At 50.6% G+C, this 57,671-nt stretch carries 50 protein-coding genes and 1 tRNA gene (2 of these 51 running past the window's edge); 38 read left to right on the top strand and 13 right to left on the bottom strand.

The genetic code is table 11. The annotated features are described in order from the left end of the window. The 4 genes from IMCC21906_RS09110 to IMCC21906_RS09125 form a co-directional block, all read left to right on the top strand. Positions 1–545: the 3' portion of an undecaprenyl-diphosphate phosphatase gene (locus IMCC21906_RS09110; protein WP_047011906.1), read on the top strand. It extends 256 nt beyond the left edge of the window; only the last 545 of its 801 coding nucleotides appear in the window; its start codon lies off the left edge, out of view; it ends in the stop codon at positions 543–545. Positions 546–623: 78 nt separating this feature from the next. Then, on the top strand, positions 624–1,934 hold the full coding sequence (locus IMCC21906_RS09115; RefSeq protein ID WP_231580242.1) for a M18 family aminopeptidase: 1,311 nt from the start codon (positions 624–626) through the stop codon (positions 1,932–1,934). 67 nt (positions 1,935–2,001) lie between these two features. Next, positions 2,002–3,111 (top strand): DUF3524 domain-containing protein, encoded by a 1,110-nt coding sequence (locus tag IMCC21906_RS09120; protein WP_047011907.1) that lies wholly within the window; start codon positions 2,002–2,004, stop codon positions 3,109–3,111. A 76-nt stretch (positions 3,112–3,187) separates the two neighbouring features. After that, positions 3,188–4,195 (top strand): tryptophan--tRNA ligase, encoded by a 1,008-nt coding sequence (locus IMCC21906_RS09125; protein WP_047011908.1) that lies wholly within the window; start codon positions 3,188–3,190, stop codon positions 4,193–4,195. Between the two features lie 28 nt (positions 4,196–4,223). Here IMCC21906_RS09125 and IMCC21906_RS09130 read toward each other — a convergent pair whose 3' ends face one another. The 3 genes from IMCC21906_RS09130 to IMCC21906_RS09140 all read right to left on the bottom strand — a co-directional run bounded on the left by IMCC21906_RS09130 (position 4,224) and on the right by IMCC21906_RS09140 (position 7,220). Beyond that, positions 4,224–4,511 carry a hypothetical protein gene (locus IMCC21906_RS09130; RefSeq protein ID WP_047011909.1) on the bottom strand — a complete coding sequence of 96 codons (288 nt, stop codon included), beginning with the start codon at positions 4,509–4,511 and terminating at the stop codon, positions 4,224–4,226. 131 nt (positions 4,512–4,642) lie between these two features. After that, positions 4,643–6,685: a TonB-dependent receptor gene (locus IMCC21906_RS09135; RefSeq protein WP_082117426.1), complete on the bottom strand. Its 2,043-nt coding sequence runs from the start codon at positions 6,683–6,685 to the stop codon at positions 4,643–4,645. Positions 6,686–7,133: 448 nt separating this feature from the next. Continuing rightward, positions 7,134–7,220 (bottom strand) — tRNA-Leu (locus tag IMCC21906_RS09140). Positions 7,221–7,367: 147 nt separating this feature from the next. Between IMCC21906_RS09140 and queA the strand changes: the two genes are divergently transcribed. From queA to IMCC21906_RS09165, 5 genes are all read left to right on the top strand, one after another. Next, a complete protein-coding gene (gene queA, locus IMCC21906_RS09145) occupies positions 7,368–8,432 on the top strand; it encodes a tRNA preQ1(34) S-adenosylmethionine ribosyltransferase-isomerase QueA (protein ID WP_047011911.1) in 1,065 nt (354 codons plus the stop codon). Next, on the top strand, positions 8,426–9,544 hold the full coding sequence (gene tgt, locus IMCC21906_RS09150; protein WP_369795839.1) for a tRNA guanosine(34) transglycosylase Tgt: 1,119 nt from the start codon (positions 8,426–8,428) through the stop codon (positions 9,542–9,544). The genes queA and tgt overlap by 7 nt, the downstream gene beginning before the upstream one ends. Positions 9,545–9,636: 92 nt before the next feature. Beyond that, positions 9,637–9,966 carry a YqfO family protein gene (locus IMCC21906_RS09155; RefSeq protein ID WP_047011912.1) on the top strand — a complete coding sequence of 110 codons (330 nt, stop codon included), beginning with the start codon at positions 9,637–9,639 and terminating at the stop codon, positions 9,964–9,966. Between the two features lie 2 nt (positions 9,967–9,968). Then, entirely contained in the window at positions 9,969–10,508 is a 540-nt protein-coding gene (locus IMCC21906_RS09160; protein WP_047011913.1) for a gamma carbonic anhydrase family protein, read from the top strand. Positions 10,509–10,513: 5 nt separating this feature from the next. Continuing rightward, positions 10,514–10,732 (top strand): DUF1289 domain-containing protein, encoded by a 219-nt coding sequence (locus IMCC21906_RS09165; RefSeq protein WP_047011914.1) that lies wholly within the window; start codon positions 10,514–10,516, stop codon positions 10,730–10,732. A 59-nt stretch (positions 10,733–10,791) separates the two neighbouring features. On the opposite strand, the gene IMCC21906_RS09170 is transcribed toward IMCC21906_RS09165, so the two are convergent. The 3 genes from IMCC21906_RS09170 to IMCC21906_RS16985 form a co-directional block, all read right to left on the bottom strand. Next, positions 10,792–12,072, bottom strand: a complete 1,281-nt coding sequence (locus tag IMCC21906_RS09170; protein WP_047011915.1) for an HlyC/CorC family transporter — start codon at positions 12,070–12,072, stop codon at positions 10,792–10,794. Between the two features lie 101 nt (positions 12,073–12,173). Then, positions 12,174–12,962, bottom strand: coding sequence for an inner membrane protein YpjD (locus IMCC21906_RS09175; RefSeq protein WP_047011916.1), 789 nt, complete (start codon positions 12,960–12,962; stop codon positions 12,174–12,176). A 6-nt stretch (positions 12,963–12,968) separates the two neighbouring features. Then, on the bottom strand, positions 12,969–13,190 hold the full coding sequence (locus IMCC21906_RS16985; protein ID WP_197085885.1) for a hypothetical protein: 222 nt from the start codon (positions 13,188–13,190) through the stop codon (positions 12,969–12,971). Between IMCC21906_RS16985 and ffh the strand changes: the two genes are divergently transcribed. From ffh to IMCC21906_RS09240, 13 genes are all read left to right on the top strand, one after another. After that, positions 13,189–14,562 carry a signal recognition particle protein gene (gene ffh / locus IMCC21906_RS09180; protein ID WP_047011917.1) on the top strand — a complete coding sequence of 458 codons (1,374 nt, stop codon included), beginning with the start codon at positions 13,189–13,191 and terminating at the stop codon, positions 14,560–14,562. The genes IMCC21906_RS16985 and ffh overlap by 2 nt on opposite strands. Before the next feature lie 353 nt (positions 14,563–14,915). Next, positions 14,916–15,176 carry a 30S ribosomal protein S16 gene (rpsP, locus tag IMCC21906_RS09185; RefSeq protein ID WP_047011918.1) on the top strand — a complete coding sequence of 87 codons (261 nt, stop codon included), beginning with the start codon at positions 14,916–14,918 and terminating at the stop codon, positions 15,174–15,176. A gap of 3 nt (positions 15,177–15,179) precedes the next feature. After that, a complete protein-coding gene (gene rimM / locus IMCC21906_RS09190; RefSeq protein ID WP_047011919.1) occupies positions 15,180–15,716 on the top strand; it encodes a ribosome maturation factor RimM in 537 nt (178 codons plus the stop codon). A gap of 73 nt (positions 15,717–15,789) precedes the next feature. Then, complete coding sequence (trmD, locus tag IMCC21906_RS09195) at positions 15,790–16,530, top strand: tRNA (guanosine(37)-N1)-methyltransferase TrmD (protein WP_047011920.1); 741 nt, start codon at positions 15,790–15,792, stop codon at positions 16,528–16,530. A 47-nt stretch (positions 16,531–16,577) separates the two neighbouring features. After that, positions 16,578–16,943, top strand: coding sequence for a 50S ribosomal protein L19 (gene rplS, locus IMCC21906_RS09200; protein ID WP_047011921.1), 366 nt, complete (start codon positions 16,578–16,580; stop codon positions 16,941–16,943). A gap of 416 nt (positions 16,944–17,359) precedes the next feature. Next, complete coding sequence (locus IMCC21906_RS09205; RefSeq protein WP_231580243.1) at positions 17,360–18,172, top strand: DsbC family protein; 813 nt, start codon at positions 17,360–17,362, stop codon at positions 18,170–18,172. A 146-nt stretch (positions 18,173–18,318) separates the two neighbouring features. Continuing rightward, entirely contained in the window at positions 18,319–19,626 is a 1,308-nt protein-coding gene (locus tag IMCC21906_RS09210) for a homoserine dehydrogenase (protein WP_047011923.1), read from the top strand. Positions 19,627–19,696: 70 nt separating this feature from the next. After that, positions 19,697–21,094, top strand: coding sequence for a threonine synthase (thrC, locus tag IMCC21906_RS09215; protein ID WP_047011924.1), 1,398 nt, complete (start codon positions 19,697–19,699; stop codon positions 21,092–21,094). A 1-nt stretch (position 21,095) separates the two neighbouring features. Next, positions 21,096–22,868 (top strand): single-stranded-DNA-specific exonuclease RecJ, encoded by a 1,773-nt coding sequence (recJ, locus tag IMCC21906_RS09220; RefSeq protein ID WP_369795749.1) that lies wholly within the window; start codon positions 21,096–21,098, stop codon positions 22,866–22,868. An 87-nt stretch (positions 22,869–22,955) separates the two neighbouring features. Beyond that, a protein-coding gene (gene prfB / locus IMCC21906_RS09225) for a peptide chain release factor 2 (protein WP_156166024.1) occupies positions 22,956–24,054 on the top strand; the annotation gives its coding sequence in 2 pieces (ribosomal slippage) (positions 22,956–23,030 and positions 23,032–24,054; 1,098 coding nt in all). 94 nt (positions 24,055–24,148) lie between these two features. Continuing rightward, positions 24,149–25,651, top strand: coding sequence for a lysine--tRNA ligase (lysS, locus tag IMCC21906_RS09230; RefSeq protein ID WP_047011926.1), 1,503 nt, complete (start codon positions 24,149–24,151; stop codon positions 25,649–25,651). Positions 25,652–25,879: 228 nt separating this feature from the next. Next, positions 25,880–26,533 carry a Crp/Fnr family transcriptional regulator gene (locus IMCC21906_RS09235; protein WP_047011927.1) on the top strand — a complete coding sequence of 218 codons (654 nt, stop codon included), beginning with the start codon at positions 25,880–25,882 and terminating at the stop codon, positions 26,531–26,533. Continuing rightward, positions 26,533–27,702 carry a hypothetical protein gene (locus IMCC21906_RS09240; protein WP_047011928.1) on the top strand — a complete coding sequence of 390 codons (1,170 nt, stop codon included), beginning with the start codon at positions 26,533–26,535 and terminating at the stop codon, positions 27,700–27,702. Before IMCC21906_RS09235 ends, IMCC21906_RS09240 begins: the two co-directional genes overlap by 1 nt. Before the next feature lie 60 nt (positions 27,703–27,762). Here the strand turns inward: IMCC21906_RS09240 and xseA are convergent, their stop codons facing one another. Beyond that, complete coding sequence (gene xseA, locus IMCC21906_RS09245; RefSeq protein ID WP_231580244.1) at positions 27,763–29,151, bottom strand: exodeoxyribonuclease VII large subunit; 1,389 nt, start codon at positions 29,149–29,151, stop codon at positions 27,763–27,765. 168 nt (positions 29,152–29,319) lie between these two features. On the opposite strand from xseA, the gene guaB reads away from it, so the two are divergent. The 6 genes from guaB to IMCC21906_RS09280 all read left to right on the top strand — a co-directional run bounded on the left by guaB (position 29,320) and on the right by IMCC21906_RS09280 (position 38,244). Further along, positions 29,320–30,786, top strand: coding sequence for an IMP dehydrogenase (gene guaB / locus IMCC21906_RS09250; RefSeq protein WP_047011929.1), 1,467 nt, complete (start codon positions 29,320–29,322; stop codon positions 30,784–30,786). A gap of 78 nt (positions 30,787–30,864) precedes the next feature. Then, a complete protein-coding gene (gene guaA, locus IMCC21906_RS09255) occupies positions 30,865–32,448 on the top strand; it encodes a glutamine-hydrolyzing GMP synthase (protein ID WP_197085886.1) in 1,584 nt (527 codons plus the stop codon). Positions 32,449–32,860: 412 nt separating this feature from the next. Further along, on the top strand, positions 32,861–34,087 hold the full coding sequence (locus tag IMCC21906_RS09265) for an acetyl-CoA carboxylase biotin carboxylase subunit family protein (RefSeq protein WP_047011931.1): 1,227 nt from the start codon (positions 32,861–32,863) through the stop codon (positions 34,085–34,087). A 39-nt stretch (positions 34,088–34,126) separates the two neighbouring features. Then, entirely contained in the window at positions 34,127–36,142 is a 2,016-nt protein-coding gene (locus IMCC21906_RS09270) for a hypothetical protein (protein WP_047011932.1), read from the top strand. Positions 36,143–36,412: 270 nt separating this feature from the next. Further along, positions 36,413–37,240 (top strand): OmpW family protein, encoded by an 828-nt coding sequence (locus IMCC21906_RS09275; protein ID WP_047011933.1) that lies wholly within the window; start codon positions 36,413–36,415, stop codon positions 37,238–37,240. A gap of 269 nt (positions 37,241–37,509) precedes the next feature. Beyond that, entirely contained in the window at positions 37,510–38,244 is a 735-nt protein-coding gene (locus tag IMCC21906_RS09280; RefSeq protein ID WP_047011934.1) for a MauE/DoxX family redox-associated membrane protein, read from the top strand. 103 nt (positions 38,245–38,347) lie between these two features. On the opposite strand, the gene IMCC21906_RS16845 is transcribed toward IMCC21906_RS09280, so the two are convergent. From IMCC21906_RS16845 to IMCC21906_RS09295, 4 genes are all read right to left on the bottom strand, one after another. Further along, positions 38,348–38,692, bottom strand: coding sequence for a DUF6587 family protein (locus IMCC21906_RS16845; RefSeq protein ID WP_156166025.1), 345 nt, complete (start codon positions 38,690–38,692; stop codon positions 38,348–38,350). Between the two features lie 10 nt (positions 38,693–38,702). Further along, positions 38,703–40,562: a ferrous iron transporter B gene (locus IMCC21906_RS09285; RefSeq protein ID WP_047011935.1), complete on the bottom strand. Its 1,860-nt coding sequence runs from the start codon at positions 40,560–40,562 to the stop codon at positions 38,703–38,705. Beyond that, positions 40,562–40,801, bottom strand: coding sequence for a FeoA family protein (locus tag IMCC21906_RS09290; RefSeq protein WP_047011936.1), 240 nt, complete (start codon positions 40,799–40,801; stop codon positions 40,562–40,564). Before IMCC21906_RS09290 ends, IMCC21906_RS09285 begins: the two co-directional genes overlap by 1 nt. Positions 40,802–41,043: 242 nt before the next feature. Then, positions 41,044–41,916, bottom strand: coding sequence for a LysR substrate-binding domain-containing protein (locus IMCC21906_RS09295; RefSeq protein WP_047013303.1), 873 nt, complete (start codon positions 41,914–41,916; stop codon positions 41,044–41,046). Positions 41,917–42,045: 129 nt separating this feature from the next. Between IMCC21906_RS09295 and IMCC21906_RS09300 the strand changes: the two genes are divergently transcribed. Further along, positions 42,046–43,152: an S-(hydroxymethyl)glutathione dehydrogenase/class III alcohol dehydrogenase gene (locus tag IMCC21906_RS09300; protein ID WP_047011937.1), complete on the top strand. Its 1,107-nt coding sequence runs from the start codon at positions 42,046–42,048 to the stop codon at positions 43,150–43,152. A 149-nt stretch (positions 43,153–43,301) separates the two neighbouring features. Next, a complete protein-coding gene (gene tadA, locus IMCC21906_RS09305; protein ID WP_052763469.1) occupies positions 43,302–43,826 on the top strand; it encodes a tRNA adenosine(34) deaminase TadA in 525 nt (174 codons plus the stop codon). A 26-nt stretch (positions 43,827–43,852) separates the two neighbouring features. On the opposite strand, the gene mltF is transcribed toward tadA, so the two are convergent. Continuing rightward, positions 43,853–45,304, bottom strand: coding sequence for a membrane-bound lytic murein transglycosylase MltF (mltF, locus tag IMCC21906_RS09310; RefSeq protein ID WP_052763470.1), 1,452 nt, complete (start codon positions 45,302–45,304; stop codon positions 43,853–43,855). A gap of 141 nt (positions 45,305–45,445) precedes the next feature. On the opposite strand from mltF, the gene purL reads away from it, so the two are divergent. From purL to secF, 3 genes are all read left to right on the top strand, one after another. Then, the gene (purL, locus tag IMCC21906_RS09315; RefSeq protein WP_047011938.1) at positions 45,446–49,393 is read left to right on the top strand and encodes a phosphoribosylformylglycinamidine synthase; all 3,948 of its coding nucleotides are present in this window, start codon (positions 45,446–45,448) and stop codon (positions 49,391–49,393) included. 142 nt (positions 49,394–49,535) lie between these two features. Continuing rightward, entirely contained in the window at positions 49,536–51,407 is a 1,872-nt protein-coding gene (secD, locus tag IMCC21906_RS09320) for a protein translocase subunit SecD (protein ID WP_047011939.1), read from the top strand. A 13-nt stretch (positions 51,408–51,420) separates the two neighbouring features. Beyond that, entirely contained in the window at positions 51,421–52,344 is a 924-nt protein-coding gene (secF, locus tag IMCC21906_RS09325) for a protein translocase subunit SecF (protein ID WP_047011940.1), read from the top strand. Positions 52,345–52,432: 88 nt separating this feature from the next. Here secF and suhB read toward each other — a convergent pair whose 3' ends face one another. Further along, the gene (gene suhB, locus IMCC21906_RS09330; RefSeq protein ID WP_047011941.1) at positions 52,433–53,236 is read right to left on the bottom strand and encodes an inositol-1-monophosphatase; all 804 of its coding nucleotides are present in this window, start codon (positions 53,234–53,236) and stop codon (positions 52,433–52,435) included. A gap of 184 nt (positions 53,237–53,420) precedes the next feature. Between suhB and IMCC21906_RS09335 the strand changes: the two genes are divergently transcribed. The 5 genes from IMCC21906_RS09335 to ispD all read left to right on the top strand — a co-directional run. Next, entirely contained in the window at positions 53,421–55,046 is a 1,626-nt protein-coding gene (locus IMCC21906_RS09335; protein WP_047011942.1) for a CTP synthase, read from the top strand. Positions 55,047–55,095: 49 nt separating this feature from the next. Further along, entirely contained in the window at positions 55,096–55,947 is an 852-nt protein-coding gene (kdsA, locus tag IMCC21906_RS09340; RefSeq protein ID WP_047011943.1) for a 3-deoxy-8-phosphooctulonate synthase, read from the top strand. 29 nt (positions 55,948–55,976) lie between these two features. Beyond that, the gene (gene eno / locus IMCC21906_RS09345) at positions 55,977–57,260 is read left to right on the top strand and encodes a phosphopyruvate hydratase (protein WP_047011944.1); all 1,284 of its coding nucleotides are present in this window, start codon (positions 55,977–55,979) and stop codon (positions 57,258–57,260) included. Between the two features lie 90 nt (positions 57,261–57,350). Further along, positions 57,351–57,632: a septum formation initiator family protein gene (locus IMCC21906_RS09350; RefSeq protein ID WP_047011945.1), complete on the top strand. Its 282-nt coding sequence runs from the start codon at positions 57,351–57,353 to the stop codon at positions 57,630–57,632. 10 nt (positions 57,633–57,642) lie between these two features. After that, on the top strand, positions 57,643–57,671 hold the start of the coding sequence (gene ispD / locus IMCC21906_RS09355; RefSeq protein WP_047011946.1) for a 2-C-methyl-D-erythritol 4-phosphate cytidylyltransferase. It continues 712 nt past the right edge of the window; only the first 29 of its 741 coding nucleotides appear in the window; the start codon lies at positions 57,643–57,645; its stop codon lies off the right edge, out of view.

Raw genomic sequence — 57,671 nt, forward strand, 5'->3', positions numbered from 1 at the left:
CTTGGTACGTGATTATTGCTACTTTGCCAGCGATACTTGCGGGACTCGTGTTTAATGACTTAATCGAAACCCATTTGCGGAGTGGTTATGTGCTCGCCATGACTACCTTGGTTTGGGGGGTAGTGTTGGGCGCGGTAGATCGCTTTGCCAGCCATCGCCGACAGATTACCGACATCGGCTTGGGTATCGCCTTGTTTATTGGCTTCAGTCAAGCTTTGGCATTGGTGCCCGGTACCTCCCGTTCCGGTATCACTATTACGGCGGCCTTGTTGGTAGGGTTGAATCGCAGCGATGCGGCACGATTTTCATTTTTATTATCCATGCCAATTATTGCCGCGGCAGGAAGCTATAAGCTTCTGGAACTTGTCCAAAGCGATACCCACATTGCTTGGACATATTTATCTATTGGCTTTGTGGTGTCGGCAGTCACGGCCTATTTCTGTATTCGGGTCTTTATGAATTGGGTGGAGCGCATTGGTATGATGCCCTTTGCCATTTATCGCGTAATACTGGCCGGGATTATTTTTGCGGTGCTTGCTTGGTAACTGGAACAATAGTTTACGCTTCAATTAGCTCGACTCAATATTGATAATGGTATTTAACGCGAGCGCCAGCACATTTAAATGGTTGATGTAGCAATGACAGAACAACAAAATTTCAATAACGGCTTACTCGCATTTCTTGATGCGAGCCCCACGCCATACCACGCAGTAACTAGCATGAAAGCCGTGCTGTTGAATGCGGGATTTAGCGAATTGAATGAGCGCGATGACTGGGATTTGAGCCCTGGTGGCCGCTATTTTGTTCTTCGAGAGGCGTCATCCATCGTGGCGTTTACCTTAGGCAAAGGCAAATTAACTGAACAAGGTTGGCGAATGGTGGGGACGCATACTGACAGCCCTTGTCTGCGAGTTAAACCTAATCCCGATTTGCACCGACAAGGGTATTATCAGTTAGGCGTTGATGTGTATGGTGGCGCTTTGCTAAACCCGTGGTTTGATCGCGATTTGGGCTTGGCGGGACGGATTAATTATCGTGACCAAAGTGGTGGCCTTTCGTCTGCGCTAGTCAATATTGACCGACCGATTGGCGTCGTGCCCAGCTTGGCGATTCACTTAGATCGAGACGCCAACGCCAATCGCAGCGTTAATCCGCAAACGGATTTACCTGTAGTACTCATGCAATCCAAAGAGAAGCTGCAGTTTAATCAGTTATTAAAGGCGGTACTGGAAGATCAGGGCGTGACGAATGTTGATCAGGTGCTGGATTACGAACTGAGCTTTTACGATTGCCAGTCTGCAGCCATGATTGGCTGGAACGATGATTTTATTGCCAGTGCTCGCTTAGACAATTTATTGTCTTGCTATATTGGCCTGCAAGCCCTGATCAACGCCGATGACGATGGCTACCAACTGCTGGTCTGCAATGATCATGAAGAGGTGGGAAGTCAGTCCGCCATTGGCGCTCAAGGGCCGATGCTGGAGTCGGTACTAAAGCGTGTTTCAGGAGATGAAGTTAGCCTTCAGCGTGCTATTGCCAATTCAATGATGATTTCAGCTGATAATGCCCACGGGGTCCATCCCAATTACAGTGATAAGCATGACGCGAATCACGGCCCGCTGCTTAATGCGGGGCCGGTTATTAAAATTAATGTGAATCAACGTTACGCTACCAGTAGTGAAACCAGCGGTATTTTTCGTAATATCTGCGCCTCCCTTAATGAACCAGTGCAAAGCTTTGTGGTTCGTGCTGATATGGGTTGTGGCAGCACTATTGGCCCGGCAACTGCGTCAGGTATTGGTGTTCGAACACTCGATATTGGCGTGCCAACCTTTGCTATGCATTCGATAAGAGAGTTGGCGGGGAGTCGTGACGCCGAGGCTCTCAGTCGGATATTGTCGGCATTTTATCGACTGCCAAGCGTCACGTCGTAAGCAGTTTGCCCAAGTCTGGAGGGCAAATCTTGCGAGCACTGCGGCGTTGGAATTGGCGGCATAATGTATGAACGTTCTTTTACTGTCTGCCTATCATGCCGAAAGCCATCGCCAGTGGGCAGAAGGCTTGATGCAAAACTGTGTTGGCATCAAATGGTCAATTCTGACGTTGCCGCCACGCCACTTTAATTGGCGGATTCGCGGTAATAGTCTGTCTTGGGCCATGCTGGAAAAAGACCTGCTCTGTGCGGGCTACGATGCCATTTTAGCCACCTCCATGACCGACCTGTCTGCCTTGAAAGGAATGGTGCCTGATATCGCGGCTATTCCTAGCGCGGTGTATTTCCACGAGAATCAGTTTGCGTATCCCGCCAGTGGTCGTCAGCAACAAAACATTGAACCCTGCATGGTGAATCTCTATGCCGCCATGGCCGCTGATAAAATTTTATTTAACAGCGACTACAATCGACGGAGTTTCACCCAGGGTTGCGACGATTTGTTGCGTCGGCTACCCGATTACGCTCCTCGGACCGAGGTGTTGGCAAAGCTGCAGCGGGATGCGGAGGTGCTACCCGTCGGTATTACCAAGCCGCTGATGTCTCGCCAATGTGCGGCCCCGCGCTTGCAACTACTTTGGAACCATCGTTGGGAATACGATAAAGGCCCAGAGCTTTTGCTGGAAATTATTCGCGCCTGCGAGGCACAACAACTAGCGATTGATTTTCACATTGTCGGACAGCAGTTTCGGGATTGCCCCAATGCCTTTGCGGCCATTCACCAACTACTTTTGGCAAGCGGAACCTTGGCGCTGGCCAGCTGGGGCTATGTTGAGCAGGCCTGCGACTATCAGCAGCTATTGGCCGATTGTGATGTGGTTTTGTCGACAGCCGAACATGACTTTCAAGGCTTGTCCGTCATGGAGGCGGTTGCTGCGGGTTGTGTGCCTTTGTTACCCAACCGGTTGTGCTATCCGGAGTTTTACCCGGCCAATAATCTTTATGGCGGTGAGGGGCTTGCCCAGCAAGCCATTGCGGCCTGCGAGAAGCTGATTCAGTTGCTTGAGCAGAAAAAGCAGGACCCTTTACTTGCTCAATTACAGCCGCCTTCTGTCGAGGCTTTTTATTGGCAACAGCTCGCGCCTCGTTATCAATCGATACTGGCTGAGTTGCGGCGGTGACACAGGCTTTTACAGCCAGTATTATAGGCGGCTTTGTCGATTTGGCCTCGCTGCTGGCCCCCATATAGGACTTTCTATGAGCAAATCTCGCGTCTTGACTGGCATCACGACTACCGGCACGCCTCATTTGGGGAATTATGTTGGTGCCATTCGACCTGCAGTTGCCGACAGTCAGAATGAGGATATTGATAGCTTCTTTTTTTTGGCGGATTATCACGCGTTAATCAAATGCCAAGATCCAACGTTGGTACATCAATCTGCTCGTGAAATAGCGGCAACATGGTTGGCGTTGGGCTTGGATACCGACAAAAGTACTTTTTATCGCCAGTCTGATGTGCCAGAAGTGATGGAGTTAAATTGGATTTTAAGCTGTGTGTGCGCCAAGGGATTAATGAATCGCGCCCATGCCTATAAGGCGGCTGTTCAAGACAACGAAGAAAAAGGCGAAGACCAGGATTACGCTATAACTATGGGCTTGTTCGCTTACCCGGTGTTAATGGCGGCCGATATTTTGACCTTTAACGCCGAGAAAGTCCCCGTTGGCCGTGACCAGATTCAGCACATCGAAATGGCCAGAGACATGGCTCAGCGCTTTAACCATTTATACGGCGAGACGTTTGCGCTACCAGAGGCAGTGGTGGATGATAATGTCGCTGTGTTAAAAGGCTTGGATGGCCGCAAGATGAGCAAGAGCTACGGCAACACCATTCCCTTGTTTTTACCTGAGAAAAAACTCCAAAAGCATATCAATAAAATTAAAACTAATTTGTTGGAGCCTGGCGAGCCTAAAGACCCTGACGACTCTACCGTGTTTCAAATTTGGAAGGCCTTTGCCAGTCCGGCAGACACCGAAGATATGCGCCGTCGTTTTGCTGAAGGTATTGCCTGGGGCCAAGCAAAAAAAGACTTGTTTGGACTAGTTAACGAGCAGATTAAAGATGCGCGCCAGCGCTACGAAGAGATTCTTGATTCAGGTAGTTACTTGGATGAAGAGCTGCGCAAGGGCGCTGAAAAGGCTAGAGCGGAGGCGGCACCGTTGCTGGATAAAGCGCGTAAAGCGGTAGGCTTATCTCGGTTTTCTTAACGCTGTAATGCTCCTTGTGTAACGCAAGTTAAAAGCGGGCCTTCACTGAAATACCCGTACCTTCAAGATCCACTTCCAAGGAGCCGCTTTTTAATAAGGCGGCTTGTTTCTCGGTAAAACGAAACTCCCACAGTCGAATGCGTTGTTTCTCAATGGCATAGTGGTTAATTCGACGAAAAAGATGGGGGACGCTGGTTGCATCCGCGCCCGAGGCGCTACTTGGCCAAGCTCTAAATGCGTTAAGGGGTTTGTCTGCCCAGCTAAGGCTGGAAACGACCGAAACAGCTAGAAATATTCCAATGCGGCAATATGTCATCTTCGGGAACCATCAATATGTGTTTATTTGATGGTTCCAATATAACGTTATAAATTAGTGGTGAAATGGTGGAATGTCTCTCTTGAGACATGGGTCACGAAATCTAACCATTTTTTAATGTTGCGCTACTTTTATAGCTTGATTCCTAGCTCAAGGTACACAGCCCGAGGCTCTCCGACGAAATAACGGTAGTTGCCAAAGGCATAATCGGCCCGTTCAGCGTAATCGGTATCGGTGAGGTTGTTGAGCCGAATGGCGGCATAGATGTTTTGGCTTAGCTGCTGGCGCCAACGCAAGTTGACGAGGCTGTGGCCGGGGTACTGGTACTGATTGCTGGCGTCTAGGTAGTACTCACCTTGAAACACCACTTCTAGCTCAATAAGGCTATTCGCCGTTGGGCTCCAGCCAAGTTGGGTACTGGCAAGCTGACGGGGTGCGGTGTCCAGATCATCTCCCTCGCTGCCAACAACGTCGTTACCGTACTGGTGCAGGCTGTAGCTGGCTTGTAGCGCCCAGTTTAAAGTAGGGGTGATATTCCAGTTGAGCTCCAGCTCAAGCCCTCTGTGTTCGGTTTGACCGCCATTTCGATTGCGGCGCAGCGAATCCTGAATAATCACGTCTTCTTTTTGCATCCAAAACGCAACAAGCTGGTAGTTAAAGCCAGGCCAATGGCCGCGCAAACCCCATTCCAGCGCAGCCAATGATTCTTCGTCTAGATTGGCCAGCTGCTGCGTGGATTGCAGTCGGTATAGCTCGTTAGCTTGGGGGGCGCGAAAGCCTTGGTTAGCGTTGACAATAATGTCAGTGTGCTCGGTGGCCTTATGAACCATGCCTAAATGAAAAGACCAGTTTCGAAAACGATTTTCGTCATCGCTGGGGCGGGAATAACGGCAGGGGGCCGTAGGGCAGGGGCTACCATCAGCGGCGGTGTTACCGTCGATGATCTGATTGTCATAGTCGTAAAATTGAATATCGTAGCGGGCCCCAAAATTAACCAGCGTATCGTCGCTAAACTCCCAGTCGCCGCCTATAAACCATGCACCGTAGCGGCCGTCCACGTCGTAATCGTATTGCTGCCCAGTAGGGAAGCTCGCAAAGCTGGCTGTGTCTTGATGCTGTTGTAAATACGCTTTGGTCAGCTCCATGTCGAAGCCGTTATATAGCGTGACTGATTTGTTGAGGGAGTGATAAAACGCGGTTTGTACGCCAATGGTCCGTTCGCCGTTTTCCTCTAGCGGCGTGCCTGGCAGAAAATGTTGTAAAAATTCCATTTCGGTATAACGAATATAAGGCGTGACAACAAAGAGGGTGTCTTTTAAGCCTTCGCGCTCAAAACGACTGTAATAGCGCAGGCTACGACTATTTCGAAACGCCTCGGGGTTGGGGTTTTCTTTCTTGCGGCTTTCAACTTTGTAAGCGTCTTTGCCGAGAATATAGCCAGCCGTTTCTTGATCTAGGTTACTCGCCGACAGTAGCGATTGAATTTGCCACGTTTCGCCTTGATAGTCGTGACGGAAACTTAGTTTTTGCTGGTCGTAGCCCGAGTCATCTTTATAACCACCGTCATGGTTGCCCTGTAAACTCAAGCGATAGCCATGTTTGCCGTGGGTGTCACTTTCGCTGAATTTCACCCGGCTGTAATTGTGCGGGCCACCTTCAACACTCAGTCGGGTTTCATGATCGTTGCTGGGTGGCGCGCTAAGCACGTTGATCACGCCATTAAGGGCGTTGCTGCCGTGCACGGCGGTGCCTGGGCCACGAATAATTTCAATGCGCTGTGCCTGTTCGCTGTTAACGTCAAATAGTGCGTTGACGTTACAGAAGCCGGGGGCTCTCAGTGGAATGCCATCTTCAGCAAGGTAAAACGCGCCGCAGCTGCCAGGCCCCGTTAAAACGGATGAGCGAATCGCCGTTAAATGTTCTTGACCATTACCTCGGCTAATCCAGACTCCTGCTGCACGATTCAGTAATTGGCTAATATGATTGTGGCCCACCGTATCGATATCCTGCGCTGAAATCAGGCTGATAGAGACACTCTGCTCATTCACGTCCTTGGCAATACGACTGGCGGTAACCGACACGGATTCCAGCTTGTCATTGTCTTCAGCCAAAACCGCGATAGAGGGTAGCAAGCTAAGGAATAAGCAGGTTTTGCGGGCGAAGGTTTTCATCATTGTGGGCTTGAAGTCTCGTTATCGATTATTTTGGCGGGATAAATCCTTATACCATAATGATAAGGATTGCCGACAAAGCAAGTGGTGGCGTCTACCCTGTGCCATAAGGCGATGTGGTGTATGACGCAACCAGCGTAAATCCTGAGTGGCAGTGTAATGGGCAGCAGTGAAAAAGCCTAGTATTGCGTCATACTTGCTTTGGCTTTTAGCCTTGGGGGGGCAGTTGTGTTTTCTCTGATGTTGAGTTTCGGGAGGACTACCGCGTCAGTAAATATTGTGACAGCAAAGATAAGTATTATTAAGTTGATACCGAGACATTTATCCATAGCGTTATGGATGGCGAATAGCCTGAAGCGTGGTTTTCTACCTTGACTGAAGGTAGTGGCGGGATGGGTGTTGGCCAAATAAAAAGCCCAGCTCAATGAGATTGAGCTGGGCTTTTTTGTATTGGTACCAGTGGGCGGACTCGAACCGCCACTCCCGCAAAGGAACCAGATTTTGAATCTAGCGTGTCTACCAATTTCACCACACTGGCCTTAAGTGGGGCGGGATTATAGCAATCTTTTCACTGGGGTCAATTGATCCGGTGAGATTGTTTGCAGATTGTTGGAAAAATCTTGGTGGGTGGAGTCATTGCGCAATTTCCGCTACTCTTGCGCGCTCACTTTGGAAGACCCGGTACATGCGGCTTAGCGACTTTTATTTTGACCTTCCCCCCGAGCTGATTGCCAATCAGCCTGCAGCGCAGCGCGATGGCAGTCGCTTGTTGGTACTTGATGAGCACGGTGATATTGAACATCGTCAGTTTCCTGCGTTGCTGGAATATCTTCAGCCCGGCGATTTGCTGGTGTTTAACAATACCCGGGTGATTCCTGCGCGGGTGTTTGCGTGTAAAGAGACCGGCGGTCGAGTGGAGATTATGCTTGAGCGCATGCTGAATGAACACGAGGCGCTGGTTCAGCTTCGAGTGAGTAAGGCACCAAAACCGGGAGCGATGTTGCAGCTTTGCATGAATGCAGACAGCGATCCGGGTGACGAACAATTGGAAGTACTTGGCCGAGAAGGCAGTTTATTTCGTCTGCAAAGCCAGAGGCCTTTGTTAGAGATACTCGCTACTTGGGGACATATGCCGTTGCCGCCCTATATTGAGCGGGAAGATAACGAGACAGATAAAAGTCGTTATCAAACCGTTTATGCCAGCCGCGATGGTGCGGTGGCGGCGCCAACGGCGGGGCTGCATTTTACCGATGCCTTGTTGGCAGCTTGTCGAGATAGAGGGGTTGAAACTGCCTTTGTGACCTTGCACGTAGGAGCTGGAACTTTTCAACCGGTGCGCTGCGACGATATTCGCGAGCACCAGATGCACGCTGAGTGGATAGATGTAAACGAGGCTGTGTGCGAACAAGTGCGGGCCTGCCGGGCCAGAGGCGGCCGGGTGGTTGCGGTGGGAACCACCAGTGTGAGGAGCTTGGAATCAGCGTCTCAAACTGGCGTGATTCAGCCTTTTACGGGTGACAGTCAGATTTTTATTTATCCCGGTTATCAATTCCGCAGTGTAGATGCGATGGTAACCAACTTCCATCTTCCAGAATCTACCTTGATTATGCTGGTGTCGGCGTTTTCTGGGCAAGATGCCATTTTGAATGCTTATAAAGAAGCAGTCCAAGCGCGTTACCGTTTTTTTAGCTACGGTGATGCCATGTTGTTATTTCCCCACCAAGGGGCTGAAAAGAGCGAAGAATCATGACTGAATGTCGGATGGAGTTTAGCCGCTCCGGTGAAGACGGCTATGCCCGTCGAGGGTGTCTGAGTTTTCCTCGGGGACAGGTGCAAACTCCCGCGTTTATGCCGGTGGGTACCTACGGCACAGTAAAGGGCATGTTGCCACGAGATATTGAGGAAATTGGCGCCGAGATTATTCTGGGTAACACTTTTCATCTCATGCTTCGTCCCGGAACTGAGGTGGTCCAAGCCCACGGCGATCTGCATGATTTTACCGGCTGGAAAGGGCCGATATTGACGGACTCTGGCGGCTTTCAGGTGTGGAGTCTAGGCAAGCTGCGTAAAATTAGCGAAGAGGGGGTGTCTTTCCAGTCGCCGGTTAATGGCAGCAAGGTCTACCTGGACCCGGAAGCGTCGATGAACGTTCAGCGTAAGCTGGGTGCTGATATCGTGATGATTTTCGACGAGTGCACGCCGTACCCCGCCACCGAAAAGGAAGCGCGGGATTCTATGAGTTTGTCGTTGCGTTGGGCCGGGCGAAGCAAAGCGGCTCATGAGGGCAACGATGCGGCGTTGTTTGGCATTATTCAGGGTGGCATGTATCCCGAGCTGCGTAGAGAGTCTTTGCAGGGATTAACGGATATTGGCTTTGATGGCTACGCGATTGGTGGCTTGTCCGTTGGTGAGCCGAAGGAGGAGATGATTAAGGTGCTGGATGCTTTGGCAGATCATCTTCCTAAAGAGCGGCCTCGCTACTTAATGGGCGTGGGCACTCCCGGCGATATTTTAGAAGCAGTCATGCGTGGCGTGGATATGTTTGATTGTGTAATGCCCACCCGCAACGCCCGCAATGGTCACCTTTTCACCTCCACGGGGGTGATTAAAATTCGCAACGCCACTCATCGGCACAACGACCAACCCTTAGATGCGAATTGCGATTGCTATACCTGCCAGAATTTTTCTCGGGCCTATCTCCATCATCTGGATAAGTGTAAGGAGATTTTGGGAGCCCAGTTGAACACCATTCATAATTTACGCTTTTATCAAAATCACATGGCGGGCATCCGTAAGGCTATTGAGGAAAAGCGTTTGGCAGCTTTTGCCCAAGAATTTTACGATAGTCAACAAGCTCGATAATGACGCCCTGGTGATTTGGGCAAATCGCCCAGCTCAGCAGCAGTCATTGCCAGCTGCAATCAAATACTCCGGGCAAATATTGGGAGTCCGTTATGTACAAGCTCGTATTTTTTGTTCCTGAAGATCACGCTGAGGTGGTAAAAGCGGCGGTGTTTGCGGCAGGTGCGGGTCGGCAGGGCAATTATGATAGCTGCTGTTGGCAGTCTTCCGGTCGCGGGCAATTTCGACCGCTGGGTGGCAGTAAGCCCTTTATTGGTCAACAAGATCAGCTGGAAACCGTGGCAGAGCTGCGGATAGAAACAATCTGTGATCCCGCTTGTATGACGGCGGTTGTGGGCGCGCTGCGCAAAGCTCATCCCTACGAAGAACCCGCCTTTGATATTTTGCCATTGCTTGATGAAGCCAGCTTGAAAGGAGAGTAACCATGTTATATCAACTGGATGACCTGCAGATTCAGTTAGAAGGCCAGGGGCATTTTGTGGCCGAAAACGCGGCGGTGATTGGCAATGTGCTGCTGCAAGATAGCGTGAATATTTGGTTTAACGTGGTTATTCGTGGCGACAATGAGCTGATGACAATTGGTGCCCGGACCAATATTCAAGATGCTGCGGTGCTGCATAGCGATCCGGGTTTTCCGTTGACGATTGCAGAGGATGTCACCGTGGGCCATAAGGCCATGTTGCATGGCTGTAGTATTGGTGCCGGAAGCTTGATTGGTATTAATGCGGTGGTGTTAAACGGCGCCAAGGTTGGTAAGGGTTGCATTATTGGTGCGGGAGCGCTGGTGACTGAAGGCATGGAGATACCCGACGGCGCGATGGTAATGGGCGTGCCAGCCAAGGTGCGGCGCAATTTAAGCGATGAAGAGCGGCAGGGTTTGCTGGCTTCGGCAGCGCACTATGTCGAGAATGGCCAGCGTTATTTGAAGGGGCTAAAACGGCAATGGCAGTCGGAAGAGGGGTGAGCTAAATGGATAAAGCGGATGAGCCCGACACGGTTGAGCAAAAGATTGCCTCGCCCTGTATTTCGGTTTGCGCACTGGATGAAAACGATGTTTGCAGCGGGTGTTTTCGAGACCTCGAAGAAATCGCCCGCTGGTCATCTATGGATAACGAACAAAAGCGGGACGTGTTGCTGCTTTGTCGGGATCGGCGCAAGCAGCGTTTTGGTGATTTTGGCTTAGGATAGTTCGGCTTAGTTGTTCGGCCCTTGCTTTGCTGCAGGATAAGCGACTGTTTCGTGTTGAATTAAAGTCGCTCAGCGTTGTTCTGGCTTCGGGCGGTAAAGGCGCGCACTTTTTGAATTAAGTTGCCTTTCACTTCTGTAATTTCAAAACGGTAATGCTCAAATCTCACGCCTACCGAGGCTTCGGGGAAGGACTCCAGTTTTTCTAGTAGCAGGCCGTTCAGCGTTTTGGGGCCGTCGGTGGGCAGTTCCCATTTTAGTGCTTTGTTGATATCCCGAATTGTCGTGGTGCCATCAATAATATAGCTGCCATCTTGCTGATGAGTAATGTCGTCCGTATCGGTGCTGAGGTTGGAGGTGAACTCCCCGACGATTTCCTCCAGCAAATCTTCCAGGGTGACAATACCCTGCATAACACCGTATTCGTCCACCACAATACCCATGCGGCGTTTTTGTTGTTGAAAGTTAAATAGCTGCGTATTGAGTGGGGTGCCCTCTGGTATGAAGTAGGGGCTGCGCAGAGAATTTAATAGGGCGTCTCGTTGCACTTGCCCCATTTTGTTGACGCTGTTGATGATATCTCGCTGGTGGAGAATGCCGACAATATTGTCGATATCCCCTTGGTACACCGGAATTCGGGTGAATTCGGCATCTCGTAGCTTTTCAATGATAATGTCGGTTTCGGCATCGACGTCGATACCAAAGACCTCGTTGCGAGGGATCATAATATCCTCAACGGTGATCTGCTCCAGATCGAGGATATTCAGCAGCATGCCTTTGTGATGTTTGGGAATCAGGTGTCCGGCGTCGCCAACAATGGTGCGTAGCTCTTCGACCCCAATATGATCAGAGCCATCGCCTCGCTCCACGCCGGTCAGCCTCAATACAGCATGGGTGATGTGGCTGACCAGCCAAATTAGCGGTGTCAAAAACTTACGCAATGGCAGCAGTACGTGGCTAACCGTGTAAGCGACAAACTCTGATTTGTAGGCAGCGATGGTTTTGGGGATGATCTCGGCAAAAATCAAAAAAGCTAGGGTCAGTAAAATAGAGGCAGGGACCACCGCATTGTCGCCATATAGCCGAATGGCAATAACCGTCGCAATGGCGGCGGCTAAATTGTTGACCAGATTGTTGCCGATCAGAATAGTGCTGATCAGGCTGTCCGGATGTTCAAGAAGTTTTGCCGCCCGGCGGGCACCACGATGACCGGATTTGGCCCGGTGGCGGAGACGGTAGCGATTGAGAGACATCATCCCGGTTTCAGAACCCGAGAAAAAAGCCGACATTACGATTAGCGCAGCTAATACACTAAATAGTAGACCCAGCGGTGCTTCGTTCAAAAAGCCAATAACTCCCTAGTAAAATAAAACGCCCATCTTGAATAAAAAGGCAGGTGGGGACAAGCGCGAAGGTGCACGATGTGCAATGAGATTGGTTGCATTTAGCCAATTATCCATTGCAGCACGACTTGGGTACCGATGTAAGCCAGCATTAGGCTTGCGAAGGCCCAAAGTGTCCAGCGGATGGCGGTACGGCTGCGCCAGCCTAAAGTGGTCCGTCCCCAGAGCAGAATGGCAAACAACAGCCAAGCTAATACTGAAAACACGGTTTTGTGTACTAAATGCTGGGCAAACAAATCTTGTACATAAAGCGCACCGCTGCCAATAGCCAAGGTTAATAAGGCAAAACCGGCCCAAATTAATTCAAACAACATGGCTTCCATGGTTTGCAGTGGCGGCAGTACGCTGGTTAATCCCAGTAGGCGATGTTCTTTTAAGCGTTTGTCTTGTATGGCCAGCACCACCGCCTGGGCCGCCGCAACGGACAGTACACTGTAAGCCAAAATAGAGAAGATAATGTGACTGAATACGCCGGGACTGACGTGTTTCATTATTTCGTGATTCACCGGCAGGGTAATTTCGGCCAGCAAAAATAGGGTAGCAAGAGGGTATAGCGCCACCAGCAAGTTGTGAATCGGCCGCCGCAGGCTGGTGCTGAGTGTGACCAAGCAGATTACCCAGCTAATTAATGACAGGGTTTGCGGTAGGCCAAGGTCAATACCATTGGGCGTGTGAATAGCAGTAATAGCAGCCAGGGAGTGAGCGATCACCGCAAGCAATCCCACAAGGGTTGCCCCGACAGGGTTGTTCCGGTGCTTGATCTGCAAAACTTGCAGTCCGGTTGCGGCGCAATACAGCGTAATAGCCGCGATGCTCAGGTATACATTCATTCAGGTTTACTGGCCGTATTGTTGTCTTGCCGATATTTGGGTGTCATAACGCGCAACCGCATTGGGTCCCGCTGCCGACTCGGTTATACTGCTGCCCATTAGCGTGTCCGTCGGGTGCTGACGAGGCAGAGGCAGATTGTAAGCGCGATAGCGCAGAGCTGTCGACTCGTAGCCATAATTACCCGCGCCATATCCAGTTTGATTTAGAGATTTAAGAGAGCAAAGCATGTTTGATAGCTTGCAGGAACGTCTTTCCCAAACCTTGCGCCACGTCACCGGTCAGGCGCGATTGAGTGAAGACAATATAAAAGATGCCATGCGAGATGTGCGGATGGCCTTGTTGGAAGCCGACGTAGCCCTGCCCGTGGTCAAGGACTTTGTGGAAGCGGTGCGCAGTCGTGCGGTGGGGCAGGAGGTCAGCAAAAGCCTTAGTCCGGGGCAGATGTTTGTCAAAATTGTCCAGCAAGAGCTGGAAAACATCATGGGCCAAACCAATGAGTCTCTGAATCTTGCTGTGCAGCCTCCCGCTGTGATTTTAATGGCGGGCCTGCAAGGGGCGGGTAAAACCACCTCGGTGGCAAAGCTCGCCAAATACCTAAAAGAAAAACAGAAGAAAAAAGTATTGGTGGTGTCTGCCGATATTTATCGACCTGCTGCGATCAAGCAGCTGGAAACGGTAGCCAATGAGGTCGGGGCCGCGTTTTTTCCTAGCACCATTGAGCAAAAGCCGGTGGATATTGCCAATGGCGCTATTGCTGAAGCCAAGCTGAAGTTTTATGACGTGGTGATTGTGGATACGGCCGGTCGCCTTCATATCGACGCGGATATGATGGATGAGATTAAGCAGTTGCACGCGGCGATCAATCCGGTAGAAACCCTGTTTGTGGTCGATGCTATGACCGGGCAGGATGCAGCGAATACCGCGAAGGCGTTTAATGAGGCATTACCGCTTACCGGGGTGATTTTGACCAAAGCTGATGCTGACAGTCGCGGTGGTGCGGCTCTGTCTGTTCGCCATATTACGGGCAAGCCGATTAAGTTTATTGGTACCGGTGAAAAAACCGATGCTTTAGACCCTTTCTATCCCGATAGGATTGCCTCCCGAATTTTAGGGATGGGGGATATTCTTTCTCTGATTGACGAGGCCGAAGCCAAGCTCGATAAGCAGAAAGCAGAAAAGCTCGCCAAAAAAATCAAGAAAGGTAAAAAGTTTGACCTGGAGGACCTCCGGGACCAGTTGCAACAAATGCAGCAAATGGGTGGGCTTGGCGGTTTGATGGATAAATTGCCAGGCATGGGTAATATGTCGCAAATGGCCCAGGGTCAGCTAGATAGCAAAATGTTTACCCGTATGGAGGCAATTATTAACTCCATGACTCCGGCTGAACGTCGCAACCCCGATGTTCTTAACGGCTCTCGCAAACGCCGTATTACAGTGGGTTCTGGTACTGAAATTCAAGATTTGAACCGCCTGCTAAAACAGCACAAGCAGATGGCCAAAATGATGAAAAAGATGGGCCAAAAGGGTGGTATGACCAATATGATGCGAGGCATGGGGGGAATGATGCCTCCGGGTGGTGGACGTTTTCCCGGCATGTAATGCACGCTGATAGTAGGGAGTCGGCGGACTTGAGTCGTCGGCTTTCCTTAAAAAGCAATTAGATCGTAAGCGGTTTTTTAGCAGAAAAGTTAAAGTTATTTCTGCATACTTGATGCAAGAATTTGATTTTAAAGGCTTAAAAATATTCAACGAGCTTTTTTGAGTTGGCGGCTACCTTCGTGACTTAAATCCCGCGCCGAAAGGCTAATAAAAAAGCGCCTAAGTGTTTCAAACGCCACGTATTTCCCTTATAATGCCGCGCCTTTACGGCCACGTATATTTAGTCGTGGTCATGCCAATTTTTTAGCAGCAAGCTCAAGGGCTTGTCGTAAACCATAGGAAATGAAACAAGAATGGTCACTATTCGTTTGTCTCGCGGCGGTTCTAAGAAGCGCCCATTTTATCACCTGACAGTTACCGATAGCCGTAATTCACGTGATGGCCGCTTCATCGAGCGCGTAGGCTTCTTTAACCCTATCGCCCGTGGCCAGGAAGAGCGTCTGCGTGTTGAAGAGGCTCGTGTTGAGCATTGGCTTGCTCAAGGTGCTCAGCTTTCTGATCGCGTTGCTCAGCTTTTGAAAGAACACAAGAAAGAAGCAGCTGCAGCAGCGTAAGCGATGACAGCATCCCCCGAACAATATGTGGTGGTGGCTAAAATCACCACGGTTTACGGGGTTAAAGGATGGGTAAAAGTACATTCATTTACTGATCCTTTAGAGAATTTTTTAGATTTTGACCGCTGTTTTTATAAGCGGGGAGAGTGTTGGTTGGCACTGGATATTGAACAGAGCCGGCGGCACGGCAAAGGTATTGTCCTCGCCATTGATGGTGTTGATGACCGGGATAAAGCCCAAGCTTATTGCGGTATTGAATTGGCGATTCCAAGTGCGGATTTGCCAACTCTGGAAAGCGGTGAGTTTTACTGGCACCAGTTGATCGGCTTGAAAGTATTTAGCAAGCGCGACGAGTTACTGCTGCTGGGTGAGGTCAGCGATATGCTGGAGACGGGAGCCAACGACGTTATGATCGTAAAGCCCTGTCATGGCAGCATCGATGACCAACAAAGACTGGTTCCCTATCTGCCTGAGCAGTTTATAGAGCAGATTGATTTGAACGCAGGCGAGATCATTGTTGACTGGGATCCTGATTTTTAAGGCTCGGTCCCAGTAAATTGCTTCAAGTATTGCAGCTGATATTTGTAGTAAAGGTTTAATTAGGAGGCGGGTCATGGATATTGCTGTCGTGACGCTGTTTCCAGAGATGTTTGACGCCGTCAGCAAATATGGCGTGACGGGCAGAGCGGTAAAAAACGGGGCCCTCAGTATTCAGTGCTGCAACCCCAGACAATTTACTGCTGATCGTCATCAGACCGTGGATGACCGACCCTATGGCGGTGGCCCGGGTATGGTGATGATGGCACCCCCTTTGGCAGAAGCGGTTGCTTCGGCAAAAGAGAGTGTAGGTGGCAACGCCAAGGTGATTTATTTGTCACCCCAGGGCCAACCGTTAACCCAGTCGAAACTGGAGCAGTTGGCGGAGCAGTCAGCGCTAGTGATGCTAGCCGGACGCTACGAAGGGGTTGATGAGCGACTGATCTCCGAAGTGGTCGATGAAGAGTTGTCGATTGGAGATTATGTGTTAAGTGGCGGCGAGTTGGCGGCCATGGTGGTAATAGATGGCTTGAGTCGTTTGTTACCGGGGGTGTTAGGTCACCCCTTGTCGGCGGAGCAAGACTCCTTTGCTGATGGATTATTGGATTGCCCGCACTATACGCGGCCTGAGCAATTTCGAGACTTGCCAGTGCCAAAGGTGTTAACCAGTGGCAATCATGAAGCTATACGACGCTGGCGTTTAAAACAATCGCTGGGTCGAACCTGGCAAAGACGCCCAGACCTGCTGGATAAGCAGGATTTGAGTGAAGAGCAAAAACAATTGCTGGCGGAATACATCCGCGAGTGTAACGATTAACAGACAAGTTAGCTGTGAAGCTACAGACTTATATTTAGGAGCAGGCCATGAGCAGCACCAACAAAATTATCGCTGAGCTGGAAGCGGAGCAAACCGCTAAGGAACTACCGGAATTCGGCCCCGGCGACACTGTTGTCGTTCAGGTAAAAGTTAAAGAAGGTACTCGTGAGCGTTTGCAGGCCTTCGAAGGTGTTGTTCTGGGTGTGCGTAATCGCGCTCTTAACTCGGCTTTCACTGTTCGCAAAATTTCCCATGGTGTGGGTGTTGAGCGTACTTTTCAAACCTACAGCCCATTGATTGACAGCATTCAAGTTAAGCGACGTGGTGATGTACGTCAGGCAAAACTGTATTACTTGCGTGAGCGTAGCGGTCGTTCTGCACGTATTAAAGAAAAGCTGGCTACCAAGAGCTAAGTTTTTCTGCGGACTTCGGTCCGCATCAATGCTCCCAGAAAAGGCAGCCCTAGGGCTGCCTTTTTGCGTTGTGTTAAGTTCAAGCTGGACGGAGTCAGTGGTATAAGTTTTAAGGGAATGGCTAGCGGTGACAGGGGCGCAGAGTTTCTCATGGTTATATTTTGTGGAAGGGTGTTGCCGAATCAATGCTGAACGCTCCGGGGGTTATAAGCTTGCAGCTATACTGGCTAAAATGATCGCCGAGCTTCTGGTGTCAGCTTGGACACTACGCTAAGGTAGCTAGAATTTACTGAGCCGGTCATGGCTATGAGTAAGGTGGGGAAGGCTAAGCGTGTATAGGTCTTTTTCTACAGCGCTGAAACTAGTCGACAGCGGCAATATCCAAGATAAATAACCATGATGTTATGGAGAGAGTTTTGAACAAGCCTAAAACCAAATTGTTATCTCGCAGCCTTGCAGTCGCATTCAGTGTCATGGTTGGCCTTTCTTCTGCTTGTGCAGAAAAGCAGGGTGACCAGAAGGTGGAGGCTACTGCTCCTAAGTCGACGGCAGAAAATTCGACATCTGCAGAAGAGGCTATTCGCGCCCGTTTTAAAGACAGTCGCCCGGACGTTGCTATTGCGTCAGTAGTGCCCAGTGAAATTGCTGGCATTTACCATGTTCAGTTAGAAAACGGTCCTGCTGTATATGCTTCGGCTGACGGTAAGCACTTCTTATTAGGCGATCTGTTTGCGGTGACCGGTAACGGCTTTGAGAATTTGGCTGAGAATCGCCGTAACAGCGAACGACAGTCGTTAATGAGTCAGGTCGCCGATAAAGACATGATTATTTTTAGCCCTGAGGGTAAAACCAAAGGTGCTGTCTATGTCTTTACCGATGTGGATTGCGGTTACTGTCAAAAACTTCATCAGGAAGTGCCTGAGCTCAATGCTATGGGTATTGAGGTGCGTTACCTTGCTTATCCCCGGGCGGGATTAGGCACGCCAACCTTTAATAAAATGGTGTCAGCCTGGTGCGCAGATGATCGCAAGGCAGCAATGACTGCTTTAAAAAATCGTAAGCCTGTTGTCAGTAAAAGCTGTGAAAACCCCATTGCGGCAGAATTCAGATTGGGTGCCCAGGTGGGTGTCACCGGTACCCCGGCAATAGTGACTACGAGTGGGCAGCTTATTCCCGGTTATATGCCTGCCGATAAACTCGCAGAAATCGTTTTGAAAGCTGAGTCTTAATACGTGTCTCACTGCGAGAGTGATCCTCGCAGTGATGGCTTTAAGGCCCCAGCTTGACTAAAATGTTCGCTTTTTCCCGGCAATGACCATCTGGTCACCGCCGGGATATCATTTTACCCCTCAGAGAAATAAAAGGAGCGGCCGTCGTGGATCCGGTCAAAGTAGGAATTTGTGGTTTTGGCACTGTCGGTAGCGGCACCTATGCCGTACTAACTCGTAACGCAGCAGAAATTGCTGCTCGTGTGGGTGCCGAAATTGTCGTCACAGAAATTGGCGCCCGACGCGGTCGTCCCGATAGTGATATCGGTGATACAGCGGTGAATACCGATGTTTTTGCGGTAGTCGATAATCCAGAAATTGACATTATTGTAGAGCTGATTGGTGGCACCAGTGCGGCGATGGACTTAGTTATGCGTGCGATTGCCAATGGCAAACACGTGGTGACAGCCAATAAGGCCTTGATTGCCGAGCACGGTAATGAAATTTTTGCCGCCGCCGCTGAAAAAGGGGTGTCGGTTGCCTTTGAGGCTGCAGTAGCCGGTGGTATCCCCATTATCAAGGCGCTACGCGAGGGCTTGGCGGGTAACCGTATTCAGTGGCTGGCCGGTATTATCAATGGCACGGGCAACTTTATCCTGTCTGAAATGCGGGAAAAAGGTCGTGACTTTGGCGATGTACTGGCCGAAGCCCAGGCTTTAGGTTATGCCGAAGCGGATCCTACTTTTGATGTAGAAGGCATTGATGCCGCGCATAAGCTGGTTATTCTGGCGTCATTGGCCTTCGGTATTCCTTTGCAGTTCGATAAGGTTTACACCGAAGGCATTAGCCGTATCTCCCAAGAAGATGTGACCTACGCGGAAGAGTTGGGATATCGTATTAAACACTTGGGGATTGCCCGGAATACTGACAACGGTATTGAACTGCGGGTGCATCCAACACTGATCCCAGAAAAGCGCCTGATTGCCAATGTTAATGGGGTGATGAATGCGGTGTTGGTTCAGTCTGATGCGGTTGGCCCAACGCTGTACTACGGCGCTGGTGCTGGTAGTGAACCTACTGCCTCTGCGGTTGTAGCGGATATTGTCGATGTCGCCCGCACCTTGGGTGCCAGTCAGGAAAGTCGTGTGCCGTATCTGTCATTTCGCCAGTCATCATTAAGTAATCATCCGGTCTTGCCTATCGATGAGGTAGAAACAGCGTATTATCTGCGAATGGCGGCAGTCGATCGCCCAGGGGTTTTGTCTCGGGTCGCACAAATTCTCAGCGATGAGGGGATTAGTATTGAAGCCCTTATTCAGAAAGAGCCACCAGAAGAGGCGAATTTAGTGCCGATGATTATTCTCACTAATCGCACGATCGAGGGGCGTTTGTCCGCAGCGGTAGCACAAATTGAAGGACTCGAGAGCATTGTTGGCGAAGTCACCCGAATTCGGGTTGAGTCGCTCGCGGGCTAAACGGGTTTTTTATAAAAACGGATTGATGGGAGCCTGTGCTCCCGTATTTTATTAATAGACGAGTTAAACAGTGAAATACATCAGCACCCGGGGCAAAGCGCCCGCATTGAATTTTGAAGACGTTCTGCTGACTGGGCTGGCTCCAGATGGTGGCTTATATGTGCCAGAGACTTTGCCAGAATTCAGCAAAGCGCAGATAGCGGCGTGGTCGTCATTGTCGTACACCGACTTGGCCTTTGAAATTATTCAGCCTTTTGTGGCCGGTAGCATCCCCGATGCTGATTTAAAATCGATTATCGAAGACAGCTACGTGGATTTTCGTCATCCTGCCATTGCCCCATTGGTGCAGCTGGGTAAAAACGAGTGGGTGTTGGAGTTATTTCAAGGGCCAACCCTGGCCTTTAAAGATTTTGCACTGCAAATGTTAGGTCGCTTGCTGGACTATGTATTGGAAAAGCGCCAACAGAAAGTGGTGGTAATGGGGGCGACCTCTGGCGATACCGGTTCGGCGGCGATTCAAGGTGTCAAGCGCTGCGCTAACGTGGATATTTTCATCCTGCATCCCTATCAGCGTGTCTCAGAAGTTCAACGTCGGCAGATGACCACGGTCAAAGGCGATAATATCCACAATATTGCCCTTAAAGGTCATTTTGATCACTGTCAGGCAATGGTCAAGGCGAGTTTTGCTGACCAAAGCTTTTTGCCTGAAGGCCGCCAACTGGCTGCAGTAAACTCAATTAACTGGGCGCGGATCATGGCCCAGATCGTCTATTATTTTTACGCGGCGTATGCATTGGGCGCACCAGATCGCAAAGTCAGCTTCTCGGTGCCCACCGGTAATTTTGGTGATATCTATGCAGGTTATTTAGCTAAGCGTATGGGCTTGCCGATTGAGCAGCTGGTTGTAGCCACCAACCAGAACGATATTTTGCATCGCTTTATCAGCAGCAATCAGTTTGAAAAACACGAGCTTCAACACACTTTGTCGCCGAGCATGGATATTGTGGTGTCGAGTAATTTTGAGCGTATGTTATTTGACTGCTTTGATCGTGATGGTGCTGCTATAGACGATTTGATGCAGCGCATGAATACCGAGACGGCGTCTATTCCCGCCTCTGCCTTCGATAAAGTGCGGGAGTTGTTTGCCAGCTACAGTGTGAATGACGAAGAGACCGTATCGACTATCGCCTCTGTCTATGAAGCCAGCGAATACTTGCTCGACCCCCATTCTGCTATCGGTGTAAAGGCCGCGAGAGAATGCTGGCAAGATCGCAGTATTCCTATGGTGACACTGGCGACAGCCCATCCGGCGAAATTCCCCGAAGCGGTGATGAAGGCGGGGTATCCGTCGGCGCCAACATTGCCTCTGCACATGGCTGATCTTTTCGATTTAGATGAGCGTTACGAAGTGCTGGATAATGATATTGCTGCCGTCCAGCAGTTTATGGCGAAAAACATTCGGGCCTAATGTGACCCGATTTCCTCGTATTGTTAGTCGAAGTCAGGCTACTCGAAGCCTGCAAGCTCAGGGCGGCATTTCCAGCGAAGCTGTAGAAATGCCCGCCGCTCTTGATCTTTCCTCGCCGTTGTTGGCCCAGCTTTATGTAAACCGCGGTGTGCGCGATAACGCGGAGCTGGCTTTAAGCCTGGATGCCTTGCCGGCACCAATAATGAAAGGTCTGCCGGAAGCCGCAGCCATTATTGCCAGTGCCATTGCTGAGCAACAGCGACTATTGATTGTCGGTGACTTTGACTGCGACGGGGCAACCAGTACTTGCTTGGCTATGCTTGGCTTGACCGCGCTGGGCGCATCCCATGTCGATTTTCTGGTGCCTAATCGTTTTGAATACGGTTACGGCTTGAGTCCCGAGATTGTCGCGGTAGCGGCTCAACGCCAGCCCGACCTGATTATTACGGTCGACAATGGTATTTCTAGTATTGAAGGGGTTGCTGCCGCCAATGCATTAGGCATCCCGGTGGTGGTAACCGATCATCATCTGCCGGGTGATGAACTGCCAGCAGCGGCGGCTATTGTTAATCCTAATCAGCCTGACTGCCCGTTTGCCGACAAATCCCTGGCAGGCGTTGGGGTGATGTTTTATTTGCTGCTGGCGCTGCGCAAGCTGATGAGAGAGCAGGGCGCGTTTGATTGCAAACCGGCGCCAAATCTGGCGGAATTTTTAGACTTGGTGGCGCTGGGCACCGTGGCCGATGTGGTACCCCTGAGTCATGCTAATCGTATTTTGGTGGATCAAGGTCTGCGCCGCATTCGCGCGGGGCGATGTCGGCCAGGCATTGCGGCGTTGCTCAAAGTGGCAGGACGCGAGCCCTCACGGCTTGTTGCCAGTGATATGGGCTTTGCTGTGGGGCCGAGGCTTAATGCGGCAGGGCGGTTGGATGATATGACCGTCGGGATTCGTTGCCTGCTGGAAGATTCGCCCCAGTTGGCACTAAGCATGGCGGCGGAGCTGGATGATTTAAACAAAGAACGCCGCAGTATTGAACAGAGCATGAAAGACGAGGCCTTTAGAGCGCTATCGCACCTGAATCTGGACGACGCTGAATTGCCGGCAGGTATTTGCTTGTTTGAGCCCTCGTGGCATCAAGGTGTGGTGGGTATTTTGGCCTCGCGGGTGAAGGATCAGTTTCATCGGCCGGTGATTGCCTTTGCCGAAGCTGACGATGAGGAAATTAAAGGCTCTGCTAGATCCATTCCCGGTCTGCATATGCGAGATACCTTGGACTTAATCGCCAAGAAATATCCCAAAATGCTGCGCAAATTTGGTGGCCACGCTATGGCGGCGGGCTTAAGCCTTGCTCGAAGGGACTTTGAGGCCTTTAAGCAGGCCTTTGCCGAGTCAGTGGCTGCCCAGCTTACTGATGATCAGCTGGAAGCCGTGGTGCACAGTGACGGCGAGCTGAGTGGCGATGCGTTGTCATTAAGCAATGCCGAGTTACTGCGCAATGCGGGTCCTTGGGGACAAGCATTTCCCGAACCGCTTTTTCATGGCCGCTTCCGCCTTCAGCAGCAGCGTGTGGTGGGGGAGAAGCATCTGAAAATGCTGTTGCTGCCAGAGCAGGGCGATCAGCCCTTAATCGACGCAATTGCTTTTAATGTCGATACGCAAATTTGGCCAGATAATGGCATCGAGTTGGTGGAGTTGGTTTACAAACTTGATAGCAATCTCTGGCGTGACCGCTTGTCACTGCAGTTGCTTGTTGAGCATCTGCGACCGTTATAAGACGCAATCTCTGTTCAGCTCGCTTTCCGCCACCTCTCCCATCAGGTAAAATGCCCGCCTTTTACAGACAGGCCCGGAATCGCATCCATGTTAGAAATCAATGCCCTGCGCAATGCCCTCAAGGACATGACCGAGCGTACCAATACGCTCAGGGGGTATCTTTGACTACGCCAATAAGAAGGAGCGTTTAACCGAGGTAGAGCTAGAGCTAGGCGACCCAACAGTATGGGACGATCCCGCTCGCGCTCAAGACTTGGGTAAAGAGCGGGCCAATCTTGAAGCCGTGGTCGGTTCCATTGACGAGCTGGATGCTGGGGTTGCCGATGCCGACGAGCTATTGCAAATGGCAGCGGAAGAAAACGATGAAGAAACCTTTGCGGTCTTGCAAGGCGATGTCGATAAGCTAGAAGCGGTATTGGCCAAGCTTGAATTCCGGCGGATGTTCTCGGGTGAAATGGACCCTAATAACTGCTACCTCGATATTCAATCCGGTTCTGGCGGCACCGAGGCGCAAGACTGGGCCAATATGGTGTTGCGCATGTATTTGCGCTGGTGCGAGGGTAAAGGGTTTAAAGCCGATCTGGTCGAAGTTTCTGACGGCGAGGTTGCGGGTATTAAAAGTGCCACCATTCATGTTCAAGGTGAATACGCCTACGGTTGGCTGAGAACAGAAACGGGTGTACACCGCTTGGTACGCAAATCACCTTTCGATTCAGGCAATCGCCGTCACACCTCATTTTGTTCGATTTTTGCCTCACCGGAAATCGACGACAATATTGAGATTGATATCGATCCCTCAGACGTGCGCACCGACACTTATCGGGCCAGTGGTGCGGGTGGTCAGCATATTAACAAAACCGACTCGGCGGTTCGTTTGACCCACGGGCCGACTAATATTGTGGTGCAGTGTCAGAGCGAGCGCTCTCAGCACCAAAACCGAGACAACGCTTGGAAAATGCTGAAAGCCAAGCTGTATGAATTAGAAATGCAAAAGCGCAGCAGTGCCGCCCAAGCCTTGGAAGATAGTAAGTCTGATATTGGCTGGGGCAGTCAAATTCGCAGTTACGTACTGGATGACCAGCGAATTAAGGATTTGCGCACCAATGTTCAAACCAGCAACTGTAATACCGTTTTGGACGGCGATTTAGATATGTTTATTGAGGCCAGCCTGAAGTTTGGCTTGTAGTCAGGTCTTGTCGCTTAAGCTGACGTACGGATAAACAACACACTGATTTTATTTCTGGTCCAGTACAACACTGGCTCCGACCCAAGGAACAACAATGTCTGACAATCAAAACCAGCCGCAAGCCGCACAGGAAGAAAACCGTCTCATCGCAGAGCGTCGCGGTAAGCTGGCTGCCATTCGCGAAAAGCGCAATCCATTTCCCAATGATTTCCGTCGGGATGCCTATGCTCAAGACTTGCAGGAAGAGCTCGGTGATAAGGAAAAACCCGCGCTGGAAGTTCTTGACCGCAAAGCTAAAGTGGCGGGTCGGATTATGGCGAAACGGGGGCCATTCTTGGTGTTGCAGGACATGAGCGGCCGTATCCAAGCCTATGTTGACAAAAAGCAGCTGCCAGCAGAATTAACAGAAGAAATTAAGCACTGGGATATTGGCGATATTGTTTTTGCCTCTGGTCCCGTTCATAAGTCCGGTAAAGGTGATCTCTATGTCTATATAGAAGAAGCGGGCTTGTTGACCAAATCGCTGCGGCCGTTGCCCGATAAATTCCACGGTTTGCAAGATCAAGAAATGCGCTACCGCCAGCGTTATGTCGACCTGATAATGAACGAGCAATCCCGTCGGACCTTTGCTATCCGTTCAAAAATGATCAGCAGTATTCGCAACTATCTTCAGCAGCGCGATTATGTCGAAGTCGAAACGCCAATGATGCAGGTGATTCCTGGCGGTGCCACGGCCAGGCCGTTTGTTACGCATCACAATGCACTGAATATGGATATGTATTTGCGTATTGCGCCCGAGTTATATCTCAAGCGTTTGGTGGTGGGCGGTTTTGAACGGGTGTTTGAAATTAACCGTAACTTCCGCAATGAAGGTTTATCGACCAGGCACAACCCTGAGTTCACCATGATCGAATTTTATCAGGCCTATGCGGATTACAATGACCTGATGAATTTAACCGAGGACATGTTGCGCAGTGTGGCCCAAGAAGTGCTGGGAACAACGACGATCAACTATCAGGGTAGCGAATATGATTTTGGTCAGCCTTTTGCGCGCTTATCGGTGTTTGATGCCTGCTTGAAATACAACCCAGAGCTCACTGCTGAGCAGTTGTCTGACAAAGATCAAGCCACGGCGTTTGCGAAAAAGCTGGGGATTGATGTAAAAAGCATTTGGGGCTTGGGGAAAGTTCAAATCGAGATTTTTGAAGAAACCGCCGAGCATAAGCTGGATCAGCCCACGTTTATTACCGAATACCCAACCGAAGTATCGCCGCTGGCGCGCCGCAGCGATAGCGACCCTTTTGTTACCGAGCGGTTTGAGTTTTTTGTAGGTGGTCGCGAATTGGCCAATGGCTTCTCGGAGCTGAATGATGCCGAAGATCAGGCTGAACGCTTTATGGCCCAAGTGGCAGAAAAAGACGCTGGCGATGATGAAGCCATGCACTACGACGCCGATTTTATCGCTGCGCTGGAATACGGCTTACCGCCCACTGCCGGGGAAGGGATTGGGATTGATCGCTTGGTGATGTTATTTACCGATTCGCCGTCTATTCGCGATGTTTTATTGTTCCCGCATATGCGTCCTCAAGAAAGCTAAATACGGGTCGCTGCCGACCTGGGTCGGCAGCGACGTGGTTTTTTTGTCTCTGCTTTTTAGTACTGCGACATAGTCTTTTCTGAACTTCTCACATCTCGATAAACTCAAACTGGACAATCACTTAAGTCACTGTACTATAGTGCCGAGCCAACCTTGTCGATAGTTATCTTGCAAGGCAGGGGCGAACGTAGCGAGTGTCAGCAGCAATATTGTTCAGGAGAAAGCTTGATGAGTATCGAAAATGTGGACTTGTTTGACGGTCTCTCGCCCGGTGAATTGCAAATTCTTCGGGACACCAGCGTTCTTCGTGAATTTGCCAAAAACACAGTTCTGATTCATGAGGGTGATACTGCCGACTCCCTTTACGTTATTGAAACGGGGCGGGTGAAAGTTTATTGCAGTGATAAAAGCGGCAAGGACTTTGTGTTGAACATTCTTGAGTCTGGCGATTATTTTGGTGAACTGGCATTGCTGGATGATGACCGCCGTTCGGCGTCTGTACGCGCAATGGAATCTACCCATGTGCGAATTATCTACAAAGAAGATTTTAAATCGATTTTGGATTTGCACCCCAATATCACTCGAATTCTGAATAAAAACCTGACACGGCGTATTCGTAAGCTGACCAACGATGTTAAAAGTTTGGCTTTGCAAGACGTTTATGGACGAGTGGTCAAAGTGCTGACTGGATTGGCGTCACCCTTTGGTGATGAAGGTCAAATGCGGATTGAAGAAAAACTGACCCAGCAAGAAATTGCCGATCGGGTTGGTTCATCTAGAGAAATGGTGGCCAGAATACTGAAAGACCTCACCATTGGCGAATACGTTGAAGTAGAAGGTCGGCATATTATTTTGCGGAAGAAACTACCCGAGAGTTACTAGTGCGTTGTTTAGCCCGGTTTACATTGTTTGCCGCCCTAACTGGGCTTTGGGCCTGTAGTGCGATAGATAAGCAGCCAGACGCTGATAGTGCCTTGGTGCAAGAACCCGCTTTTCCGACGCTGTCGGTTTTTTTGAAAAAACCAACGGAATCTTTATTTGAGTCCTGTACCAACTTCGATAAAGAATCTTTGCTTCATCACTGTCAGCTCAACCCCATAGGCTTATCAACGATTACTGACAGCGTGGCCGAAAAGAAATTTTTTACGCAAGTGTTGGCCGCCGATGATGCCCAGCCTTACCGCTTATTTATTTCTACCGCCGTTTTTCATCAAGAAGACGCTGGCGAAATAGGAAATACCGCCATTTCAAGTGCCACTCTGTTTTTGGTGCCGTTAGTACAAAATCAATTGCTGGCGGCAGAGGCCGATCTGTTTTGGCATGGTCAGCATCTTAAACATTTCAGCTATGAGTTACCCATCAAACGCAAAGTGTCGTTGTTTTCACTTAACCAGGATTTTAAAGGGGAGATGGCCGCGCAGATTGCCGAGGCTTTAGGGCAGGACCTTTTCGCTAACGACGATATGTTTACCGCCCAGTATTTAGGTCGCGCCATGGGGGCCAGCGATTATCAAGCTGCACTGGCATTGCCTGACGCGGTGGGCCCGTTTCAACGCGGGCCGTCGCGGCAATTTCACCACCCATTTTTGGGCGTGCAATATCGCTACCTGCGCCAATCTGAATATCAGGATTACGCCGATGTCTTTGTTTATCCAATAAGAGCGGCAACTAATTTTGCCAGCGATGAGGCGATGCGTGCCGAAGTCGATAATATCAAGCAAGAGATTATTGAGGTCAGCAAAAAAGACGAGCTGTCCGAACTGAGTTTTAGTGATGTTTCTGACTTTAATGCCGAATCGGTTACCCGGGCGGTGTCATTTTATGCTGACTATTCCGACGCCCTTGATAACCACTACCGTTCCCGGGTGTATTTAGCGGTGAAGGGCGATAAGTTTGTCAAAATCCGGCATACCGTTTTAGAGAGCGATCCGGTTGCGGAGACCTTGAAGCTGTTTAGCCAACAGCTGTTTGCGGAAGTCAGTGTGCCGGATGAATCACGCTTTATGAGCCGCATTCGAGAGGAGTGGCGGCAGAAGCATGCTGCGGAATAATACTTTCGAGTGCTGATAACGGCAGACCCTTCATTATCCTAGCCCGCATCTCACACTGCTTCAGTCTTGAATCTTTTGCACCACCAATTCGGCACGGCCTTTGGCAAAACGGGCGGAGACTTTTTGCTGCGCGCTTATTGTTTTGGTATCCCGTACTGCTTGGCCTTCTGAGTCCAGCACAATGGCATAACCTCGTTGTAGCGTTTGCTCTGGTCCCAGTGTTTGCAATTGCTGTTGTAAATACGAATGGCGGCGCTTAGCCGATTGCAGCGTTTGTGGCCACGCCTGCAGCAGTCTGCTTTGCAATGATACTAAATCGCGCTTTTTCTGCCCCAGCTGCCGTTGTGGGCTGAGTAGTGCCAATTGTTTTTCAAGTGCCGCTAGTTGCTGTTTTCGTTGCAGCTGTCTCTGCCGCCATTGACCTTGCAAGCGCAATTCCAAATCGTCTAGGCGCTGGCTTTGTTCGCGCAACTGGCTGCGAGGATCTTTAAGCCGGGCGCGTAGCTCTAAACAGCGTTGGCGCCATTGTGAGAGTCGACGGTTTTGAGCGGCAATCAAGCGCCCCCCCAATAAATTCAAATTGGATAGCAGGGTTTGTTGATCGGGACTTAGCAATTCGGCAGCGGCAGAGGGGGTTGGCGCCCTCACGTCAGCGACAAAATCGCTAATGCTAAAATCGACCTCGTGGCCCACGGCGCTAATCACCGGTAGGTGGGAAGCGCGAATTGCCTGGGCGACAATGCGTTCATTAAACGGCCACAAGTCTTCCAGCGAACCGCCACCCCGGCTAAGCAGCACAACATCAAAATCGCTTGCTGCAGATTGCACCCAGCGGTTTGCGGTGGCAATGGCCTCGGCTATTTGCCCGGCAGCTTGCTTGCCCTGAACCATCACCGGCAAAATACTCACCTTCATGGCGGGCCAGCGGCGTTGTAACACCGCTAAAATATCTTGAATGGCGGCGCCAGTGGGGGAGGTGACCACGGCAATATGCTGAATTTGGCTGGGCAGTGCCTGTTTGTTTTCGGCATCAAACCACCCCGCTTCTTTCAGCTCTTGTTTTAATTGCTCAAAGGCGGCTGCCAGCGCCCCGGCACCGGCGATGTCCATCGAGTCGACAATCAGCTGGTAATCGCCCCGGCCCTCATAAAGACTCACCTTGCCCCGCACAGTGACCTGTTGGCCGGGTTCGGGTTGAAAATTCACCCGCATATTGCGGTTTTTAAAAAACGCGCAGCGAATTTGTGCGCGCTGATCTTTGAGAGTGAAGTACCAGTGGCCAGAACTGGGGCGGGAGAGGGTAGAGAGCTCGCCACTGACTTGCACTTGGGCAAAACAATCTTCTAATAGCTGTTTGGCCAGGCGATTAAGCTGGCTGACTGATAAGGTGTCTGGGGGCGTGGCTGAGTTCATCGCGGCATTGTAGCACCCATACTCACTATCGCTCATCTTTGATATTGCAAACTCCAACGCCCCCGATCTCGGGGCTTACTGATTTTAAAGGGAAAGTATCGGTTTACTCAGCAGTCTGCATCACTTAAAATTGCGAGGATTCAGGTGGCCTGACAGGCGTCAAACTTCCCGTTAGGGCACCAGCCACCGGCATTGGAATCATCTATGTTACGCATCTCTCAGGAAGCACTCACCTTTGACGACGTTTTGCTGCTTCCCGGCTACTCAGAAGTCACCGCCAAAGACGTCAGTCTGAAAACCAAGCTGTCTCGCAATATCTCTCTGAATATTCCGCTGCTGTCTGCTGCTATGGACACGGTGACCGAAAGCTCTCTGGCCATTGCCTTGGCCCAAGAAGGCGGTATCGGCATCATTCATAAAAGTATGACGGTTGAGCAACAAGCTCAAGAAGTGCGCGCGGTCAAAAAGCATGAGAGTGGGGTGGTTAAAGACCCTATTACCATCGATGCCAGTGCGCCGGTTAGCGAGCTGTTTGAATTACGCCGCCGCCATAAAATTTCTGGTGTGCCGGTGATGCAAAATGGTGACCTAGTGGGGATCGTCACTAGCCGCGACGTGCGCTTTCAAGAGCGTATGGACGTACCGGTTTCTAGCATAATGACCCCCAAAGACAAGTTGGTTACCGTCAAAGAAGGCGATGACATGTCCGTGGCCCGTGAGCTGCTGCACAAGCATCGTATTGAAAAACTGCTGGTGGTAAACGACAGCTTTGATTTGGTGGGCATGATCACTGTCAAAGACATGAATAACGCCCAAACGTATCCACTGGCTTGTAAAGACAGCTCCGGCCAATTACGCGTAGGGGCTTCGGTTGGCACCAGCGCCGATACTGATGCGCGGGTAGCGGCGTTGGTAGAAGCCGGTGTGGATGTGTTGGTCGTGGACACTGCCCACGGGCATTCCATGAACGTGATCAATCGCGTTGCCTGGATTAAAAAGCATTACCCTCAGGTTGATGTCATTGGTGGCAATATCGCTACTGGCGAAGCGGCATTGGCCTTGTTGGAAGCGGGCGCAGATGCCGTAAAAGTCGGTATTGGTCCCGGTTCTATTTGTACCACCCGAATTGTTACCGGTATTGGCGTGCCGCAAATCAGTGCCATTGCCAATGTCGCCGCTGCCTTAAAAGACAGTGGTTTGCCGCTGATTGCCGATGGCGGTATTCGTTTTAGCGGAGATTTAAGCAAGGCCATGGCCGCCGGTGCCCACGCAGTAATGATGGGCTCTATGTTTGCCGGTACCGAAGAGGCGCCGGGTGAAGTGGAGTTGTTCCAGGGCCGGACCTATAAATCTTACCGGGGTATGGGCAGCTTGGGCGCGATGACTAAAACCCAAGGCTCCAGTGATCGCTACTTTCAAAGCGCAGAAGACGGCGCTGAAAAATTGGTGCCAGAAGGTATTGAAGGGCGCGTGCCTTACAAAGGACCGTTGGCTGCGATCGTTCACCAGTTAATGGGTGGTTTACGTAGCGCCATGGGGTATACCGGCAGCATTGATATCGAAACCATGCGCAGCAAACCTCAATTCGTGAGGGTAACCAGCGCGGGCATGAACGAAAGCCATGTTCACGATGTGAGCATCACCAAAGAAGCGCCAAACTACCCAACCTGATTTGCCTAATTGGTTAAATCAACCTCATTCCTGTAACCGGTACCTTTGTGCCGGTTTGCTATTTGTAGAGAGAGCTCCGTGTCCATTCCTGATATTCATGCCCACCGTATTCTGATTCTCGATTTTGGCTCCCAATACACACAACTGATTGCCCGCCGGATTCGGGAAATTGGCGTGTATTGCGAGATTCGTGCGTTTGATATTAGCGATGAAGATTTTGACGAATTTAAGCCCTCCGGCGTGATTTTGGCGGGTGGCCCCGAGTCGGTGACAGAGCTAGGTTCACCACGGGCACCTGAAAAAGTGTTTTCAGCAAATATCCCCGTATTGGGTATTTGCTACGGCATGCAAACAATGGCCGAGCAGCTTGGGGGTAAAGTAGAGGGGTCACCGATTCATGAGTTTGGTTACGCCCAAATTCGTTTAGAAACACCAAGCTCACTTACCGAAGATATTGCTGATCATATCGACAGTGACACTGGTGCCGCGCTGTTGGATGTGTGGATGAGCCACGGCGACAAGGTTATTACCTTGCCAACAGGCTTTGAAGTTTTGGCCTCAACACCATCTTGCCCTATTGCGGCAATGCAGTGCGAAGATCGCAAGTTTTACGGCGTTCAGTTTCACCCAGAGGTGACCCACACTCTGCAGGGCAAGCGTATTCTTGAACATTTTGCGTACAAGCTCTGCGGTTGTGAAGGCTTATGGACCGCAGAAAATATCATCAACGATGGTATTGAAAAGGTCCGGGAGCAAGTGGGTTCGCAAAAAGTATTGCTGGGTTTATCCGGTGGTGTCGACAGCTCTGTTGTCGCGGCCTTGTTGCATAAAGCTATTGGCGATCAGCTTACCTGTGTGTTTGTGGACAATGGCCTGCTTCGTAAAAACGAAGGCGACCAGGTGATGGACATGTTTGCTAAAAACATGGGCGTTAAAGTAATTCGAGTGGATGCCGAAGAATTATTTCTTGATAAATTAGGCGGCGAATCCGATCCCGAGAAAAAACGCAAAATCATTGGCAATACGTTTATCGACGTGTTTGATGACGAAGCCACAAAGCTGAAAGACGTGAACTTCTTGGCCCAGGGCACGATCTATCCCGATGTTATCGAATCGGCGGCAGCTAAAACCGGCAAGGCCCATGTCATAAAATCCCACCACAATGTGGGCGGCCTGCCCGAAACGATGAAAATGGCGCTGGTCGAACCGCTGCGCGAGCTGTTTAAAGACGAGGTTCGCAAGATCGGCCTGGAGCTGGGCCTGCCCTACGATATGGTCTACCGTCATCCTTTTCCCGGTCCGGGCTTGGGCGTGCGGATTCTTGGCGAGATCAAGAAAGATTATGCGGATATTCTCCGTGAAGCTGATGCAATTTTCATTGAAGAACTGCGCGCCGCCGATTGGTATCACAAGACCAGTCAAGCGTTTGCCGTTTTTCTGCCGGTGAAGTCAGTTGGTGTAGTGGGGGATGCTCGTCGCTACGAATATGTTATTGCTTTACGTGCAGTTGAAACCATCGACTTTATGACCGCGCGCTGGGCGCATCTGCCCTATGAATTGTTAGAGACAGTTTCTAATCGAATAATAAATGAAATTACCCAGGTTTCTCGGGTGACTTATGATGTCTCCAGCAAACCCCCTGCGACTATAGAGTGGGAGTAGTCGTGTGATTTCAGCCGTTGGCACTACATAAAAAATGTTTAATTTTGCCGCTAAAATGAAAAGTTAGTTGTTGTTGGCTTTTCAGTGAAAGGTTGTTGAAAACCTCTAATTCAACAGCTTTTCTGCTTAGGTTTAGAATGACTTTTTCAGCCGGTTTTTGCTGTGGCTGATTGCATGACCACAGCCCCGTCATTAGCCAGGCGGCTTTCTGTCCTGTATGTTGTAGGTGTTAATTCGAGATCATGTCGCTGTTATTACAGTGAAATTTCGTCACCCGACTTAAGGCCTGAGGCATACAGGTCCACTGGTAGTTCAAGGAGTTTCGGCCAGTATTGTCCTGCGGCAGCGCCTTTGTTTTAGCCTTAAAAGGTGGCGATCATGATCAAATTCGCCACCATCTGGAGGCAGAAACATGGAGAAAGATCTCAACAAAGGTTACATCGCGCTTCTTGGCTGGGCGCCCAATGCCGTAGAAGCTGCGGAAAATTTCGATCGTCGTTATGTCGTCGTGGCGCCAGAATGGGCAGAGGAGTATTGCGAAAAGCACAATATTCCCTATGTGCCGTGGAACTTTGAAAGACTCAATGATCGTTCGATGGAAATTGCGCAAACCCTGAAAGAGATGGGTGTGGATGTCGCCATTCCGTTGTTTGAAGAAACAGTGGAATGGGCCGGTGCGATTAACTCGGTGTTACTCGATAACCCGCGCTTGCTTGGCCACTCTATGTTGATGCGTGATAAATCCCTGATGAAGCGTCGTGCCCAGCTGGGTGGCATTCGTGTGGGTATTTTTGAGGAAGCCCATGATCGGGAAGACGTTATTCGTTTTCTTAAACGGGTCAATCAAACGCTACTCAAACTCGATGGTGATCTTAACGATCCTATCCATTTTAAAGCCTTTGATAAGGCGGGTTGTCTTGGGCATCGGGTTATCCGCACACCGGATGATGTCGATGGTATCCCCGACGAAGAATTTCCTGCGTTAATGGAATCGCATCTCGACGGCTGGGAGTTTGCCGTAGAGGCGTGGGTACATAATGGCAAAATCGCCTTCCTGAATATTTCTGAATACGTCACGCTGGGTTACTCGGTGCATGTCCCTGCGTCGCCAGAATTGGAAAAATACCGCCCGCAGATTACCGCTCAGATTAATAAACTGATCAAAACCTTCGATATTGAATTTGGCATGATTCATCCCGAGTACTTTGTTACCAGCGATGATGAAATGTACTTTGGTGAAGTGGCTTATCGTCCACCCGGTTTCAAGGTGTTTGAGTTGCTGGAGCGGGTTTATCCCGGTTTTAATGCCTATCATGCGACCTTTATGGTGTTTGATCCTAAAACCACCGAAGAAGAAGTCAAAGCTTACTTTCCAACTGCGGTGGAAGATGCCACCGGTTATGCGGGTTGCTTCGGGGTATACCCTCGCCGCCGTGTGGTTAGCCAGTTAGAAGTTCCGGAAGAGGTTGAAGAGCATCCCTATTTTGAGTCTCACGAACTCACCACGCCACTGGAAGAAATTGTCACCAAGCGTACCGCCTTTGGTACCCATTGGGGATTGGTGTATTTTGTCGGCGACAATGCTAAAGAGATGCATGATCTGCTTAAACGGCAGGAAGACCTCGATTATTATGTATAGTTGTCAATGCGTAATTGCCTGAGCAGTCAAGGAGAATAAGTGTTACAGCCTGAGAGCAGCAACGACAAACTGGCATTGCTATTGACGCGCTTCGACGCTGCCATTGCTGCTTTGCAGCAGGCACCGGCGTTTGCCAAGCCCGGCAAGTTACCACGGGTGATGGATACGGCCCGCCGGGTCATTCGTTTGGATGGTGGCTGTGCGGCACTACAGGCTCGGGCCTTCGATATAGAAGAAGCGGGCCTGTTTCTGGGTACGGATTGGTGTGAGCCACAGATATTGCTTTCGGCTCTGACCGCTAGCACCCTGCGCACAAACAATGCCGATACTCTCGTACTGGAAATTATTAGCCAGTTGCGTTTTTTGGCCGTGGCTAAGGGCGAGTATCCGCATTCGAAACTATCTGCCGAGCAGGCTCATCACTTTTTAACTCAAGTACTGGCCGTTAATCTCGCCTTGCTGTTTAGCCCGCCCGGTGAAGCCGAGCGTGAACAGATGGGGCGGTTGGCTGAACTTCCGCACCGCTTGCTTGAGCACCTGGCCAGCAGCATCGGTTATGAACATATTGTCGACCAATTGATTGGTGAAATTTGGCGAATCCTGCAACAACGCCCGATTCAGGTCGATGCGGTGAAGCATATGATTACCCAGATCGCGATTTGTCAGGCCAACCCTGATATTGATTTGGGTAGCAGTGGTCAGGGTGCAGACCGCTTGGTCAGTAGCTTGTTTGGGCCAACTCAAGCTTGCCGTGAAGACCCCGGTATTGATGTTTACCAGCAACAGCTGGATTACATGGATGTCAGCGCCCTGCAGAACGAAGCCACCGGCATGGCCAGAGCCATGCATGACACGGGCTTGGTATCGCCTTATCACGGCACATTGTTGCGCCATCTGTTGGATAACAATGAGCAGCTATTGGCCGAAGCTTTGGGTTTGTCGTCTACTGGCCGTGACTGTCTGCTGTGCTATCGGTCGCTGGTGCATGAGCTTATTCGAGCCAGTATTTTCCCAGCTACTTGTCAGGGTATTTATGGTTTGGCGTTATTGCTTGAGCGGGGCATTCTTTACCAGCCATCGGCTGCGCCAGCCATGTGGCGCCAACTTGGTTTGCGATTAGCACCTGCGGCTCGGGAGCGTTTGCAGCTGGCCTTTGGCGATATCGTCAGTGCTGAAGCTCGACTGTTGGAAGGGGTTTTGTGCATGCTCGGTTTACCCCTCGGCGTGGGGCAGGGCAATAATCCGACCTGTCAGTCTGCCCGTGCCCTGTCAATATGGGCCTATAACGACCCGGGTTATCTGTTACAAATGCTCGCGTGGGCAGCCCGAGACGATGAAATCATCATGCACTTCGAGGGTCAGCCGATCTCCTCTCAAGACAGTCAAACTGGGGTTGCGAGTTTGGCGCCGATTGATCTTGATCCCTTGTCGCTATTGGTTGTACCCCATCTAGACCGGATTTACGCAGAGATGGGGCGACGTTGCATTGGCCGCGAAGGGGATCCGCATCGCTGGGTTAATCCTGAGTTTCATGGCTGGTGGTCTGGCCGCGGTTTTTGCATCAATGTGGATGTTGCCACCGGGGCACTCATTAATTTGGACGATTTTATTCGTCACTTCTACGCCACCTACCATCCTTACTACAACGGTAACCAGCCCCTGATACATCCCCAGCCGGCAGGGGTTGCCGTGACTGACAGTGCGGCGCGTTTTATTGGTTGGCACGCCATTACCATATTACGGGTGGCCCTTGATCCTCAGGACGGGATGCGGGTGTATTTCTACAACCCCAATAATGACAGCGGCCAGAACTGGGGAGATGGCGTCACCGTGAGTACCGCAGGGCAGGGCGAACGCTTTGGCGAAGCTTCATTACCCTTCGAGCAGTTTCTGTCGCGCTTGTATATCTACCATTACGACCCGCTGGAGCACGGTGAGTTAGCCAATGTCAGTCGTGCTGATCTTGAGCAGGTTATGGGGTATATCCGCCGCAGTTGGGGTGCAGATCGGCTGCCAGCCGAGGAAATCCATGCTGATGATGGTTCTGCCCTTTAAGCGGGCGGCGTCACTTTCCCGTGTCCGAGGCCTCGATAATCAGCTGAGGGCTTAGAAACCTGAAGCGCAATTTACCTTTACGGCGTCTCAGGTAGTGGGCTGTTTGGGTGTGTTTGATTTAAAAAAACAGAATGCTTTAGTAAACGATTTTCTACTGCGTTGTCGAACATTATGGTTATTCGCAATTAAATAGCTTTTGGCTATACCGAGCGCCAGATCGGCGTCTGTTAATCAGCGCGAATGAGGTGGTGTTCCGTGGTGGCAATAAAAATGCAAAAATGGTGGCTGTGTTTTGCGGTGATGGTTGCGCCAGCTGCCCATGCCCTTAAAGCGGGTGATCTCATTGTTCAGGGTGGTTGGTTTTATATTGCCCCCCAGGAATCCAGTGAGCCGCTCAATACCAAGCTGGCTCCCAGTCTTGCGGGTAGCGCATTGGGGATAGACCCGCATTTTAGCTCACCGGGAACGTCGTTATCGGTCAGTGATTCCAATACTCCGGCTTTAACGCTTTCTTATTTTCTGACGGACCATTTTGTTGTGAAGTTAGAGGGGGGAGTTCCCGCCGAGTTTGATTTGTCAGGTCAAGGCGTTGTGAGGCCAACGGGGCCAGCGGGTGCGCTGGTAAACGTTGATCTTGGGGCGTCACAAAACAATCCATTGGCTTCCGTGAGGCAATGGAGTCCGGCAATATTGGGTCAATATTACTTTCGCAATCCTGGCGATAAAATACGCCCTTACCTCGGTTTGGGAGTTACGTATACGTGGTTTGATAATATAGAACCGGATAAAGACTTTGAGCAGAGTCTGAATCAAAATTTTGGTTCGGTGCTGGCGCTGGCAACGGATAGTAATCCAAACACCCATGTTAGTGCCGAGGCTGAGTCGGATATTGCACCGATTTTTAATGCCGGTTTGTCGCTAGAATTAGATGAGCGGTGGAGTCTGTCGCTTTCTGTATCGTATTTAGCATTAAAAACCACATCGCAAATCACGATTAGCTCAAACGATGGAACTCAGCTTGCTAAAAGCAACAGCAAGCTCGACTTAAATCCGATTGTTTCTTCTTTCTTGATTTCTTATCGTTGGGGCGACGATTAATCAGCTTTGTTTTTCAGGCGTGCTTATCCGCGTATTGGGGTATATGCGCCCTTTTTTTAACAGATAAAGGGCTGTTGAAACCTCTGTTGCCTTGTTTTGTCTGATGGGATAAACGCGATGTTAAAAATTCCGAACTATATCCATACCTAGGCTATTTTTAGCATTCCACACAGCTTCGCGAAGGTATAGCTATTTTGTGCAGAAAGAGTGTTTAGAATAGTTCATGTCGTCGCTCACGTAATGACCTATGTAAAAAAGGAGAGTTTGATATGTCAACGCAAGCCACGTTATATCGCATGGCAACAGCCGAACACCTTTGTCCTTTCGGCATAAAGTCTCTCGATCTTCTTAAGCGAAAAAACTTTGAAGTAGAGGATGTAAAACTTCGCTCTCGGGATGAGGTTGACGCGTTTAAAGAAAAGCATGATGTTAAAACCACACCGCAAATATTTATTAATGGTGAGCGTGTGGGCGGTTACGACGAGCTGCGCGATTACTTGAATCTTGAACAAGAAGGTGATGAAGGGACTAGCTATAAGCCTATTATCGCTATATTTGGGTCCTGTTTTTTGGCTGCGCTTGCCTTGAGTTGGGCTAGTGCGGAGGCATTGGTTTTTTCTACCGTGTTAATGAACTTCATCGGTTTAAGCATGCTGGTGCTAGCGGTACAGAAGCTGCAGGATATTACGTCCTTCACCAATCAGTTTGTCACCTACGACTTATTGTCGATGCGGTATGTACCTTATGCTTATATTTATCCCTTTGCTGAAGCCTACGCTGGCTTGGGAATGTTGAGTGGCATTTTACCTTGGATGTTTGCACCGGTCTCACTGTTTATTGGTGCGGTGGGCGCGGTCTCCGTTATCAAAGCAGTCTATATTGATAAGCGAGAGCTGAAATGTGCCTGCGTGGGTGGCGGCAGCAATGTGCCTTTGGGGTTTGTGTCGTTAACTGAAAACCTGTTTATGGTCTTTGCCGGTATCTGGATGTTCTTGCAGATTTAATATCCCGCACAGCGTGGCTGTTATATCTGTGCGACGGCTTCTGTGTCACGTGTTCTGTATTACGTGTTCTGTATTACGTGTTCTGTGCTAGATAGACACGCTATTACTGGCTTTTCGCCGGTGTTGAAGACGGTGATTCGTAGAGGGTAACCACGCGAGAGAGCTCGTCTTTAGCTGTGGGTGATCTTGTCTGTGATGCTGTTTGTAATGTGGGGCAGGCCCCACAGCTGGTACAGCCACCGCTACAATCCCCCGCTGTTTTCTTTGTCAGCAAGCGATGTAATGCCTTGCCAAACCATTGGATAAGAGGCGCTTTTTGGGCGCGCAGAAAGGTGATGAAGGTGAGCAATTGACGATTGCTCCATTCCCCAAAGAAGTGGCGAGTTACCACTACCACACTCATGCTAATGATGAACCCAAGAATCAGGTTCTGGGTGAATGTCGTCATGGTGGCACCTTTATAGCCATATCGCTGATGCGATTTGATAAACAATGAGTGAGCTGACATAGGCAAGGGCAAACAGGTAGGTCATGGCAAAGCCCATTACCTTCCAGGAGTTCGTTTCCCGGCGAATAATCGCCAGGGTTGATAAACATTGGGGCGCAAACACAAACCACGCAAGCAAAGAGAGCGCAGTGGGCAGTGACCACTGTTGCGAAATGACATGGCCCAATTGCTGGCTGATGGCCTCTTCGCTGCCAGACATGGCATAAACCGTTCCCAACGCTGATACGGCCACCTCTCTGGCGGCCATACCGGGGATCAGCGCCACTGAAATTTGCCAATTAAAACCGATGGGTTCAAAGACGTTGGCAAGGGCGTGTCCCAGCAGCCCTGCGATGCTGTAATCAATGGCTGGACCCGTTGCCCCCATCGGCGGTGAGGGAAAGCTGCACATAGCCCAGAGCAAGATAGTCAGAGCAAAGATAATGCCGCCAACCCGGCGTAAAAATATTTTCGCCCGTTGCAGTAAGCCCATGCCTAAGTCCCGGAGATTGGGGAGACGATAGGAGGGCAGCTCCATTAACAACGCGTGTTCGCGCTTATCCCGGCGTAGCCATTTCATGACATAGGCGACAATAAGCGCGCTGATAATTCCTCCAAAATAGAGGCTAAATAGCACCAGCCCCTGCAGGTTGAATATGCCCGCGACCTGTTGCTGGGGAATAAATGCGGCAATCAACATGGTGTACACCGGCAGCCTTGCCGAGCAGGTCATTAACGGCGCGACTAAAATAGTCGTCAGCCGATCTCGCGGGTCTTGAATACTGCGAGTGGCCATAATGCCGGGAATCGCGCAGGCAAAACTCGATAACAGCGGGATAAAAGATCGCCCGCTAAGACCGGCTCGAAACATAAGACGGTCAAGTAAATAGGCGGCTCTAGGCAGATAGCCAGACTCTTCGAGTATTAAGATAAATAAAAATAAAATGAGAATTTGCGGCAAAAATATCAACACATTCCCTAAGCCCGCAATCACACCATCGTTAAGCAAGCTCGACAATGGCGAGTTGCCGGGCAGGAGCGTGTTGGCAATGCCGCTGACTGCTTCAAGGCTTGCGCTGATGATGTCCATGGCTGGCGTTGCCCAGGCAAATACAGCTTGAAACATCATAAAGAGTAAGGCTGCGAGAATCGCCATACCGGCAATGGGGTGAAGAAACACGGTGTCGAGCTTGTCGTCTACGCTGCCGGGGTCGCCGCTGTAACTTAAGCAGTGGTCTAAAATCTGTTTTACTTGTTGATGACGGGCATCGACATCACCGCCCCAGCTACGGCTGGGCCGTTGCCAGGCATGGGTCTGTAGCAAATGCATTAATGCTGCGCCGCCGCCGCGTTTTATGGCGACGGTTTCTACTACCGGCACACCCAGTTGCGCGGCTAGGGCTTGGCAGTCGACGTGAATACCTTGACGAGCGGCGGCATCCACCATATTTACGACCACGATCATGGCTTTGTTGACGCGCATTAACTCCAATACAAACCGCAGATGTAGTTGCAAATTACTGGCATCGACCACGCAGAGCAAAACATCGGGACTGGTTTCACCGGGGTAATTCCCCCAGAGTACATCTCGGGTGACAGCCTCGTCGGGGCTGGTGGCATCAAGGCTGTAGGCACCGGGCAAATCAAGAATGGGAAAGTGCTTGCCGCTGGGTGATTGGCAAAGGCCTTCTTTTCGTTCAACGGTCACCCCGGCGTAATTGGCCACTTTTTGTCGACTACCGGTAAGCAGATTGAATAGGGCTGTTTTACCACAGTTGGGGTTGCCAACAAGGGCAATACGGGGCGTTTTGGTGGCGGCGCTGGCTTCCATTATTGATCGCTTGTCAGCGTAATGCGTTGAGCTTCTTGCTTGCGCAGCGCAAAGCGGGTGTTGCCTAGCTGAATAACCAAGGTATTGCCACCCCAAACGCTTTTGGTGACAAGCCTGATACGGGCGCCACTGATAAAACCCAGTTCACGCATACGATGGGAGATGGGGTCGTTTTCGTAGGCGTCATCTACCTTTGCCACAACGGCAAATTGGCCTTTCTGTAAATGGTTGAGGATCATTTAATTTCGCAAACGGTAAATACAATGATTCGCATTATGCATTTGGTGGGTAGCCATTACTACGCTGGAACGCCGTTGCTGTTGAATATTTTTTGAGGGGATTGACAGCCGTGATCTTCCACACACCAGCAATGCACGCGAGGCGCATGATCGTAAAGTATTGCTTGCAAAGGGTTTAGGGCAAAGCTTGCTTCATGTTGCGAGGCAATTGCTTAAGGCATTAAGGGCTTGCGAAGGGTAGCTTATCCTGCAAAACGCTCTGCTAAAAAGTTGACGAAGAGTCGGACTTTAGCGGAGAGGTGACGATTGTGGGGGTACACCGCCCACACACCAGTGTCGGTGGGTTTGTACTCTTCCAGAATGGGCGTTAGCAGTCCTTGATCAATGGCGTCTTTAGCGTAAAAGTCGGGTAACTGCACAATGCCAAGGTTGGCGATGCTTGCGTGGACCAGCGCCCGGCCATTGTTGCTGTGCCAGTCGCCACTGACGCGCACATCAAAGTTGCGTTGACCATCCCGAAAACGCCAGCTGTTCAGCGTGCCGACCAGACAGTTGTGATTGACCAAAGCAGCAATATTTTCGGGTTGGCCGTACCGTTTTAAATAGTGGGGCGAGGCGCAAGTGACAAGGCTGCGGTTGCAAATGCGCCTGGCGATCAGCGACGAGTCTTTGAGAGTGCCGGCACGAATCGCCAGGTCGTAACCTTCAGTGATCAGGTCGGTGATACGATTTGTGAAATCCAGCTCAACCGCCAACCCTGGGTTCTCTGACATAAACTGAGCCGCGGCAGGGGCGATAAATTCTTCGCCGAAGGCGCCAGCTAGGGTGATGCGCAGTCGACCACGGGGCCGTTCCTGTAAGTCGACTACCGCCTGCTCGGCTTCATCAAGGGTGTTGAGAATGTCTTGGCAGCGCAAATAAAAGGCTTGCCCGACCTCGGTCAATGAGACGCTACGAGTGGTGCGCAGTAATAACTGGGCATCGAGCCGGGCCTCAAGCTGGGCGATTTGTTTACTGATATGGGAGCGAGAAACCCCGAGCTCGGTTGCGGCTTTGGAAAAACTTTGCCGTTGCGCTACGCTGACAAAGGCCTCTATTCCTTCCCATTTATGCATTTGGGTGATTTTCCAAGTGGGATTGTTTCTATTTAAATACAGTAATGTAATAAAAATTGATATTAACATTAATCTGAAGACAATGTAGTGTTCTCCAGTGAAACTGGAATGAATAATACGGGAGTCAATATGAAGACACGAGCAGCAGTGGCCTTTGGCGCTGGCAAGCCATTAGAAGTGGTCGATGTGGATTTGCAAGGTCCAAAAGCGGGCGAGGTCTTGGTGGAAATTAAAGCCTCCGGGGTTTGCCATACCGATGCTTTTACCTTGTCGGGGGATGACCCCGAGGGCAACTTTCCCGCCATATTGGGGCATGAAGGTGCCGGTGTGGTGGTGGACGTTGGCCCCGGTGTAAAAAGCCTTAAGCCGGGTGACCACGTGATTCCACTTTACACGGCAGAGTGTCGGGAATGTAACTTCTGCTTAAACCCCAAAACCAATTTGTGCCAGGCGGTCCGTTCCACGCAGGGTCAAGGGCTTATGCCCGATGGTTCAAGTCGTTTCTCATTAGATGGTCAGCCTATTTTGCATTATATGGGCTGTTCTACCTTCTCTAATTACACGGTATTACCAGAAATCGCGTTGGCTAAAATTCGTGAAGATGCGCCCTTTGATAAGGTTTGTTACATCGGCTGCGGTGTCACTACCGGTATTGGCGCAGTGGCTTTCACTATGAAAGTTGAGGCGGGCGCCACCGTAGCGGTATTTGGTTTGGGCGGCATTGGCTTGAACGTTATTCAAGGTGCCAAAATGGTGGGTGCCAGCCGGATTATTGGGGTGGATATCAATCCGTCAAAAGTGCCGCTGGCGAAAAAGTTTGGTATGACCGATTTTGTAAACGCGAACGAAGTCGAAAACGTTGTCGACTATATTGTGGACCTGACCGGCGGTGGTGTTGACTACAGCTTTGAGTGCATTGGCAATGTGGATGTAATGCGTCAAGCCCTGGAGTGTTGTCATAAAGGTTGGGGACAAAGCTGTATTGTCGGTGTTGCCGGTGCGGGCAAAGAAATTTCAACTCGGCCGTTTCAGCTAGTTACAGGTCGCAGCTGGCGAGGTACGGCATTTGGTGGCGCCAGGGGGCGTACCGATGTGCCAAAAATCGTAGATTGGTATATGGAAGGACGGATTAATATTGATGATCTGATTACCCATACCATGCCCCTGGACGACATCAATAAAGCCTTTGATTTAATGCACTCCGGTGAAAGTATCCGATCTGTGGTGTTGTATTAAGGTGTTGTATTAAGGTGTTGTATTAAATAGCAGCACGATAAGCCAAGCTCACTAATAGGGCTTGGTTTATTCTTTGTTCCTGTTTTGCTCCCCTCTACCTGCAGCGTCTTAAAATTTGCTATTGTGCGGCCTTGTAATGTGATTTTGACATGACCGAGGGTGTAACGCTGGCGAGTTTAACGGATGAATACTGGATGGGCCGGGCTTTAGCTTTGGCAGCGCAAGCGGGAGAACAAGGTGAAGTGCCGGTTGGCGCTTTACTGATTCGTGACAACATGGTGTTAGGAGAGGGCTTTAATCAGCCTATTTCCAGCCATGACCCCACCGCCCATGCTGAAATTTTGGCGCTTCGAGCGGCTGCTAAATCGACAAACAACTACCGCCTGCCGAATAGTTGTCTTTATGTGACGATTGAACCCTGCGCCATGTGTGCCGGTGCAATTGTTCATGCCCGTGTCGAGCGGGTGGTGTTTGGTGCCAGCGAGCCAAAAGCCGGGGCGGTTTGCAGCCACTTGGCCCTGTTTGATCAAGCTCAGCTCAACCATCTTGTGCAATGGCAAAGTGGGCTTATGGCAGACCAAGCCACCGAGCTTATGCAGCAATTTTTTAGTCGCCGCCGGTCGGAGAAAAAGGCGGCGAAGCTGCAGGCGGCAAAAAAACCACACCAAGAATAGGGTTTGTTGCTGTTGTTTTGATGTTCTTAAAAGGCCAGAAAGCTACGATTCAAGGCCTCCGGTAAATAATCAGAGACAATTTTGGGTGGTGGGATGCGATAGCGATTCAGCTCGTCCCAGGTGAGCAAAGAGTAATAGTGGCGGATGTTTTGTACATAGCGCACTGGCTCATCGCCACGGGCAAAACCGTATTTGGTCGTTTTATACCATTTAGCCTGGCGCAATAGGGGCAAGTTTTCTCTGACGTCTTTCCATAAGTCGGGGTTGCCGCCATTTTTTTCGGTTAAGACTCTAGCGTCTTCCAGGTGCCCCAAGCCAATGTTGTAGGCTGCTAGAGCAAACCAGCCGCGGTCGGGTTGCTCAACCCCGCTGGGAATGCGAGCTAGCAGCTTTTTAAAGTATCGCGCACCACCTCGTAAGCTCTCCATCGGGTCAAGACGATCTTCTACGCCGAGTTCTTCAGCGGTAGCGCGGGTCAGCATCATCATGCCCCGAACTCCAGTGGGGGATTTTGCCGTGGCTTCCCAGTGGGATTCTTGATAGCTGATTGCCGCCAGAAAGCGCCAGTCCATATCGTATTCAATGGCAACCTGCTCGATCATGCCCTTTACTTCGGGAAGCCGGTCTTCCATTCGCAGCATAAAGGTGTGGGTGCTCAAAAAAGATTGCCGTTCACTAAAACTAAAGTAACGATCAATTAATCGCGCCAATTTGCCGTTTTCTTGTATTGTCTTAAAATACACTTCCATTTCTTGCCGCAGAGGCTCGTTGGCTGGGTCGCGAAACATAGCCCAAGCCAGTGGCACGGGTTTGCCGGCGCTCAAGGCAATGCGAAAATCCGGATAAAAGGCGCGGTTGGCATAAAATTCATTGGAGTCAACCACGGTGGCGTCAATTTGCCCGTCGGCGAGTTGTTCTAGTAAGTCGAAGGTTTCCAGGTCCCGACTTTCTTTCCATTCTAGTTTGGGGTAGTTCTGTTGTAGTGCGCTCAGGAGTTCCGCATGGGAGCTGTTGGCCATAACCCCGATACGTTTGCCGATCAGTGACTCTATGCTATTCATGGTTTGAGTCAGGCGGCGGTTGTAAATGAAAAGTTGTTTGATCTTCATATAGCTGGGGCCAAACACCATTCTTTTGTGGCGTTGTTCGGTAATGGTCAGGCCCGCGGCGGCAAAATCGGCGTCGCCTTGTTCTAACTTATAAAAAATTTGTTCCAGTCCCACCACCGGTATCATCTTCAGTTTAACGCCAATATGATCGGCAAAACCCTTGGCAAGCTGGTATTCAAAACCCGCTGGGGTGCCTTGGTTTTCATAAAAGGTGGTGGCGGCGTTGCGGGTAAGCACCCGGATAACCCCGGCTTCGCGGATGTTTTGAAGGCGGTTGTCACTGTCATCCCAATAGCTAAACACCACGGCGACGACGGTCAGGGGAATCGCGATCAGCAGTATTTTTAGTATGTTGGGACGTGGCCGCAAAAGTGAATCTCCATAAATCTTGGAGGCTATTGTATCGACCCGTATACATCGGGGCTATAAAACGTATTTCGTATAAAAATCTGTTGTGGTTTCCTATACAATGGCCGGCTTCAATTCTGATGATCGAGGTTGTCGCTCCGCATGTTGATTCTCCCCGGTGCTCCTGCGCTTTCTGAATTCCGTATTGACAAGTTATTGGGTCGGCTGCGACAGCAAATTCCTGCTCTGGAGGGCATCAGTGCCCAATTTGTTCATTTGGCCGAAACCAAAGGGCCTTTGAGCGAGGCCGAAGCCGAGATTTTGGGAAAGTTGCTCGAGTATGGCCCCAACGCTGAAGCCCAAGCCTTTAATGGTGCCAGTTTCTTTGTCGTGCCTCGTCCCGGCACTATTTCGCCCTGGTCGAGCAAAGCGACAGATATCGCCCGCAATAGTGGTTTGGATAAAGTGCTGCGTTTGGAGCGGGGGGTGCTTTATCAGCTACAAACCACGGCAGCCTTAAGTGTTCAGCAGCGTCAGCAGGTGTTGAGTGAAATTCACGACCGCATGGTCGAGAGTGTATTGGATAGTCCTGAAGCGGCTGGGCAGTTGTTTAGCCACCACAGCCCCAAACCACTCACCGCAATAGATGTGTTGGGTGGCGGCCGGGAAGCATTAGCGCTGGCCAATACGGAGCTGGGTCTGGCGTTAGCGGATGACGAAATTGACTACCTCTGTGACAGCTTTGTGCAACTGGGGCGTAACCCCAATGATGTTGAGCTGATGATGTTTGCGCAAGCCAACTCGGAGCATTGTCGTCATAAGATCTTTAATGCCAGCTGGACCATCGATGGTGAAGATCAGCCATATTCTTTATTTGGCATGATTAAAAACACTTATGAATGTGGTGGAGAAGGGGTGCTAAGCGCTTATTCTGATAACGCTGCGGTTATGGCTGGTCCCCAGACTGATCGTTTTTATCCCCGCGCCGGTAGTGCTGAATATCAATACAGCGAAGAAAATATTCATATTTTGATGAAGGTGGAAACCCACAATCACCCCACTGCCATTGCGCCATTTTCGGGAGCGGGCACCGGCGCTGGCGGCGAAATTCGTGATGAGGGTGCGGTAGGGCGTGGTTCTAAGCCCAAAGCAGGCTTGTCAGGTTTCAGCGTGTCTAACTTGCGTATTCCGGATTTTATCCAAGCTTGGGAGCTGGATTACGGTAAGCCAGACCGTATTGTGTCGGCCTTGGAGATTATGTTGGAAGGGCCAATAGGCGGTGCGGCCTTTAATAATGAATTTGGCCGCCCCAATCTCTGTGGTTATTTCCGTAGCTACGAACAGAATATTGATGTCGGCGCAGGTGAAGAGCGCCGGGGTTATCACAAACCCATCATGATTGCCGGTGGCTACGGCAACATCAAAGGCGAACACGTCATTAAAGAGCCGTTCCCTGCCGGTCAAAAACTTGTGGTGTTGGGTGGTCCGGCCATGCTGATTGGTTTGGGCGGTGGCGCGGCGTCGTCAATGAGTTCTGGTGCCTCCAGCGCCGATTTAGATTTTGCCTCGGTACAACGTCAAAACCCCGAAATTGAGCGCCGTTGTCAGGAAGCAATTGATCGCTGTTGGGCGATGGGTGACGAAAACCCCATTGCGTTTATCCACGATGTCGGAGCGGGCGGTTTATCCAATGCCTTCCCGGAATTGGTCAAAGACGGCGGTTGCGGCGGTGAATTTGAGTTGCGGGAAGTGCCTAATGACGAGCCCGGTATGTCGCCATTGGAGATTTGGTGTAATGAATCCCAAGAGCGCTATGTCATGGCAATTGCGCCAGAAAATTTAGCGACCTTTGCTGCAATTTGTGAACGGGAGCGGGCGCCTTTTGCGGTGGTGGGGGAGTCTACCGAAGAAAAAACCTTAAAACTGGGTGACAGACATTTTCAAAACAATCCCGTCGATTTGCCCATGTCGGTGTTGTTTGGCAAGCCTCCAAAAATGCACAGAGAAGTGACGCGTTTAAATCAGGCCGTTCAGCCTTTAAACGTAGATATATCGGTTGAAGACGCATTGGATCGTTTGCTCTGTCTTCCGGCGATTGCGTCGAAAAACTTTTTGATCACTATTGGCGATCGTTCTATTACCGGTACGGTTCATCGAGATCAGATGGTTGGCCCGTGGCAGGTGCCGGTGGCCGATTGTGCGGTGACCACGTCTGGCTATCACGGTTACACCGGTGAAGCGATGTCGATGGGTGAGCGCACACCGCTGGCGTTATTAAATGCCGGTGCGTCGGCGCGGATGGCCGTGGCCGAGGCGATTACCAATATCGCGGCAACCCGGATTGCAGATATTTCCGATCCAGCGGCGGCGGCAGATTATGCTCAAGGCAAAACGCCCCGGGTTGGTAGCTTGGCGGATATTAAATTGTCGGCTAACTGGATGTGCGCAGCGGGCCACAATGACGAAGACGCACGGCTTTATGAAGCGGTTAAAGCGGTGGGGATGGAATTTTGTCCAGCGCTGGGTATTACCGTACCAGTGGGCAAAGACAGTATGTCGATGCGCACGGCGTGGGAGGACGATGGTGAAGACAAGTCCGTCACCGCGCCCATGTCACTGATTGTTTCGGCCTTTGCCCCTGTGAGCGATGTCCGTAAAACGGTAACGCCGCAAATTAAATTGGATGCTGGCGATAGCGTGTTATTACGCGTGGATGTGAACCCTGGTCAGCGCCGTTTGGGTGGTAGTTGTTTGGCGCAAGTCTGCGGTCAATTGGGTGATGTTGCCCCGGATATTGACGCACCAGAAAACCTGAAGCGTTTCTATAACGCTATTCAGTATTTGCTAGAAGACGAAAAAATACTGGCCTACCACGACTGCTCCGACGGCGGTTTGTTGGTCTGCGTATTGGAAATGGCTTTTGCTGGTCATTGTGGTTTAGACCTGAAAATGGCCGATAGTCCCTCGGCTCTTGCAGAGCTCTTTGCCGAAGAAGCTGGAGCGGTAATTCAAATTCGTCAGCGCGATTTGGACACGGTAAAAGCCGTCTTTACGCAACAGGGTTTAGCCGCCGAAGCTGTGACCAATATCGGCAGCCCTGTTGCGGGCGCCGGAATAAAACTTGAATTCGCCGGTGAGCCGGTATTTAGTGGCGATCGCTTGACCCTGCACCGGCGTTGGAGTGAGCTCAGTTATCGCATGCAGTCGCTGCGAGATAACCCCGAATGTGCTCAGCAAGAATTTGATAGCTTGCGCGAAGACGATCCGGGTTTGAGTGTGGCGCTGAGTTTTGATGCCCGTGATGATGTGGCCGCACCGTATATTGCCACCGGCGCTAAACCCGCGATGGCAATTTTGCGGGAGCAGGGCGTAAACGGCCAAACAGAAATGGCTGCCGCGTTTGATCGTGCAGGCTTTCGGGTAGTCGACGTACATATGAGCGATATTTTGGATGGCCGGGTGAGCTTGGCTGACTTTAATGGTCTGGCAGCCTGTGGCGGTTTTTCCTACGGGGATGTACTCGGTGCAGGTGAAGGCTGGGCTAAAACGATCCTTTTTAATAGCCGGGCGCGGGATGATTTTAGTGCTTTCTTTAACCGGGCAGACAGTTTTGCCTTGGGGGTTTGCAACGGTTGCCAGATGATGTCGACCCTAAAGCCCTTGATTCCCGGTACGGAACATTGGCCGCGGTTTGTCCGCAATCGCTCCGAACAGTTTGAAGCGCGAGTCGCGTTGGTTGAAATACCCGAATCACCCTCCATATTACTGGCGGGGATGGCGGGTTCACGCTTGCCAGTGGCGGTGGCACACGGTGAAGGCCGGGCTGAGTTTGCCAGCTCGGCGCAATTGGCAGCATTGCAACAAGCGAATCAATTTGCCTTGCGCTATGTTGATAATCACGGTCTTGCTACCGAGCAGTATCCGGCTAACCCCAATGGATCGCCAATGGGGCTGGCGGGCGTAAGCAGCGCCGATGGCCGCTTTACAATTATGATGCCGCATCCAGAACGGGTGTTTCGCAATGTTCAGAACTCATGGACGCCAGAGCTGCAAACTGAAGACAGTGGCTGGATGCGCTTATTCCGCAATGCGCGTAAAGCATTGGCATAAAATGCGACGGTTCGATACGCATAGCGTTGATAAGAAAAATGTGGTCAATACGCTTTTTAAGCCGAGATTTGATTGCCACGTTTTGATAAACAAGTTTTGATAAATAGGGAACCGTCCTCGGGGCGGCTTTTATGGGGTAACAATGCTAAATAAATATCCGCTTTGGAAAAACCTGCTATTGGTGGCAGTGTTGGGCATCGGTTTGCTCTACGCCATGCCCAATCTTTACCCACCCGACCCGGCGGTGCAGGTTTCTGGCCAAAGCAGTGGCATGCAGATTGACCAGACAACAATGGAGCGCGTTTCGCGGGCATTGGATGCGGCAGGCATTGAACACTTTGGTGAACTGGCTAATGAGAATGGTAAAAGCGGGCTGATCCGCTTGTATGACGGTTCTATGCAGTTACGCTCCCAACGTATTATTCAGCGCGCCTTGGGCGATGGCTATATTGTTGCCCTCAACTTGGCTTCGACTACCCCTGATTGGCTGAGCAACCTCGGTGCTCAAGCAATGAAACTGGGCCTGGACTTGAGTGGTGGTGTGCACTTTCTCTTGGAAGTCGACACCGATACAGCCATTACCAATCGTCTTGAGCAGTACACGACCGGTATCAAAAAGGCCTTGCGTGAAGAACGAATTCGCGGCTTTGTGACCTTGGAAGACAATGGCAGCATCAGTGGCGTGTTTCGCAGCGAGGAATTAAGAGATAAGGCGCTGCAAACCATCCGTAAGGAATATACCGACCTCACGACCCAGCGCAGTGAGAGCGGCGATGGTGAAAATTTCACCCTCCTGGCTACCTTGGGTGAAGGTAAGCGTAAAGAAATTGAAGATTATGCAGTCGGTCAAAACTTAACTACCCTGCGAAACCGTGTAAACGAGCTGGGCGTGTCTGAGCCGTTGGTTCAGCGTCAGGGCAGCAATCGTATTGTGGTTGAGTTACCGGGTATTCAAGATACCGCTGAAGCCAAACGGATTTTGGGCAAAACAGCCAATCTTGAGTTTCGACTTGAAGCCAAATACGACGCGCCAGTTTCTGACCGAGAGCAGTTTGAATACCGTAACCCCGGCGCAGGCGAGCCGACGGCTTGGTTAGAGCGAGATGTCGTCATTACCGGTGAGCGGGTGGCAAATGCCCAAGCCAGTTTTGATGAAAATGGCATGCCTCAGGTAAGCATCACCCTGGATAGCGAGGGCGGTACCTTGATGCATCGGGTGACCCGCCACAATATCAATCGTCGTTTGGGTGTGCTGTTTATCGAACGTAAAAGCCGCACTCGCTATGAAAAAGACGAGAGCGGCGAAGAGCAGGTTATTAAAACTCCTTATGATGAAAAGAAGATTATTAGCCTGGCGACGATTAAAGACGCTCTGGGTGTTCAGTTTCGGATTACGGGTTTAGATGCGCCGGGTGAATCCACTGAATTAGCCCTGTTACTGCGGGCGGGTGCCTTGGCCGCGCCCATCGACTTTGTAGAAGAGCGCACAGTCGGGCCTTCTTTGGGTGCCGAAAATATCACCTTGGGTATCAAGTCGGTGCAAATCGGCTTGGCGTTGGTGGCACTGTTTATGGTGGTGTATTACCGGGTGTTTGGGGTCGTTGCTGTCGCGGCGCTGGCCTTTAATATTGTGTTGCTGGTGGCCTGTATGTCGATACTGGGGGCGACCCTGACCTTGCCGGGGATTGCCGGTATTGTATTGACAGTGGGTATGGCCGTTGACGCCAACGTGTTAATTTTTTCGCGAATACGGGAGGAGATACGCAATGGCCTGTCGGCCCAGCATGCAATCGACTCGGGGTATGGTCGTGCCTACGTCACCATTATGGATGCCAACATCACCACTCTGCTGGTTGCGGTGATTTTGTATGCGGTTGGCACCGGTCCGGTACGAGGTTTTGCGGTTACGTTATCCATCGGTATTGTAACGTCGATGTTTACAGCCATTATGGGCACCCGGTCGATCATTAATTTGATCTACGGCGGTCGCCGTGTTCGGAAATTGGCGATTTAACGGGGGTTGATGGATGTCTACTAAAGCGAAAATATTAGATTTTATGAAGTTGCGAGGTATTGCCTCGATACTGTCTATTGCATTGGTGCTGGGTTCTGTTGGGATTCTGGCGTTTAAAGGCCTTAACTTTGGCTTGGATTTTACCGGCGGTACCCTCATCGAGGTGCTCTATGAGGACTCGGTTGAGCTACAAAATGTGCGCAGCAGCTTGTCTGAAGCGGGTTATGAAAATGCCATTGTCGTGAACTTTGGCTCTGACACCGATGTGTTGGTTCGTCTTCCCCAGGGTATGAGTCCAACACTGGGGCAAGAAGTTTTGGCTACCCTGCGGGAAGATGCCAACAGTGAAGTGGAGCTGAAACGAATCGAGTTTGTTGGCCCGCAAGTGGGCGAGCAGCTTCGGGAGCAGGGTGGTTTGGCGGTGCTGTTGGCATTGATCGTGGTGCTGATTTATATCGCCATGCGATTCCAGATTAAGTTTGCGGTGGGTGCTGTTGCGGCATTGATGCACGACGTCATTATTACCTTGGGTGCCTTTGCCTTGGTCGGCTGGGATTTTGACTTAACCGTGTTGGCGGCTATTTTGGCGGTGATTGGTTACTCCTTGAACGACACGATTGTTGTGGCAGACCGGATTCGCGAAAATCTTCGCAAACTTCGTAAGCAAAACCCGTATGACGTGGTGAACATCTCCCTGACTGAAACACTAGACCGGACGCTGGCAACCTCTGGAACCACGTTAATGGTGTTGTTTGCGCTGGCCTTTTTTGGTGGCGAAATGATCCACAGTTTTGCACTGGCATTGATTATTGGTATTGGTGTGGGGACCTACTCGTCAATCTATATCGTGGCCAACCTATTGTTGAGCATGAATATCAGTCAGGATGACTTGATTGTAATTCAGAAAGAAGGCGCTGAAGTTGACGATTTGCCTTAACTGTTAGCTAGGACCAAAATTCAGACAATAAAAAAGGGCCAGTTGGCCCTTTTTTATTGTCTGAATAATGACTGATGGGAATAACTTACTAGATGTTTTCCAGGTGGGGGCGAACCGCCTGCAGAATACTTTTTAAGCACTTGGGGTTGCCGGCAACGATGTTGCCGCTTTCAAAGTAATTGCCGCCGCCTTTAAAGTCGCTGATCAGACCACCGGCTTCACGCACTAGCAAAATGCCTGCGGCGATATCCCATTTGTTTAGGCCAATTTCCCAGAAGCCGTCTAGGCGACCTGCGGCAACATAGGCTAAATCCAGTGATGCGGCACCCGCTCGGCGAATACCGGCCGTTTCACCAGCAATGGCTTCGAGGCTGCGCATGTAGGCGGGGATATGTTGCTCGCAACGGGCTTTAAAAGGGATGCCGGTGCCAATCAATGCGCCTTCCAGGGTGGTGGCTGCCATGGCAACTCGTACGCGGCGGCCGTTCAGTTGGGCGCCACGGCCACGGCTGGCAGTAAATTCTTCTCGGCGGATGGGGTCCAAAATCACCGCATGCTCGATTTGGCCGTTGTGAATACAGGCGATGGAAATGGCGAAATGGGGAATGCCCCGCACAAAGTTAGTGGTGCCATCGATAGGATCAATTATCCACTTATAGTCACTGTCTGGGTTGCCTGACTCGCCGGACTCTTCGCCCAGAAAGGCGTGATCGGGGTAGGCTTTTTGGAGGTGATAGATAATTTCTTTTTCGGCTTTGCGGTCGATTTCAGTCACAAAATTGTTCTGACCTTTCTCTTCGACCTGGATTCTGTCCAGTTGCTCGGAGGCGCGCGCTATTAGATCGCCGGCTTTACGGGCGGCGCGCAGAGCGATGTTTAGCATGGGTTGCATATAACTAAGACCTTGAATGTTCAAGCAATTGGGCGCGCATTATAACAGAGAGTCTGCGTTCTATAAGTCCTAATTTCATTGTTTCGTAGGGGGCTTCCTGCTAGACTGGCGTCCCATCTTTGGGGCAAAGAAGCACCGCTTTTTCCGGCCCTGTACCTTTCTGATTCTATGTAAAAGGCTCTACATGGCGCGATTTATTTTCGTCACTGGCGGTGTTGTATCGTCACTTGGCAAAGGCATTGCTTCAGCTTCTCTGGGCGCGATCCTTGAAGCCCGTGGTCTCAACATCACCATGCTTAAACTGGACCCATATATTAATGTGGACCCCGGTACGATGAGCCCCTTCCAACATGGCGAGGTTTTTGTCACCGAAGACGGTGCCGAAACTGACCTTGATCTTGGCCATTATGAGCGTTTTATTCGCGCCAAAATGGCTAAGCGCAATAATTTCACCACAGGTCGCGTTTACGAAACGGTGCTGCGAAAAGAGCGCCGGGGCGACTATCTTGGTGGAACGGTGCAAGTCATCCCCCATATCACAGATGAGATAAAACGGCGGGTTATTGCCGGGGCAGGGGATGCGGATATCGCCATCGTTGAGATTGGCGGTACCGTTGGTGATATTGAAGGGCTGCCGTTTTTTGAAGCAGCCCGGCAATTAAAGGTGGAGCTGGGCGCTAAGCGGGCGATGCTAATGCACCTGACGCTGGTGCCTTACATTGCCACTGCGGGTGAGACTAAAACCAAGCCTACCCAGCATTCGGTGAAAGAGCTGCGCTCCATTGGCCTGCAGCCCGATATCCTACTGTGCCGCTCAGATCATGAAGTGGACCAAAGCAGCCGTCATAAAATCGCCTTGTTTACTAACGTTGAATCTCGCGCGGTTATTCCGTTGCGGGACGTTGATTCGATCTATCGCATTCCGTCACTGCTGGCTGCAGAAGGTTTGGATGAGTTAGTGGTAGAACGTTTTGGTCTTGAGTGTCCGGCGGCCGATCTGTCGGAATGGGATGAGGTCATTGAAGGTGACTTGCATCAAGATCATACCGTTACCATTGCCATGGTCGGTAAATACATGGAGTTGTTGGACGCTTACAAGTCCCTCAACGAGGCCCTTAAACACGCGGGTATCCATAGCCGCACCAAAGTTGATATTCGCTATATCGACTCCGAAACGATTGAAACCGATGGCATTGAAGTGCTCTCGGGTGTGCACGGTATTCTTGTTCCCGGTGGCTTTGGCAATCGGGGTGTAGAAGGCAAAATCGCTGCCGTTAAATATGCCCGTGAAAACAAAGTGCCTTATCTTGGCATTTGCTTGGGTATGCAAGTTGCGGTTATTGAGTTTGCCCGCAACGTATTGGGCTTGGAACACGCTAATAGCACTGAGTTTGATGAGAAGTGTGCTGATCCGGTTGTCGGCCTGATTACGGAATGGGTCACGGAAGATGGCAGTGTAGAGCTGCGCAATGCCGCGTCAGATTTAGGCGGCACCATGCGCTTGGGTTCACAGCTTTGCCATCTTGTGCCGGGCTCTAAGGCGGCGGATATTTATGGCGGTGAAACGGTCAATGAACGTCATCGCCATCGTTATGAGGTGAATAACCACTACATAGACCGCCTCCAAGAGGCCGGTTTGAGTATTGGCGGCTGGTCGGCAGAAAATACCTTGGTCGAAGTGGTTGAGCAAAATGACCACCCTTGGTTTGTGGCCTGTCAATTTCACCCGGAGTTTACCTCTACTCCCCGTGATGGCCATCCGTTGTTCTCTGGGTTTGTGAAAGCTGCGATTGAACACGGTAAGTCTTAAATTCATTGATTAGACGCTGTGTTTCGTCAAGCCAACAGGTATGAGTTAAATGCAAGATAAAGTGATTTCTGTAGACGGTATTGAGGTAGCCAACAACCGTCCCTTTGTTCTTTTTGGCGGCATGAACGTTTTAGAGTCCCATTCGCTGGCGCTGGAAGTGGCAGAACACTATGTCAGCGTGTGCAGCAAGCTGGGCATTCCCTACGTATTCAAGGCGTCTTTCGACAAGGCCAATCGCTCGTCTATTCATTCCTTCCGGGGCCCCGGCATGGAAGCGGGTTTGAAGATCTTTCAAGATATTAAAGATCGCTTCAAGGTGCCGGTGATCACTGATGTTCACGAAATCTGGCAAGCGGCGCCTGTCGCTGAAGTTTGTGATGTGATTCAGTTGCCCGCATTTTTGGCCCGGCAAACCGATTTGGTCGAGGCCATGGCAGCGACCAATGCGGTGATCAATATTAAAAAGCCCCAGTTTCTCAGCCCTCCGCAAATGAAAAACATCGTTGATAAATTTGCCGAATGTGGCAACGATAAAATCATGTTGTGTGAGCGGGGTAGCAATTTTGGCTACGACAACTTAGTAGTCGATATGCTGGGCTTTAAAGTCATGAAAGACGTCAGCGGTGGCGCACCGATTATTTTTGATGTGACGCATTCTTTGCAATGCCGGGACCCGATGGGTGCTGCCTCAGGTGGTCGCCGCAATCAGGTTGCGGAGCTTGGCCGTGCCGGTATGGCATTGGGTATCGGGGGGCTTTTTTTGGAGGCGCATCCCGATCCTGATAAGGCCAAATGCGATGGCCCAAGCGCATTGCCGCTGGCCGCGTTAGAAGCTTTTTTGGGGCATATGAAAGCCGTAGATGATGTGGTCAAAGCGTTGCCTCAGCTCGATATTCAATAATTTAACTTTTTACATGGAGATTTGTAACAATGGCTGAAATCGTCGATATCAAAGCCTTTGAAGTGTTGGATTCCCGAGGCAATCCTACTATAGAAGCCGATGTGGTACTGGCGTCTGGTGCGGTGGGCAGTGCCTGTGCACCTTCTGGGGCGTCTACGGGTTCGCGCGAGGCATTGGAATTACGCGATGGCGATAAAGGCCGTTATTTAGGCAAAGGCGTGCAAAAAGCGGTGGCGAACGTCAATACCACTATTCGCGACTTGCTGATGGGGATGGACGCCGAAGATCAACGCGCTATTGATGGCGCGATGATTGCAGCGGATGGTACCGAGAACAAAGGTGAGTTGGGTGCTAACGCGATTTTGGCAGTGTCGTTGGCAGTAGCTAAAGCCGTTGCCATTGAGAAGAAGATTCCGCTGTATCAGCGCATTGCGCAAATTAATGGTACAGAAGGCCAGTACACCATGCCGGTGCCTATGATGAATATCATCAATGGTGGCGAGCACGCTGATAATAATGTCGATATTCAAGAGTTTATGATTCAGCCGGTCGGCGCTGAAACCTTTACCGAGGCCTTGCGTCAGGGCGCTGAAATTTTTCATGCGCTGAAGAAGGTCTTGGTGGGTCGTGGATTGAACACCGCTGTGGGCGATGAAGGTGGTTTTGCGCCTAACCTGCCGTCGAATGAAGCCGCGTTGGAAGTGATTGCAGAAGCGGTTGCCAATGCGGGCTATAAACTAGGTGAAGATGTGACCTTGGCGCTGGACTGCGCATCCTCTGAGTTTTATAAAGAGGGTAAATACGATCTGGCCGGTGAAGGTAAAGTATTTGATGCAGAAGGCTTTGCTGCGTATTTAGATGAGTTAAGCCAAAAGTACCCTATTATCTCAATTGAAGACGGTATGGATGAAAGCGATTGGGAAGGTTGGGCTGCATTGACTCGACGCTGTGGCGACCGCGTGCAATTGGTGGGTGACGATTTATTTGTGACCAACACCAAAATTTTAAAGCGCGGCATCGACGAGAAAATTGCTAACTCCATTTTGATTAAGTTTAATCAAATTGGCACATTGACAGAAACCCTTGATGCCATTCAAATGGCAAAAGAGGCTGGCTATACCGCTGTTATCTCCCATCGTAGTGGTGAGACTGAAGACACGACAATTGCGGATTTGGCCGTGGCGACCTCTGCGGGCCAGATCAAAACCGGCTCACTGTGTCGCTCAGACCGGGTAGCCAAATATAACCGTTTGCTGCGTATTGAAGCCGAGCTGGGCGCTGCCTACCGAGGCCGCGAAGAGTTTCGTGCGTAGCTTGTTGTTTGGGCGCCTTTGGCGCCCTTAATTTAGCTGGCCTTTACTATTTTGGCGGCATCAAGAACGTTTAACCAATTAGAGCTCGTCATGACCCGTCGCAGACTGCTAGTTTTGCTACTGCTGATTTTAATCGTGCTGCAATTTCGGTTGTGGACGGGTAGTGGTAGCTGGGAGCAAATCGCGACACTAAAGCGCGATATAAAAGCCCAGCGAGTGATTAATGACGATCTGCAGCAGCGCAATCAGCGTCTTTATAGTGAAGTTGATAGCTTGAAACAAAACTTGGATAGCATTGAAGAGCGGGCCCGGAATGATATGGGTCTGGTCAAAAAAGATGAAGACTTCTATCTGATCATCGAGAATAAATAGGCCTTTGATCATGCCCGAAAAAGAAAAGCTTTGGGCAAT

The sequence above is a fragment of the Spongiibacter sp. IMCC21906 genome (assembly GCF_001010805.1).
Classification (GTDB): Bacteria; Pseudomonadota; Gammaproteobacteria; order Pseudomonadales; family Spongiibacteraceae; genus Spongiibacter.

Bases quoted from the DNA above. Each gene is read 5' to 3' on its own strand.
- IMCC21906_RS09350 (WP_047011945.1), top strand. From the start codon at position 57,351: ATGACCCGTCGCAGACTGCTAGTTTTGCTACTGCTGATTTTAATCGTG.
- IMCC21906_RS09235 (WP_047011927.1), top strand. From the start codon at position 25,880: ATGAGTATCGAAAATGTGGACTTGTTTGACGGTCTCTCGCCCGGTGAA.
- ffh (WP_047011917.1), top strand. From the start codon at position 13,189: ATGTTTGATAGCTTGCAGGAACGTCTTTCCCAAACCTTGCGCCACGTC.
- rpsP (WP_047011918.1), top strand. From the start codon at position 14,916: ATGGTCACTATTCGTTTGTCTCGCGGCGGTTCTAAGAAGCGCCCATTT.
- IMCC21906_RS09295 (WP_047013303.1), bottom strand. From the start codon at position 41,916: ATGCATAAATGGGAAGGAATAGAGGCCTTTGTCAGCGTAGCGCAACGG.
- kdsA (WP_047011943.1), top strand. From the start codon at position 55,096: ATGCAAGATAAAGTGATTTCTGTAGACGGTATTGAGGTAGCCAACAAC.
- IMCC21906_RS09175 (WP_047011916.1), bottom strand. From the start codon at position 12,962: ATGAATGTATACCTGAGCATCGCGGCTATTACGCTGTATTGCGCCGCA.
- rimM (WP_047011919.1), top strand. From the start codon at position 15,180: ATGACAGCATCCCCCGAACAATATGTGGTGGTGGCTAAAATCACCACG.
- IMCC21906_RS09300 (WP_047011937.1), top strand. From the start codon at position 42,046: ATGAAGACACGAGCAGCAGTGGCCTTTGGCGCTGGCAAGCCATTAGAA.
- IMCC21906_RS09130 (WP_047011909.1), bottom strand. From the start codon at position 4,511: ATGACATATTGCCGCATTGGAATATTTCTAGCTGTTTCGGTCGTTTCC.
- tadA (WP_052763469.1), top strand. From the start codon at position 43,302: ATGACCGAGGGTGTAACGCTGGCGAGTTTAACGGATGAATACTGGATG.
- IMCC21906_RS09275 (WP_047011933.1), top strand. From the start codon at position 36,413: ATGCAAAAATGGTGGCTGTGTTTTGCGGTGATGGTTGCGCCAGCTGCC.
- lysS (WP_047011926.1), top strand. From the start codon at position 24,149: ATGTCTGACAATCAAAACCAGCCGCAAGCCGCACAGGAAGAAAACCGT.
- secD (WP_047011939.1), top strand. From the start codon at position 49,536: ATGCTAAATAAATATCCGCTTTGGAAAAACCTGCTATTGGTGGCAGTG.
- IMCC21906_RS09135 (WP_082117426.1), bottom strand. From the start codon at position 6,685: ATGATGAAAACCTTCGCCCGCAAAACCTGCTTATTCCTTAGCTTGCTA.
- eno (WP_047011944.1), top strand. From the start codon at position 55,977: ATGGCTGAAATCGTCGATATCAAAGCCTTTGAAGTGTTGGATTCCCGA.
- IMCC21906_RS09335 (WP_047011942.1), top strand. From the start codon at position 53,421: ATGGCGCGATTTATTTTCGTCACTGGCGGTGTTGTATCGTCACTTGGC.
- IMCC21906_RS09115 (WP_231580242.1), top strand. From the start codon at position 624: ATGGTTGATGTAGCAATGACAGAACAACAAAATTTCAATAACGGCTTA.
- IMCC21906_RS09155 (WP_047011912.1), top strand. From the start codon at position 9,637: ATGTACAAGCTCGTATTTTTTGTTCCTGAAGATCACGCTGAGGTGGTA.
- suhB (WP_047011941.1), bottom strand. From the start codon at position 53,236: ATGCAACCCATGCTAAACATCGCTCTGCGCGCCGCCCGTAAAGCCGGC.
- trmD (WP_047011920.1), top strand. From the start codon at position 15,790: ATGGATATTGCTGTCGTGACGCTGTTTCCAGAGATGTTTGACGCCGTC.
- guaB (WP_047011929.1), top strand. From the start codon at position 29,320: ATGTTACGCATCTCTCAGGAAGCACTCACCTTTGACGACGTTTTGCTG.
- IMCC21906_RS09160 (WP_047011913.1), top strand. From the start codon at position 9,969: ATGTTATATCAACTGGATGACCTGCAGATTCAGTTAGAAGGCCAGGGG.
- IMCC21906_RS09280 (WP_047011934.1), top strand. From the start codon at position 37,510: ATGTCAACGCAAGCCACGTTATATCGCATGGCAACAGCCGAACACCTT.
- xseA (WP_231580244.1), bottom strand. From the start codon at position 29,151: ATGAGCGATAGTGAGTATGGGTGCTACAATGCCGCGATGAACTCAGCC.
- IMCC21906_RS16985 (WP_197085885.1), bottom strand. From the start codon at position 13,190: ATGCTTTGCTCTCTTAAATCTCTAAATCAAACTGGATATGGCGCGGGT.
- IMCC21906_RS09125 (WP_047011908.1), top strand. From the start codon at position 3,188: ATGAGCAAATCTCGCGTCTTGACTGGCATCACGACTACCGGCACGCCT.
- queA (WP_047011911.1), top strand. From the start codon at position 7,368: ATGCGGCTTAGCGACTTTTATTTTGACCTTCCCCCCGAGCTGATTGCC.
- IMCC21906_RS09165 (WP_047011914.1), top strand. From the start codon at position 10,514: ATGGATAAAGCGGATGAGCCCGACACGGTTGAGCAAAAGATTGCCTCG.
- IMCC21906_RS09120 (WP_047011907.1), top strand. From the start codon at position 2,002: ATGAACGTTCTTTTACTGTCTGCCTATCATGCCGAAAGCCATCGCCAG.
- IMCC21906_RS09285 (WP_047011935.1), bottom strand. From the start codon at position 40,562: ATGGAAGCCAGCGCCGCCACCAAAACGCCCCGTATTGCCCTTGTTGGC.
- IMCC21906_RS09290 (WP_047011936.1), bottom strand. From the start codon at position 40,801: ATGATCCTCAACCATTTACAGAAAGGCCAATTTGCCGTTGTGGCAAAG.
- rplS (WP_047011921.1), top strand. From the start codon at position 16,578: ATGAGCAGCACCAACAAAATTATCGCTGAGCTGGAAGCGGAGCAAACC.
- purL (WP_047011938.1), top strand. From the start codon at position 45,446: ATGTTGATTCTCCCCGGTGCTCCTGCGCTTTCTGAATTCCGTATTGAC.
- IMCC21906_RS16845 (WP_156166025.1), bottom strand. From the start codon at position 38,692: ATGACGACATTCACCCAGAACCTGATTCTTGGGTTCATCATTAGCATG.
- secF (WP_047011940.1), top strand. From the start codon at position 51,421: ATGTCTACTAAAGCGAAAATATTAGATTTTATGAAGTTGCGAGGTATT.
- IMCC21906_RS09265 (WP_047011931.1), top strand. From the start codon at position 32,861: ATGGAGAAAGATCTCAACAAAGGTTACATCGCGCTTCTTGGCTGGGCG.